At 61.4% G+C, this 55,351-nt stretch carries 59 protein-coding genes and 1 tRNA gene (2 of these 60 running past the window's edge); 27 read left to right on the forward strand and 33 right to left on the reverse strand.

Annotation, left to right across the window (positions count from 1 at the left end):
* Positions 1–93 carry the 5' end (the start) of an EamA family transporter gene (locus FJV77_RS09035; protein ID WP_142866460.1) on the reverse strand. 795 nt of this gene lie to the left of the window's left edge, so the window shows 93 of its 888 coding nt (coding positions 1–93); its start codon is at positions 91–93; its stop codon lies off the left edge, out of view.
* Between the two features lie 27 nt (positions 94–120).
* The gene (locus FJV77_RS09040) at positions 121–921 is read right to left on the reverse strand and encodes a DUF3108 domain-containing protein (RefSeq protein ID WP_142866461.1); all 801 of its coding nucleotides are present in this window, start codon (positions 919–921) and stop codon (positions 121–123) included.
* Positions 922–1,183: 262 nt separating this feature from the next.
* Here FJV77_RS09040 and rpmB point away from each other — a divergent pair, with 262 nt between their 5' ends.
* The 3 genes from rpmB (at position 1,184) to FJV77_RS09055 (ending at position 2,961) form a co-directional block, all read left to right on the forward strand.
* On the forward strand, positions 1,184–1,480 hold the full coding sequence (gene rpmB, locus FJV77_RS09045; RefSeq protein ID WP_023670682.1) for a 50S ribosomal protein L28: 297 nt from the start codon (positions 1,184–1,186) through the stop codon (positions 1,478–1,480).
* 122 nt (positions 1,481–1,602) lie between these two features.
* Positions 1,603–2,283, forward strand: a complete 681-nt coding sequence (locus FJV77_RS09050; RefSeq protein WP_142866462.1) for a queuosine precursor transporter — start codon at positions 1,603–1,605, stop codon at positions 2,281–2,283.
* A gap of 3 nt (positions 2,284–2,286) precedes the next feature.
* Positions 2,287–2,961, forward strand: coding sequence for a hypothetical protein (locus FJV77_RS09055; protein WP_142866463.1), 675 nt, complete (start codon positions 2,287–2,289; stop codon positions 2,959–2,961).
* 59 nt (positions 2,962–3,020) lie between these two features.
* Here the strand turns inward: FJV77_RS09055 and FJV77_RS09060 are convergent, their stop codons facing one another.
* From FJV77_RS09060 to FJV77_RS09085, 6 genes are all read right to left on the reverse strand, one after another.
* Positions 3,021–3,497: an SRPBCC family protein gene (locus FJV77_RS09060; RefSeq protein WP_142866464.1), complete on the reverse strand. Its 477-nt coding sequence runs from the start codon at positions 3,495–3,497 to the stop codon at positions 3,021–3,023.
* Positions 3,494–3,865, reverse strand: a complete 372-nt coding sequence (locus FJV77_RS09065) for a metalloregulator ArsR/SmtB family transcription factor (protein WP_142866465.1) — start codon at positions 3,863–3,865, stop codon at positions 3,494–3,496. The genes FJV77_RS09060 and FJV77_RS09065 overlap by 4 nt, the downstream gene beginning before the upstream one ends.
* Before the next feature lie 145 nt (positions 3,866–4,010).
* Positions 4,011–5,033 (reverse strand): esterase-like activity of phytase family protein, encoded by a 1,023-nt coding sequence (locus tag FJV77_RS09070; protein WP_142866466.1) that lies wholly within the window; start codon positions 5,031–5,033, stop codon positions 4,011–4,013.
* Positions 5,030–6,928 (reverse strand): cobaltochelatase subunit CobT, encoded by a 1,899-nt coding sequence (gene cobT / locus FJV77_RS09075; RefSeq protein ID WP_142866467.1) that lies wholly within the window; start codon positions 6,926–6,928, stop codon positions 5,030–5,032. Before cobT ends, FJV77_RS09070 begins: the two co-directional genes overlap by 4 nt.
* 11 nt (positions 6,929–6,939) lie before the next feature.
* Positions 6,940–7,926: a cobaltochelatase subunit CobS gene (gene cobS, locus FJV77_RS09080; protein ID WP_023670677.1), complete on the reverse strand. Its 987-nt coding sequence runs from the start codon at positions 7,924–7,926 to the stop codon at positions 6,940–6,942.
* A gap of 123 nt (positions 7,927–8,049) precedes the next feature.
* On the reverse strand, positions 8,050–8,679 hold the full coding sequence (locus FJV77_RS09085) for a J domain-containing protein (RefSeq protein ID WP_142866468.1): 630 nt from the start codon (positions 8,677–8,679) through the stop codon (positions 8,050–8,052).
* 168 nt (positions 8,680–8,847) lie between these two features.
* Between FJV77_RS09085 and FJV77_RS09090 the strand changes: the two genes are divergently transcribed.
* Positions 8,848–9,150: a BolA family transcriptional regulator gene (locus FJV77_RS09090; protein ID WP_142866469.1), complete on the forward strand. Its 303-nt coding sequence runs from the start codon at positions 8,848–8,850 to the stop codon at positions 9,148–9,150.
* A gap of 99 nt (positions 9,151–9,249) precedes the next feature.
* Here FJV77_RS09090 and FJV77_RS09095 read toward each other — a convergent pair whose 3' ends face one another.
* Positions 9,250–10,803, reverse strand: coding sequence for an acetolactate synthase large subunit (locus FJV77_RS09095; protein ID WP_142866470.1), 1,554 nt, complete (start codon positions 10,801–10,803; stop codon positions 9,250–9,252).
* Positions 10,804–10,929: 126 nt separating this feature from the next.
* Positions 10,930–11,736, reverse strand: coding sequence for an alpha/beta hydrolase (locus tag FJV77_RS09100; RefSeq protein WP_142866471.1), 807 nt, complete (start codon positions 11,734–11,736; stop codon positions 10,930–10,932).
* A gap of 301 nt (positions 11,737–12,037) precedes the next feature.
* Here FJV77_RS09100 and FJV77_RS09105 point away from each other — a divergent pair, with 301 nt between their 5' ends.
* The 3 genes from FJV77_RS09105 to FJV77_RS09115 are packed head-to-tail and all read left to right on the forward strand — an operon-like array spanning position 12,038 to position 16,872.
* Positions 12,038–13,987 (forward strand): PrkA family serine protein kinase, encoded by a 1,950-nt coding sequence (locus FJV77_RS09105; RefSeq protein WP_142866472.1) that lies wholly within the window; start codon positions 12,038–12,040, stop codon positions 13,985–13,987.
* 18 nt (positions 13,988–14,005) lie between these two features.
* Complete coding sequence (locus FJV77_RS09110) at positions 14,006–15,316, forward strand: YeaH/YhbH family protein (protein WP_142866473.1); 1,311 nt, start codon at positions 14,006–14,008, stop codon at positions 15,314–15,316.
* Between the two features lie 11 nt (positions 15,317–15,327).
* Positions 15,328–16,872 (forward strand): SpoVR family protein, encoded by a 1,545-nt coding sequence (locus FJV77_RS09115; RefSeq protein WP_142866571.1) that lies wholly within the window; start codon positions 15,328–15,330, stop codon positions 16,870–16,872.
* A 121-nt stretch (positions 16,873–16,993) separates the two neighbouring features.
* Here the strand turns inward: FJV77_RS09115 and FJV77_RS09120 are convergent, their stop codons facing one another.
* From FJV77_RS09120 to FJV77_RS09130, 3 genes are read right to left on the reverse strand one after another with little or no spacing between them, the layout of a single operon-like run.
* Positions 16,994–17,884: an HlyC/CorC family transporter gene (locus FJV77_RS09120; RefSeq protein WP_142866474.1), complete on the reverse strand. Its 891-nt coding sequence runs from the start codon at positions 17,882–17,884 to the stop codon at positions 16,994–16,996.
* Between the two features lies 1 nt (position 17,885).
* Positions 17,886–19,016: a 3-dehydroquinate synthase gene (aroB, locus tag FJV77_RS09125; protein ID WP_142866475.1), complete on the reverse strand. Its 1,131-nt coding sequence runs from the start codon at positions 19,014–19,016 to the stop codon at positions 17,886–17,888.
* Positions 19,013–19,624, reverse strand: a complete 612-nt coding sequence (locus tag FJV77_RS09130; protein ID WP_142866476.1) for a shikimate kinase — start codon at positions 19,622–19,624, stop codon at positions 19,013–19,015. The genes aroB and FJV77_RS09130 overlap by 4 nt, the downstream gene beginning before the upstream one ends.
* A 171-nt stretch (positions 19,625–19,795) precedes the next feature.
* Between FJV77_RS09130 and FJV77_RS09135 the strand changes: the two genes are divergently transcribed.
* The 5 genes from FJV77_RS09135 to FJV77_RS09155 all read left to right on the forward strand — a co-directional run bounded on the left by FJV77_RS09135 (position 19,796) and on the right by FJV77_RS09155 (position 23,698).
* Entirely contained in the window at positions 19,796–19,948 is a 153-nt protein-coding gene (locus tag FJV77_RS09135; RefSeq protein WP_142866477.1) for a histidine kinase, read from the forward strand.
* Between the two features lie 26 nt (positions 19,949–19,974).
* Positions 19,975–20,886, forward strand: coding sequence for a site-specific tyrosine recombinase XerD (locus tag FJV77_RS09140; protein ID WP_142866478.1), 912 nt, complete (start codon positions 19,975–19,977; stop codon positions 20,884–20,886).
* Positions 20,887–20,982: 96 nt separating this feature from the next.
* Positions 20,983–21,933, forward strand: a complete 951-nt coding sequence (locus FJV77_RS09145) for an acetyl-CoA carboxylase carboxyltransferase subunit alpha (protein ID WP_142866479.1) — start codon at positions 20,983–20,985, stop codon at positions 21,931–21,933.
* Positions 21,934–22,168: 235 nt separating this feature from the next.
* The gene (locus tag FJV77_RS09150; RefSeq protein WP_142866480.1) at positions 22,169–23,464 is read left to right on the forward strand and encodes a murein L,D-transpeptidase family protein; all 1,296 of its coding nucleotides are present in this window, start codon (positions 22,169–22,171) and stop codon (positions 23,462–23,464) included.
* Between the two features lie 9 nt (positions 23,465–23,473).
* Positions 23,474–23,698, forward strand: a complete 225-nt coding sequence (locus tag FJV77_RS09155) for a sulfurtransferase TusA family protein (RefSeq protein ID WP_142866481.1) — start codon at positions 23,474–23,476, stop codon at positions 23,696–23,698.
* Positions 23,699–23,713: 15 nt separating this feature from the next.
* Here the strand turns inward: FJV77_RS09155 and FJV77_RS09160 are convergent, their stop codons facing one another.
* Together FJV77_RS09160 and FJV77_RS09165 are read right to left on the reverse strand one after the other, a co-directional pair.
* A complete protein-coding gene (locus FJV77_RS09160) occupies positions 23,714–24,832 on the reverse strand; it encodes a GTP-binding protein (RefSeq protein WP_142866482.1) in 1,119 nt (372 codons plus the stop codon).
* Positions 24,833–24,836: 4 nt separating this feature from the next.
* On the reverse strand, positions 24,837–26,018 hold the full coding sequence (locus tag FJV77_RS09165; protein ID WP_142866572.1) for a D-alanyl-D-alanine carboxypeptidase family protein: 1,182 nt from the start codon (positions 26,016–26,018) through the stop codon (positions 24,837–24,839).
* A 217-nt stretch (positions 26,019–26,235) separates the two neighbouring features.
* On the opposite strand from FJV77_RS09165, the gene FJV77_RS09170 reads away from it, so the two are divergent.
* Both FJV77_RS09170 and FJV77_RS09175 read left to right on the forward strand, forming a co-directional pair.
* A complete protein-coding gene (locus tag FJV77_RS09170; protein ID WP_142866483.1) occupies positions 26,236–27,399 on the forward strand; it encodes a M20 aminoacylase family protein in 1,164 nt (387 codons plus the stop codon).
* Between the two features lie 107 nt (positions 27,400–27,506).
* Positions 27,507–27,583: transfer RNA gene (locus tag FJV77_RS09175), tRNA-Arg, on the forward strand.
* Between the two features lie 358 nt (positions 27,584–27,941).
* Here the strand turns inward: FJV77_RS09175 and FJV77_RS09180 are convergent.
* Positions 27,942–28,838: a GntR family transcriptional regulator gene (locus FJV77_RS09180; protein ID WP_142866573.1), complete on the reverse strand. Its 897-nt coding sequence runs from the start codon at positions 28,836–28,838 to the stop codon at positions 27,942–27,944.
* Positions 28,839–29,002: 164 nt separating this feature from the next.
* Here FJV77_RS09180 and FJV77_RS09185 point away from each other — a divergent pair, with 164 nt between their 5' ends.
* The 6 genes from FJV77_RS09185 (at position 29,003) to FJV77_RS09210 (ending at position 34,172) form a co-directional block, all read left to right on the forward strand.
* A complete protein-coding gene (locus FJV77_RS09185; protein ID WP_246691196.1) occupies positions 29,003–30,055 on the forward strand; it encodes an ABC transporter permease in 1,053 nt (350 codons plus the stop codon).
* A complete protein-coding gene (locus tag FJV77_RS09190) occupies positions 30,052–30,837 on the forward strand; it encodes an ATP-binding cassette domain-containing protein (RefSeq protein ID WP_142866484.1) in 786 nt (261 codons plus the stop codon). The genes FJV77_RS09185 and FJV77_RS09190 overlap by 4 nt, the downstream gene beginning before the upstream one ends.
* 94 nt (positions 30,838–30,931) lie before the next feature.
* Positions 30,932–31,846 (forward strand): sugar ABC transporter substrate-binding protein, encoded by a 915-nt coding sequence (locus FJV77_RS09195; protein WP_142866485.1) that lies wholly within the window; start codon positions 30,932–30,934, stop codon positions 31,844–31,846.
* Between the two features lie 67 nt (positions 31,847–31,913).
* Positions 31,914–32,939 (forward strand): zinc-binding alcohol dehydrogenase family protein, encoded by a 1,026-nt coding sequence (locus FJV77_RS09200; protein ID WP_142866486.1) that lies wholly within the window; start codon positions 31,914–31,916, stop codon positions 32,937–32,939.
* Between the two features lie 99 nt (positions 32,940–33,038).
* Positions 33,039–33,341 carry a hypothetical protein gene (locus tag FJV77_RS32295; RefSeq protein WP_185970248.1) on the forward strand — a complete coding sequence of 101 codons (303 nt, stop codon included), beginning with the start codon at positions 33,039–33,041 and terminating at the stop codon, positions 33,339–33,341.
* A gap of 66 nt (positions 33,342–33,407) precedes the next feature.
* Positions 33,408–34,172 carry an SDR family oxidoreductase gene (locus FJV77_RS09210; RefSeq protein WP_142866487.1) on the forward strand — a complete coding sequence of 255 codons (765 nt, stop codon included), beginning with the start codon at positions 33,408–33,410 and terminating at the stop codon, positions 34,170–34,172.
* A 177-nt stretch (positions 34,173–34,349) separates the two neighbouring features.
* Here FJV77_RS09210 and FJV77_RS09215 read toward each other — a convergent pair whose 3' ends face one another.
* Together FJV77_RS09215 and FJV77_RS09220 are read right to left on the reverse strand one after the other, a co-directional pair.
* Positions 34,350–34,943, reverse strand: a complete 594-nt coding sequence (locus tag FJV77_RS09215) for a DJ-1/PfpI family protein (protein ID WP_142866488.1) — start codon at positions 34,941–34,943, stop codon at positions 34,350–34,352.
* Positions 34,944–35,036: 93 nt separating this feature from the next.
* Positions 35,037–35,735 carry a GntR family transcriptional regulator gene (locus FJV77_RS09220; RefSeq protein WP_142866489.1) on the reverse strand — a complete coding sequence of 233 codons (699 nt, stop codon included), beginning with the start codon at positions 35,733–35,735 and terminating at the stop codon, positions 35,037–35,039.
* A 133-nt stretch (positions 35,736–35,868) separates the two neighbouring features.
* On the opposite strand from FJV77_RS09220, the gene FJV77_RS09225 reads away from it, so the two are divergent.
* Genes FJV77_RS09225 through FJV77_RS09235 form a run of 3 tightly spaced genes read left to right on the forward strand, consistent with a single transcriptional unit; the run spans position 35,869 to position 39,427 of the window.
* Complete coding sequence (locus tag FJV77_RS09225; protein ID WP_142866490.1) at positions 35,869–37,095, forward strand: iron-containing alcohol dehydrogenase; 1,227 nt, start codon at positions 35,869–35,871, stop codon at positions 37,093–37,095.
* A gap of 18 nt (positions 37,096–37,113) precedes the next feature.
* Positions 37,114–38,601, forward strand: a complete 1,488-nt coding sequence (locus FJV77_RS09230; protein ID WP_142866491.1) for an NAD-dependent succinate-semialdehyde dehydrogenase — start codon at positions 37,114–37,116, stop codon at positions 38,599–38,601.
* Positions 38,602–38,611: 10 nt separating this feature from the next.
* Positions 38,612–39,427, forward strand: coding sequence for an alpha/beta hydrolase (locus FJV77_RS09235; RefSeq protein ID WP_142866492.1), 816 nt, complete (start codon positions 38,612–38,614; stop codon positions 39,425–39,427).
* A gap of 101 nt (positions 39,428–39,528) precedes the next feature.
* On the opposite strand, the gene ugpC is transcribed toward FJV77_RS09235, so the two are convergent.
* From ugpC to FJV77_RS09260, 5 genes are read right to left on the reverse strand one after another with little or no spacing between them, the layout of a single operon-like run.
* Complete coding sequence (gene ugpC / locus FJV77_RS09240; protein ID WP_142866493.1) at positions 39,529–40,584, reverse strand: sn-glycerol-3-phosphate ABC transporter ATP-binding protein UgpC; 1,056 nt, start codon at positions 40,582–40,584, stop codon at positions 39,529–39,531.
* A gap of 2 nt (positions 40,585–40,586) precedes the next feature.
* Positions 40,587–41,420 (reverse strand): carbohydrate ABC transporter permease, encoded by an 834-nt coding sequence (locus tag FJV77_RS09245; RefSeq protein WP_210246351.1) that lies wholly within the window; start codon positions 41,418–41,420, stop codon positions 40,587–40,589.
* A gap of 9 nt (positions 41,421–41,429) precedes the next feature.
* Positions 41,430–42,518: a sugar ABC transporter permease gene (locus FJV77_RS09250; protein ID WP_246691197.1), complete on the reverse strand. Its 1,089-nt coding sequence runs from the start codon at positions 42,516–42,518 to the stop codon at positions 41,430–41,432.
* Positions 42,416–43,681, reverse strand: coding sequence for an extracellular solute-binding protein (locus tag FJV77_RS09255; protein WP_142866494.1), 1,266 nt, complete (start codon positions 43,679–43,681; stop codon positions 42,416–42,418). The genes FJV77_RS09250 and FJV77_RS09255 overlap by 103 nt, the downstream gene beginning before the upstream one ends.
* A gap of 54 nt (positions 43,682–43,735) precedes the next feature.
* On the reverse strand, positions 43,736–44,524 hold the full coding sequence (locus FJV77_RS09260) for an enolase C-terminal domain-like protein (RefSeq protein ID WP_246691198.1): 789 nt from the start codon (positions 44,522–44,524) through the stop codon (positions 43,736–43,738).
* Here FJV77_RS09260 and FJV77_RS32865 point away from each other — a divergent pair.
* Entirely contained in the window at positions 44,513–44,908 is a 396-nt protein-coding gene (locus FJV77_RS32865) for a hypothetical protein (RefSeq protein ID WP_246691199.1), read from the forward strand. The genes FJV77_RS09260 and FJV77_RS32865 overlap by 12 nt on opposite strands.
* Before the next feature lie 43 nt (positions 44,909–44,951).
* Positions 44,952–45,641, forward strand: a complete 690-nt coding sequence (locus FJV77_RS09265) for a GntR family transcriptional regulator (RefSeq protein WP_142866496.1) — start codon at positions 44,952–44,954, stop codon at positions 45,639–45,641.
* Here the strand turns inward: FJV77_RS09265 and FJV77_RS33240 are convergent.
* From FJV77_RS33240 to FJV77_RS09285, 5 genes are all read right to left on the reverse strand, one after another.
* On the reverse strand, positions 45,592–45,909 hold the full coding sequence (locus tag FJV77_RS33240) for an SDR family NAD(P)-dependent oxidoreductase (protein WP_281408572.1): 318 nt from the start codon (positions 45,907–45,909) through the stop codon (positions 45,592–45,594). The two genes, FJV77_RS09265 and FJV77_RS33240, sit on opposite strands and share 50 nt — an antisense overlap.
* Complete coding sequence (locus FJV77_RS33245) at positions 45,869–46,213, reverse strand: SDR family NAD(P)-dependent oxidoreductase (protein ID WP_348643818.1); 345 nt, start codon at positions 46,211–46,213, stop codon at positions 45,869–45,871. The genes FJV77_RS33240 and FJV77_RS33245 overlap by 41 nt, the downstream gene beginning before the upstream one ends.
* Before the next feature lie 48 nt (positions 46,214–46,261).
* Complete coding sequence (locus FJV77_RS09275; RefSeq protein WP_142866497.1) at positions 46,262–46,558, reverse strand: YciI family protein; 297 nt, start codon at positions 46,556–46,558, stop codon at positions 46,262–46,264.
* A gap of 12 nt (positions 46,559–46,570) precedes the next feature.
* Positions 46,571–47,140, reverse strand: coding sequence for an alpha/beta hydrolase (locus FJV77_RS32635; RefSeq protein ID WP_210246353.1), 570 nt, complete (start codon positions 47,138–47,140; stop codon positions 46,571–46,573).
* Positions 47,141–47,636: 496 nt separating this feature from the next.
* Entirely contained in the window at positions 47,637–48,443 is an 807-nt protein-coding gene (locus tag FJV77_RS09285; RefSeq protein WP_142866498.1) for an SDR family NAD(P)-dependent oxidoreductase, read from the reverse strand.
* Positions 48,444–48,664: 221 nt separating this feature from the next.
* Between FJV77_RS09285 and FJV77_RS09290 the strand changes: the two genes are divergently transcribed.
* Positions 48,665–49,720, forward strand: a complete 1,056-nt coding sequence (locus FJV77_RS09290; protein WP_142866499.1) for an AraC family transcriptional regulator — start codon at positions 48,665–48,667, stop codon at positions 49,718–49,720.
* 151 nt (positions 49,721–49,871) lie between these two features.
* Here FJV77_RS09290 and FJV77_RS09295 read toward each other — a convergent pair whose 3' ends face one another.
* From FJV77_RS09295 to FJV77_RS09315, 5 genes are all read right to left on the reverse strand, one after another.
* The gene (locus tag FJV77_RS09295; protein WP_246691204.1) at positions 49,872–50,732 is read right to left on the reverse strand and encodes a 5'-methylthioadenosine phosphorylase; all 861 of its coding nucleotides are present in this window, start codon (positions 50,730–50,732) and stop codon (positions 49,872–49,874) included.
* Positions 50,733–50,806: 74 nt separating this feature from the next.
* Positions 50,807–51,598, reverse strand: a complete 792-nt coding sequence (locus FJV77_RS09300; protein ID WP_142866500.1) for an ABC transporter permease — start codon at positions 51,596–51,598, stop codon at positions 50,807–50,809.
* On the reverse strand, positions 51,591–52,478 hold the full coding sequence (locus FJV77_RS09305) for an ABC transporter permease (RefSeq protein ID WP_142866501.1): 888 nt from the start codon (positions 52,476–52,478) through the stop codon (positions 51,591–51,593). The genes FJV77_RS09300 and FJV77_RS09305 overlap by 8 nt, the downstream gene beginning before the upstream one ends.
* The gene (locus tag FJV77_RS09310) at positions 52,475–53,512 is read right to left on the reverse strand and encodes an ABC transporter ATP-binding protein (protein WP_142866578.1); all 1,038 of its coding nucleotides are present in this window, start codon (positions 53,510–53,512) and stop codon (positions 52,475–52,477) included. The genes FJV77_RS09305 and FJV77_RS09310 overlap by 4 nt, the downstream gene beginning before the upstream one ends.
* A gap of 36 nt (positions 53,513–53,548) precedes the next feature.
* Complete coding sequence (locus FJV77_RS09315; RefSeq protein ID WP_142866502.1) at positions 53,549–54,589, reverse strand: ABC transporter substrate-binding protein; 1,041 nt, start codon at positions 54,587–54,589, stop codon at positions 53,549–53,551.
* 196 nt (positions 54,590–54,785) lie between these two features.
* Here FJV77_RS09315 and FJV77_RS09320 point away from each other — a divergent pair, with 196 nt between their 5' ends.
* A protein-coding gene (locus FJV77_RS09320; protein ID WP_142866503.1) for a LacI family DNA-binding transcriptional regulator crosses the window boundary here: on the forward strand, positions 54,786–55,351 show its 5' portion. It continues 433 nt past the right edge of the window; the window shows 566 of its 999 coding nt (coding positions 1–566); the start codon lies at positions 54,786–54,788; its stop codon lies off the right edge, out of view.

Consider the following 55,351-nt stretch of genomic DNA (forward strand, 5'->3'; position numbering starts at 1 on the left):
AAACGGCGGCACCGCGCCCGAGGCGTCGGTGAGCAACGCCAGCAGCGCCCACATGGCGACCGCCGAGAAACCGATCAGTGTTGCGCGCGCCATGCCCGTCTCCGGCGGCGCGCCAGGCGCCTATTCTGTTGCTTCGAACCGCCCCGCGCTGACGGTCAAGGTGCCGATCTGGGTCCCGACCGTAGCACGGATCGGTGCATATATGCCGGTTTGGCCGAGCGGTGCAAACGTCACCATCATCTGGCTTTTGTTCTTCAGGTAATTCAGCGCCTTGCGGCCCTTGCGGTAGCCTGCCACCGGCTCGAACCCCATCTTGCAGGTGACGGTATCGCCCTTGTAGCCCTTGACCGAGATCGAGCCTTTCGAGGCATAGGTCAGCGTCAGGTCGGCGCGCATCTCGCCGTCATAGAACTTCACCTTGCGCCCGCAGACCTTGTCGAGGCTGTCGGCATGGATGACGGTGGCAGCCATCGGGTCGAGCACCGCCGTCAAATCGTTGCCGCCCAGCGGTATCCAGGTCTTGGGGTTGCGCTTTTTCGGCTCAGGAATGACCCGGGTGGCGGTCACCGCGCCGTTGGCAAAGCGGATATCGACCACGGACGCCTTCTTGCCGGACTTGTAGTCGGCGCGGAACGCCTGCGGCTGCATCTGCTTGCCCAGGATCTTGCCCTTTGACGAGATCGTGCCACTGGTGTCGTCGAACAGAGTAGCAAGACCGGCGGCGGCGACGGTGCCGTCGATGGAATAGCTATCGCCTTGATACCGGCTGGAGAATTTCGCTTTGGCCACCGAAAGACCGAGGAAAGACACCGTGTATTCGCCCTTGAAAGACTGCGGAGTGGCTGACGGGGCGGCGGCAAGAGTTGAGGTCGGCAGAGCGATGGCAAGCATGGCCGCAACGGCATGTGACAGTCGAAGCATGGCGGGGTCGTTCCCTAAATTTCCAGGCCGGAGACGGGCACCTCCGGCTTGGCATGTCCCTATGCGACGGCTTATAGGCTGAATTCCGGCCTTTATATGAAAGGGCAACAGCATCCCTCGGGAATGCTGGAGCTTGACGCCCCGGCTAAATGCAACTATGGAACGCCAACTTTTTCCATAAGGCCGCCTGACTGAAACCGCGCGCCGCCCGGCGCGGGCGAAAATGGTTTGGCAGGCTTAGACAGAACTGAAGGTTAGAACCATGTCCCGCACCTGCGAACTCACTGCCAAGGCAGTCCAGACCGGCAACAATGTGAGCCACGCCAACAACAAGACCAAGCGTCGCTTCCTGCCGAACCTCGTCAATGTGACGCTGATTTCGGAAGCGCTGAACCAGAATGTGCGCCTGCGCATTTCAGCCAACGCGCTGCGTTCGGTCGAGCATCGCGGTGGCCTCGATGCCTTCCTGGCCAAGGCCGATGCCAAGGAGCTGTCGCAGCGCGCGCGCCTGTTGAAGAAGCAGATCGCCAAGAAGCTGGCCGACCAGCCCGCCGCTTAAAGATATTAAGGCGGGGGACGACCGCCTTGAGCATCGGAGCGATCCGATGCTCAAAACTTGCAAGGCAGCGCGATCCGCATTTCGGATAGCGCCTGGCTGGTTCCATTACCCAGGATAAAAAAATGACTTCCTTCTCGCGATATCTGCCCTTTGTGGCCGCCATGGCGCTTGTCGTCGTGGCATCGAACATCCTCGTGCAGTTCCCGATGCAGGGCCAGGTCGGCGGCCTGTCGCTGGCCGACATCCTGACCTGGGGCGCCTTCACCTACCCGTTCTCCTTTCTGGTCACCGACCTTGCCAACCGCCGCTACGGGCCGACCGTCGCGCGCCGCATCGTCTTTGTCGGCTTCATGACCGCGGTGGTCTGCTCGATCCTCGTCCCGCCCTTCCTGTTTCGCCTCGGCCTGATCGAATTCGAGACCGCAGCCGACCGGCTGGTGCGCATTGCGGCGGCTTCGGGCGCGGCGTTCCTGTGCGCGCAATTGCTTGATGTGACCGTGTTCAACCGGCTGCGCCGGCAGAGCTGGTGGCGCGCGCCGATCGTCGGCACGCTGGCCGGCTCGGTGTTCGACACCCTGGTGTTCTTCAGCGTCGCCTTTTCCGCCCTTTTCGCCTTTGCCGGCCCGAACGACAGCTTTGCGCTGGAGACGGCGCCGCTGATGGGCGTGCTGCCGGTCGAGACCATGCGCTGGGTATCCTGGGCGCTCGGCGACCTCTCGGTGAAGCTGATCATCGCCGTGGTGGCGCTGATCCCCTATCGGCTTCTCGCCGCCCGCTGGAGCCAGCCGGCCATGGCTGTCTAGGCCGTGATCCCCTGGGTCCAGCTCGACTCGGCCAAAACGCCTGACGGTGGACAGGAACTACGGTTAAAGCAGCGTGGCACCGAATTCTCGATCATGCTCGGCACCAACGAGCTGATGAACAGCCGCCTCAGCGGCTCCGAGGAAGCGCTGGCAAAACTCTCCTGCGACAGGATCGCCGGCCGCGGCCGGGCGAAAATCCTGATCGGCGGCCTCGGCATGGGCTTTACGTTGCGCGCCGCACTTGCCGCACTGGGCGCCGACGCAGGCATCACCGTTGCTGAACTCGTCCCGGCGGTCGTCGCCTGGGCACGCGGCCCGATGGAAGCGGTTTTCGCTGGCTGTCTCGACGATCCCCGTGTGAGCGTCCGCGAGGCCGATGTCGGACACATCATAAGATCCGACAAGGCGGCCTGGGACGCCATCCTGCTCGACGTCGACAATGGCCCCGAAGGCATCGTCTACAGGGCAAACGATGCCCTCTATGGCGCTGCGGGCCTCGGCGCGGCGCGTGCCGCATTGAAGCCGGGCGGTGTGCTGGCGGTGTGGTCGCAAGGCCCGGACAGCGGCTTTACGCGCCGGCTCAAGCAAGCGGGTTTTGTCGTGGACGAGGTGAAGACGCGCGCCAACGGCAAGCGCGGCGCCCGCCACGTCATCTGGATCGCAACCAACCGGCTCTAGCGGCCGCCTGTGAGAACAGGCGGGGGGATCGCTTGGATCCCGCACGCCGTGGATGGAAGCTATCTCGACAGTTCGGCGGCAAGAGCTTCCAAAAGCCCGCGCGTGCCCTCTTCGCGGCCTTGCGCCGAATCGACACCATCGAAGAACACGCCCTGTTCGGTGAAAGTCAGGCGAGTGCCCTCGCCGGAGGGCGACAGCTCGATGGTGGTCAGCGACGCAGACATTGGCTGCGGCCCGATTGCCATCCGGTAGGAGAACACAATGCGCCGGTCCGGAACGATGTCCTGAAACTGCGCGTCGAGCCTGATCTCCGGGCCGCCCTGGTAGCTGAACCGAGACACCTCGGCGCCGCCGACACGGAAGTCGAAGCTGAATTCAGCGATGGTGAAGCCGTGGCCTTCGACGCGCCAGCGCCGCACCGTCGCCTTGTCGGCAAAAGCATGGAAGACCTTGGCAGGCGACTGCGGATAGGTGCGCTCGATGGTGAAGGTGGAGTGGATGACGGAGTGGTCGTCTACGGGGGCGATCTGGTTCATTGCTTCTGGTCCTTGTCCTGGTTCTTCTTGGGGGACTGGTCTTTGGGGTCTGTCTCGGCCAGGATCTGGCCAAGGCGGTCAAGGTGGCGTTCCGCCGGTATGCGGCGTTCCGCGATCCAGTCGGCGAGCGGAGCGAGCCCGCCCGGTTCGATCCGGCAGGTGCGCACCCGCCCGATCTTTTCACTGCGGATCAGCCCGCAGGCTTCCAGCGCCTGCAGATGCTGCAGCACGGCGGCAAAGGTCATGCCGAACGGCTCCGCCAGCTGGCTGACGGTCGCCGGTCCGCGGCTCAGCCTTTCCAGGATCTGGCGGCGGGTGGGCTCGACAAGAGCCCGCAGGATGCTGTCGATCTCGAAATGGTTAAGCATGGACTTGAGTATCCTCCGTGCCACTCTAACAGTCAAGCCATGGCTTAAGTATTTTCATTCTGAGAGACCGGCGGCAAGCTGCCGCTCGATTCAGAGTGACGGAGAAATGCTGGGGAGAATGACGACCGTCGAGCAGAAGCGCCGCTCAATCCTTGTGCAGGATGAATTCCAGATAGAGGTTGCGCTGCAGGATCGAATGGTTGTCGTCAGAGATCAGCGACACCATCACCGCGCCGTCGTCGCGGGTCCAGACGTCGAGCCCTTCCATATTGTCGATCTGGTAGCCCATGTCGGCTTCCATCAGCACCGGTCCGTCGGCAACCGCGCCCTTCTCGATGCTTTCGCCATAGATGCGCCTGAGCCGCATCTTCACCCCGCCGGCCATCGAAAAACTGCGCTCCAAGAGCAGCAGGTCGCCATCCGGCAGGAAGGCGCCGTCGGTGATGTCGAAATCGCCATTGCGCTTGACGGTCAAGACGCCCTTGTGCGGCCCTTCGATAATAGCGGCATAGATGTTGCCGGCCTTGTCCAGGCTCTTTTCGGAGACCACGACCAGCCCGCCCTCGTGCTGGCCATAGGGATTGGCGTGGGTGACAGTCTCGAAGCCGCGATTCTGCCTGAGTTCCCGGGCCGGAACCAGGAAGTTCAGTTGCTTGAACGGCGCGCTCATACTGTCCGGATTGATCTTGAACTGGGCGACGCGATGGTTGCGCTCGAAGCCGACGGTGGCGATGCCGTCCTTGACGGCCAGCCCCTCCGCGTCGACCTGCCATTTCTTGTCGATCGGCCGGCCCTGCTCATCGACCATCTGCTGCATGCGGAAATTCTGGATACCCGACGGACGCCGCTCGGCATCGTGGGTCAGCGTGCCGAAGAACCAGAAGCCGGCATCGGCAACGCCGATGAAATCACTGCCGGGCTTGAGGAAACGAAACGCCGACAGAGCGCCGAAATCGCGCGTCGGCGAGGTCATCTCCAGACCGCCGACGAATTCCAGCGGCCCGAAATTCTTCTCGTCATGCCCGATATGGAAGGCGCTGATCGGCCGTGCCGAGACTTCGACCGGCTCCACCGCGCTTGGCCCGGCGGCGATGGCTGGCAAGGCCATGCCGAACAAGGCAATGGCGGCGAAAAGCGTCTGCCGGAAGCAGCCTCGCAAGGAAATCATCCGGCGCGCCGATAGCCGCCGCGCCGTGTGTCCTTCGCGCTCTCCTCGGCAAACAGCGAGGCCAGCTGCTCGGTCATGGCGCCGGCCAGTTCCTCGGCATCGACAATGGTGACGGCGCGGCGGTAATAGCGGGTGACGTCGTGGCCGATGCCGATGGCCAGAAGCTCCACCGGCGAGCGCGTCTCGATCAGTTCGATGACGGCGCGCAGATGGCGCTCGAGATAATTGCCCGGATTGACTGACAGCGTCGAATCGTCGACCGGCGCGCCGTCCGAGATCATCATCAGGATCTTGCGCTGCTCGGGCCGGGCGATCAGCCGGTTGTGCGCCCACAGCAGCGCCTCGCCGTCGATGTTTTCCTTGAGCAGGCCTTCGCGCATCATCAGGCCGAGATTGCGCCTGGCTCGGCGCCACGGATGGTCGGCGGATTTGTAGATGATGTGGCGCAGGTCGTTGAGCCGGCCAGGGTTCGGCGGCTTGCCGTCCTTCAGCCACTTCTCGCGCGCTTGGCCACCCTTCCACGCCCGCGTGGTGAAGCCGAGAATTTCGACCGAGACGCCGCAGCGCTCCAGCGTGCGCGCCAATATGTCGGCGCAGGTGGCGGCCACCGTGATCGGCCGGCCGCGCATCGAGCCCGAATTGTCGAGCACCAGCGTCACCACCGTGTCGCGGAATTTGGTGTCGCGCTCCTGCTTGAACGACAGCGGCTGCATCGGATCGATGACGACACGCACCAGTCGTGCCGGATCGAGATAGCCTTCCTCGAGATCGAAATCCCAGGAGCGGTTCTGCTGCGCCATCAAGCGACGCTGCAAGCGGTTGGCGAGCCGGCCGACGACGCCGGAAAGATCGGCCAGCTGTTTGTCGAGGAAGGCGCGCAGCCGGTCGAGTTCTTCCTCTTCGCACAGCTCTTCCGCACCGACCGTCTCGTCGAAGGCAGTGGTAAATATCTTGTAGTCGATCTCTTTCGGCAGATTGGTGAAGGGGTTGTCGTTGCGGCGGGCTTCGCCCGGCGTTTCGGCGTCCGCGTCGTCATCGTCGGACAAATCGTCGGCGGTGGCGTCGGAGGCCTCCGTCTCGGACGACTGCTCGTCGTCAGCCGACGCTTCGGCATCCTCGGACTGCGACTGCTCGGAGCCGGAATCGTCTTCGCCGCCCTCCTCGCTCTGCTCCTCGCCCTGCGGCTGGTTCTCGTCATTGTCTTCGGAGTCTTCGGTCTCCTGGTCGTCGCCGAGTTCCTCGGCCATCTCCATGGACGCCAGCATGTCGCGCACGACGCGGGCGAAGGCCTGCTGGTCGCCGAGCTTGGCCGAGAGACCATCGAGGTCGGCTTTGGCCTTCTCCTCGACCCAAGGGCGCCAGAGTTCGACCAGCCGCTCGCCGCTCCTAGGGATCGGCCGTCCCGTCAGCTTCTCGCGCACCATCAGCGCAAGCGCTTCCTCGATCGGCGCGTCGGCCTTGTCCTTGACGTCGACAAGGTTGGCCTTGGCGTATTTGTCTTCCAGCATCGAGCCGATATTGTCGGCAACGCCTTGCATGGCGCGGCTGCCGATCGCCTCTACGCGGGCCTGTTCGACCGCATCATAGATCGAACGCGCCAGCTTGCCTTCCGGCGCCAGCTTGGTGTGGATGCGCTGATCGTGGCAGGCCCTCTTCAGCGCCATGGAATCGCCGAGCCCGCGGGTAATCGCGATATCCTCTTTCGAGGCTTTCTTCGGCAATTCAGGCAAGCGGGCACGACTGCCGGCAAGTGCGGGCCTGTCCTTGGCGAAACCGACTTCGAGTTCCTTGTCGCCGGCGATGGCGCGCATGCAGACGGTGACGGCGCGCTTGAAGCTGTCTGCTTCAGACCCCGTCTTCGACTTGTTGCGCGTGTTGTCGCCCGGACCCGCCATCGAGGCTCTGCTTAGCCCAGCACCACGTTGGCCGCGCTTTCAGGCAGATCCTCGCCAAAGGCGCGCTGGTAGAACTCGGCCACCACCGAACGTTCGAGCTCATCGCACTTGTTGAGGAAGGTCAGCCGGAACGCCATGCCGATATTGCCGAAGATCTCGGCATTTTCGGCCCAGGTGATGACGGTCCGCGGGCTCATCACGGTCGACAGGTCGCCATTGATGAAGGCCGAACGCGTCATGTCTGCGACGCGGACCATCTTGTTGACGATGTCCTTGCCCTTGCCGTCGCGATAGTGCTTGGCCTTGGCCAGAACGATGTTCACCTCATTGTCGTGCGGCAGGTAGTTCAGCGTGGTGACGATCGACCAGCGATCCATCTGCGCCTGGTTGATCTGCTGCGTGCCGTGATAGAGGCCCGTGGTGTCGCCGAGACCGACCGTATTGGCGGTCGAAAACAGCCGGAACGCCGGATGCGGACGGATGACGCGGCTCTGGTCGAGCAGCGTCAGGCGGCCCGACGATTCCAGCACGCGCTGGATGACGAACATCACGTCCGGACGACCGGCGTCATACTCGTCGAAGCAGAGCGCGACATTGTGCTGGTAGGCCCAGGGCAGGATACCGTCGCGGAATTCGGTGATTTGCAGCCCGTCCTTGACGACGATGGCATCCTTGCCGACGAGGTCGATACGGCTGACATGGCTGTCGAGATTGACGCGCACGCAAGGCCAGTTGAGGCGGGCGGCGACCTGTTCGATATGGGTCGACTTGCCGGTGCCGTGATAGCCAGACACCATGACGCGGCGGTTGTAGGCAAAGCCGGCAAGGATCGCCAGCGTCGTCGCCTTGTCGAACAGATAGTCCGGATCGATGTCCGGCACATGCTCCGATGTCACCGAATAGGCCGGCACCACCATCTTGGACTCGAAGCCGAATTTGTCCTTCACGGAGACCGTCGTGTCGGGCAAATTGGCGATGTCGCGATCGACCTTGTTCATCTCTATCCACGTCTCCACGGGCGAAAAGCCTGATTTCGCCGGCAATCGATTTTGTCCGGGGGCGGTCTTAGAGCCTTTTCCACCCTTATGAAAGTTGGAAAACGACACGAATCGTTGGGTCGCTCAGCACAAACCCGCCTGCTTGAGCACGCGATAGGCCTGAAGCACATCGCGGAACCGGTCTTCCGAACCTCTGTCGCCGCCATTCGCATCCGGATGGTGACGCTTCACAAGTTCCTTATAGCGCGCCTTGATGTCCTTGCCAGTCGCCTTTGTATCAAGGCCAAGCGTTTCCAGCGCCTTGGCCTCAAGCGGCTTGGCCTTGCGTTCGCGCGCCTCGCGCGGGTCCTTCGGCCCTTTGAACAGGTCGAAAGGGTCGCGCATGCGGTTGTAGTAACCGGCGCGGCCGGATCGCATCTGCGCCATATCGGGGGAGGAGCGCGTCGAGGCGCCGGCGAGGCCCATCTTCCATGTCGGCCGGTGGCCGGTCATCGCTTCCTTCTGGAAGCGAGCGATCTCGGTGTCCGGCACACCGGAGAAGTAGTTGAAACCCTTGTTGTATTCACGCACATGATCGAAGCAGAACTGGAAATACTCGCCTTCCTTCATGCGACCGACCGGCGCGCGATGGGTGCCGGCCTCCTTGCAGCCGTCCCACTGGCAGATTGGCGAGCGCGACTTCAGCTCCGCGTCCTTTTCGGGACGGATCCGAATCTTCTCGAAATATTTGGGGTACGGTTTCATCTCACCCATTTATGGGCTGTTCGCACGTGCGAAACAAGAATTGACATTTTCGCGATGATCGCCCTAACCGCTGAATCGCGGCATAAAGCAGGGCGAATGGTGATTTTTGAGGCGGCCCGGCGAGATCGATCCCGATTTCCCGATCACGCCTTGCAGATATGGTGAAGGGAAACGGCGATGTCCATACAGGCGACCATGGAAGACAAGCTGAACAAGGCGTTTTCGCCGGAGCGGCTGGTCGTCGTCAACGAAAGCCATCTCCATGCCGGCCATCACCACCACGGCTCCGACCATCACGGCGCCTATGACGGCACCGGCGAGACGCATTTTCGCGTCCGCATTGTCTCGCCCGTCTTTGCCGGCATGAGCCGCATCGACCGCCACCGCGCCGTCAACGAATTGCTGGCGGCGGAGCTGAAGGCCGGCGTTCATGCACTGGCCATCGAACCGGCAGCACCCGGCGAAAAGACCCGCTGGTAAGCGTTGGATCAGGATGGCGTTTGATCGAATCCTGATCCAACTCTCTGTCGGAGCATGATCTCTTCCGAAAAACCGGTTCCCACTTTTCGGGATCATGCTCTAGATCATCGCTTCGATCAGAAACGGTCCGGGTCGCGACAGCGCGCTGTCGAGCAGCGCGTCGAAGCGCTCACACGTATCGGCACGGGCCGCTTCGACGCCCATGCCGTTGGCCAGCGCAACCCAGTCCAGCGCGGGATGGTCGAGATCGAGCATACGCCTGGCGTTCTCACCGATCGAATTCACACCGACATTTGTCATTTCACCATGCAGGATGGCGTAGGTCCGGTTGGAAAACACGATCGTGACCACGTCGAGCTTTTCCCTGGCCTGCGTCCACAGGCCCTGCACCGTGTACATGCCGCTGCCGTCGGCTTCGAGATTGATCACCTTGCGGTCCGGACAAGCGATCGCCGCCCCGGTTGCCATCGGAATGCCGCCGCCGATCGATCCGCCCGTGCCCATCATGTAATCGTGCGGGGCCGCATATGCCGACAGCGCAAAGAATCGCCTGGCCGAGGTGACCGCTTCGTCACAGACGATGGCATTGGCGGGGAGCTTGCGCGCAACCGACAGTGCGATTGCATCGTCCGTCAGTCTGCCGCTTGGTGTCGGTTCGTCTGGAAAGGCCGTTGCGATGGTGAGTTGCTTCGTCGACTTGATGCCGAGTTCGTCGGCCAACGCCTCCAGCGCCGCTTTCAGATCCTCGCCATGCGCCGCCAGCGAAATTACCTGGCAATCGTCTCGGACCAGCCGTCCCGGCTTGCCCGGATAGGCGAAGAAGGCCACCGGCTCCTTCGCGCCGACCAGCACCAGCACATCGACATCCCGGAGCGTAGCTGTCGCCGCATCGACCGGATAGGGAATGCGCGTCGGCGCGAACCGCCCGCGCCCGCGCTGCATGCGCGCGATCAGAACCTCGCTGAACAGGCGGACATCACCGGCCGCCGAGATTCGACCTGCGATTTCAAGCGCATCGGCCCGCGCTGCCCGCCCGCGCACCACCATGCCAATACGGCTCGGACGGGCGCGGATCGCTTCGGCGACCGTGCGCACGGCTTCCATGTCAACGGCGGGCAACGGCGCCAGCTTCACCTTAGCAGGTGAAATTGCGTCGACCTCGCCCCAGGCGGCATCCGCCGGCAGGATCAGGGTCGCGACACCAGGTGGGGTCAACGAGGCGCGGAAAGCGGCCTCTGCGGCAGGCGCGATATCGGCCGGGCCTTTGACGCGGCCGACCCAATTCGACATCGGCGCCGCCAGGCCCACTATGTCGCTGGTCAGCGGTGCGTCGAGCGGCAGATGGTAGGAGGCGTGATCGCCGACAATGTTGATCATCGCGCTCCGCGCACGCCTTGCGTTGTGCATGTTGGCAAGGCCGTTGGCCAGGCCCGGGCCGGTATGCAGCAGCGTCGCGGCCGGGCGATCGGTCATGCGCGCATAGCCGTCGGCGGCACCCGTTACGACGCCCTCGAACAGGCCGAGCACGCACCGCATCTGGGGCTTGCGGTCCAGTGCGGCCACGAAATGCATTTCCGACGTGCCGGGGTTGGCAAAGCAGACCGTGACGTCATTGGCCAGCAGCACGTCGCACAGCAGATCGGCGCCATTCATGAAATTCTCTCCGGTTGGCGTCACAAAGCAGACGGTCGAAGGGTGCAATAGCACCTGCAAACGCCGGCACGGCAATATCCCGCCGGCGCTTTTGGTCTGATCCAGGACGCCTCGGGGGTTGGGCGATCAGGCGACCGTCGATTTCAGGAATGCCAGCGTGGCGGCCGTCAACGCATCGCCGTCCTCGCCAAAGTCATGGTTGATCGACATATGCGTGTAGGCGCTGCCGTCGAACAGTGTCACCGCAGTGCCTGTGGCGCGCAGGCGCTCGGCAAAGGCCGTCGATTGCTCGTCGCGGCCATCGGCGCGCGAATAGGCGATGAAGGTCGGCGGATGCTTGCGCCCGTCGATATGGCTCGCCGGCGACAGGGCCGCCCATTGCGAAGGATCTGAAAAGACGCGGGCATAAGCGCGGACCATGCCGCCACTTTTTTCAAGCGCCGCAAGATCATAGGCCCGGGTATCGTCGAGGATCAGCCCGGCCACACCGGGCAGCCCGCCGCGCATGCCAGTAAGCGCGATCAAATGGCAGCCGGCCGAATGGCCCATGCCGACGATGCGGTCGGGATCGCCGCCATGTTTGGCGATGTTGGCCCTGACATAGGCATAGGCCTTCTCAACATCGCCGGCCTGGGTGGCGACATCGGCCTCGGGCAGCATGCGATAGTCGATGGAAACGAAGCAGAAGCCGTTGGCCAGCAGGAAGGCCGGCTTGGCGCCGACCTGGCTGCGTTTCCCGAACTGCCAGGTACCGCCATGGACAAACAAGACCACCGGCAGGCCCCTGGCGCCATCGGGCGCATAGATGTCGAGCTTGGCGGGTCCATAATCGACGGTATGCGGCGCCGGCTGGCGCATCCGCCAGGCTGCTGGCACAGCGGTTGGCAACAATGCCGCCATGGACATCAGGACAAGACTTCGTCGATCTATCATCGCCGCCCTCCGGCCGCTTCGCGGGGAGAGAATGCCCGTGGGCGCCGCACGCGTCCAGTCAAGGATCGACAACACATTGCCGGCCTGCATCAGGTGGCTGCGGCATGACGGCCAGGGCCGCTTGATCAGCCGGCTCGCGATGCGGTTACCGCACAGATCAGCGCGCCGGAACGACACCCTGGCACGGCCCTGTGTGACCGCTACAACTTCTGCTTAAGATCAAGGGAACAAACAACGCATCCCGATAGTTGAATATGCGACGAGCCGATGGGCAACAGATTGGCTCTGAGGGCAAAGCATCATGCGTGAGAACCAATCCGACGTCTTCGACCTGTTTTCGGAGATTTATTCCAACGCGGTTAAGGAAGAGACCAGCCTTCAGCAATATCTTCTTGCCTGTCGAGAGGACAAATCGTTGTACGCCTCGGCGCCCGAACGGATGGTCGAGGCAATCGGCGAGCCGAATCTGGTCGACACCAGCCAGGACGAGCGGCTCGGCCGCATTTTTTCGAACCGCACGGTCAAGGTGTATCCCTCTTTCTCCGACTTCTATGGGATGGAGGACACGATCGAGCGCATCGCCGGGTATTTCCGCTATGCCTCGCAAGGGCTCGAGGAGCGCAAGCAGATCCTGTATTTGCTCGGCCCGGTTGGGGGCGGAAAATCATCTCTCGCCGAACGGCTGAAGAGATTGATGGAGCAGCGTCCGATCTACACGCTGAAGGTCGGCAACCAGATCAGCCCTATTTTTGAATCGCCGCTCGGCCTTTTCCATCCCGATCGCATGGGCGATTTGCTGGAAGAGAAATACGGCATAGCCCGCCGCCGGCTGAACGGGCTCATCTCGCCCTGGGCAGCCAAACGCCTCGATGAATTGTCTGGCGACATTTCCAAATTCAGCGTGGTCAAGCTGATGCCTTCGCGGCTGCGTCAGATAGGCATTGCCAAGACCGAGCCAGGCGATGAGAACAATCAGGACGTTTCGGCCCTGGTCGGCAAGGTCGACATCAGGCAATTGGAGAATTTCAGCCAATCCGATCCGGACGCCTATTCATACAGCGGCGGATTGAACCGGACCACGCAAGGCCTGCTCGAGTTCGTGGAGATGTTCAAGGCGCCCATTAAGGTGCTGCATCCGTTGCTGACGGCGACGCAGGAAGGCAGCTACAACGGTACCGAAAATTTTGGCGCCTTTCCCTACCAGGGCATCATCGTCGCCCATTCCAACGAATCGGAATGGCAGCAATTCAAGAACAACAAGAACAACGAGGCCTTTCTCGACCGTATCCTGGTGGTCAAGGTTCCGTATTGCCTGCGCATCACCGAGGAAAGGCAGATCTACGAGAAACTGCTGCGCGAGAGCGAACTGGCCGGCAGCCCCTGTGCTCCGGAAGTGCTGGATATTCTCAGCCGATTCACCGTCTCGACCCGCCTTGCCGAGCACGACAATTCGCCGACCTACACCAAGATGCGCGCCTACGATGGCGAGAACCTCAGGGAAATCGATCCCAAGGCGAAGTCAGTCCAGGAATATCGCGACGCAGCCGGCGTCGATGAAGGCATGACTGGGGTAAGCACCCGCTTTGCCTTCAAGATCCTGTCGCAGACATTCAACTACGACACCAAGGAGGTCGCTGCCGATCCAGTGCACCTGATGTACATCGTGGAAGAGGCGATCAAGCGCGAGCAGTTTCCAAAGGAAACGGAAGCCGCCTATCTCGAATTCATCAAATCAGAGCTCTCAACGCGCTACGCCGAATTCATCGGTCACGAAATCCAGAAGGCCTATCTGGAATCATACAGCGAGTATGGCCAGAATCTCTTCGACCGCTATATCGCCTACGCCGATGCCTGGATCGAGGACCAGGACTACAAGGATCCCGATACCGGTCAGATTCTCAATCGCGAGGTATTGGACAACGAACTGTCGCAGGTCGAAAAACCCGCCGGGATCGCCAATCCCAAGGACTTCCGCAACGAGGTGGTCAAATTCACGCTACGCGCCCGGGCGAGAAATCATGGCCGCAACCCGTCCTGGACCAGCTACGAAAAGCTTCGCGAGGTCATCGAGAAGCGCATGTTCGGCCAGGTCGAGGATCTTCTGCCGGTGATCAGTTTCGGCTCCAAGCAGGACAGCGTCACGGAAAAGCGGCACAATGAGTTCGTGCAGCGCATGGTGGAACGTGGCTACACCGAACGGCAGGTACGCCGGTTGGTTGACTGGTACATGCGCGTGAACAAGGCGGGTTGAGGCAGCCCGAATGGTTCCATGCCGATCTTTATCGACCGCCGTTTGAATCCAAAGGACAAGAGCCTGGGTAATCGCCAGCGCTTCCTCAGGCGCGCGCGCGAAGAACTCAAGCGGAGCATCCGCGACCAGATCAGCACCGGCCGCATCGCCGATGCGGATCGGGAGCATGCGGTGCCGATGCCTGAAAAAGGCACCAGCGAGCCGGCCTTCAACGACGCCAGGGACAGCGGTCGACGGAACCATATCCTGCCCGGCAACAGGACGTTCAACTCCGGTGACCTGATCCCCAAGCCTGCTGATGGCGGAGGGGGGCTCTCGTCTCCGGGAAAGACCGACTCCGAAGACGATTTTCGCTTTGTGCTGTCACGCGAGGAGGTGCTCGATCTCTTCTTCGAGGATCTCGAACTGCCCGACCTTATCAAGCTCAACCTTAAGCAGATACTCACATTCAAGCCGAAGCGGGCAGGCTTTGCGACAAGCGGATCGCCCACCAACATCAGTGTCGTGCGCACCATGCGAAACAGCCACGGTCGCCGTATCGCGCTCAGGCGCCCCAAGCAGACAGAGCTGGATGCGATTGCCCAGCAGCTCGCCATGCTGGAATCGCAGCCGCCAAACGCGGAAACGCTCAAGCGCATTGCGGCGTTGCGCGAGGATTTCGAACAGCTGGAACGGAGGAGGAGGCGGATCGCCTTTGTCGATCCGGTCGACATCCGCTTCAACCGCTTTGACCCCCGGCCGGTGCCGAATGCCAGCGCCGTCATGTTCTGCCTGATGGACGTCTCCGGCTCGATGGGAGAGCGCGAGAAGGATTTGGCCAAACGCTTTTTCGTGTTGCTTCACCTGTTCCTCACGCGGCGTTATGAGCGAACGGAGCTCGTTTTCATTCGCCATACCCATGAAGCCCAGGAAGTGGACGAGCACACCTTCTTTTACCACACCCAGAGCGGCGGAACGGTCGTTTCCACCGCGCTTGAGGAAATGCACCGTGTCATCGAACAACGCTATCCGCCCACTGAATGGAACATCTATGCCGCTCAGGCCTCCGACGGCGACAATTCCTCTGCCGACTCCGAGCGCTGCATAGAACTGCTCGACGGCAAGCTCATGCGCCTGTGCCAATATTTCGCCTATGTGGAGATCATCGACGAACGGGAAAGCCATATTTTCGGCGCGACAGAAAACGGCACATCGCTCTGGCGAGCCTACAGCGTGATCGAGCAGAAATGGCCAAACTTCCAAACAAGGCGCATCGCCGCGCCGGCCGATATCTACCCGGTCTTTCGCCAGCTGTTTGCCAGGCAGCCGGCTACGCGACAGAGCGCGTGAGGATAAGGTCGATGGACAGGCAAGCCGGCGCATCCAGGCTGCTTTTTTCCGGGTCGGACTGGGATTTCAAGAAACTGTCGCGCGTCTATGACGAGATCGAAGCGATCGGCGTCGAGGAGCTTCATCTCGATATCTATCCAGTGCAGATGGAGATCATCTCCTCGGAGCAGATGCTCGATGCCTATTCGTCGGTCGGCATGCCGCTGATGTATCGGCATTGGTCATTCGGCAAGCATTTCCTCTACAACGAATTTCTCTACCGCAAAGGCGGGCGCGGCCTGGCCTATGAACTGGTCATCAACTCCAACCCCTGCATCGTCTACCTGATGGAGGAAAATACCATGGCCTTGCAGGCCTTGGTGACCGCCCATGCAGCGCTGGGACACAATCATTTCTTCAAGAACAATCAACTCTTCCGGCAATGGACGGACGCCGACGGAATCCTGAGCTATCTGAACTTCGCAAAGGGCTATATCGCCCACTGCGAGGAGCGCCACGGCATGGCCGCCGTGGAGGCCGTGCTCGATTCCGCCCACGCACTGATGGAGCATGGAGTCTTCCGATATCACCGGCCGCCGAAACTGTCGTCGGAGCAGCAGCGCGAAGGACTTCGCGAGCGCCTCGAATATGAAGAGCGCTCCTATAGTGATCTGTGGCGCACCCTGCCGCCTTCGCAAAGGGTCGGCAAGGCCGAAGTGCGGGATGAAGGCGAGGTGGAGCGCAAGAAATCGCTCCACCTGCCGGAGGAAAACCTACTGTATTTTCTGGAGAAAAACAGCGTTGTACTTGAGCCTTGGCAGCGCGAGGTCATCAGGATCGTGCGTGTTGTCGCGCAGTATTTTTATCCGCAGCGGCAAACCCAGGTGATGAACGAAGGCTGCGCCACCTTCGTGCACTACACGCTCATGAACATGCTGTTCGAGCGTGGCAGGATCAGCGAAGGCGCCATGCTCGAAATCCTGCGCAACCATTCGAATGTGATCTCTCAGCCGGCCTTCGACGATCCCCGGTTTTCCGGCATCAATCCTTATGCCCTCGGCCTCGACATGATGCAGGACATCCAGCGCATCTCGACAGAGCCGACCGCGGAAGACCGCGACTGGTTTCCGGACATCGCCGGCCGTGGCGACTGGCGTGATACCCTGCTCGAAGCTTGGGCCAACCACCGCGATGAATCCTTCATTCGCCAATATCTAAGTCCCGCTCTGATCCGGAAATGGCGGCTCTTCGTGCTGGCCGACGGCGCCGACCAGCCGCACTATGAAGTCGCATCGATCCACAACGAGCGTGGATACAAAAAGATACGCGCCGCTCTGGCCCAAAGCTACGATATCGGTTCGAAACGACCCGACATCCAGGTGGTAGACGTGGATCTGCTTGGCGATCGGTATTTGCGGCTGCAGCACCAAGTGAAAGATGGCATCATGCTCGACGGCAAGAGCCGCGACGCGACGCTCCGTCATATCCGAAGGCTCTGGGGTTATGATGTCAACCTGGCTGCGATCGATGCTGAAACCGGCGCGACGCTAAGCCAGCGTTCAACAAGGGATTTGTGATATCCACGGCCGAAATCGGCTAGAGCGGTTCACCGTTTCACAGAAACGGCGAACCGCTCTATGTCTTTGTTTTTACGCAATTCCGGACGGAAAAACCGCTCACACTTTTCCTGGAATTGCTCTAACCTTCCCCCGCCGGCCTGATCCTGATCCTGGCGATCCGGTTCTTGTCGCGCTTCATCACCACGAAGCGCTTGCCGTGGAAGGTAAAGGCCTGCTTTTCCTCGGGGATCGACTGCGTCTCGTGGATGACCAGGCCGGCGATGGTGGTGGCTTCTTCGTCCGGCAGGTTCCAGTCGAGCGCCCGGTTGAGATCCCGGATCGGCACGGTGCCGTCGACGACGACGGAGCCATCGGCTTCCTGCTTGACACCCTGGATATCGACATCGTGTTCATCGGCGATCTCGCCGACGATCTCCTCGATGATGTCCTCCAGCGTCACCAGCCCTTCGACCTCGCCATATTCGTCGACGACGATGGCAAAATGCGCCTTGGCGCGCAGGAAGGCGTTGAGCTGTTCCTGCAAGGTTGTGGTGTCGGGCACGAACCACGGCTTCGACGCGATCTTCATCACGTCGATTTTTGTAAAGTCGTTGCCGACCTCGTTCAGCGCCCGGAGCAGGTCCTTGGCGTGCAGCACGCCGACAATGTTGTCGAGCGAGCCCTTCCACAGCGGCATGCGGGTGTGCGGACTCTGCACGATCTCGCGCACCACGGCTTCCGGCGCATTGTCGGCATTGACCGAGCGCATATTGGTGCGGTGGACCATGATGTCGGAGACTTCGAGCTCGGCGAGATCGAACAGGCCGCCGACGCGGTCGCGTTCCTCGCGCACCATCTGGCCGTCGCGGCGGAAATCGTCGACCGCGCCGCGCAACTCGTCCTGGGTCGACCGGTGCGGCTCGATGCGAGACAGTTCGTAGCCGAACATGGCAAGCAGGCGCGTGCGCACGGCAATGAAAAACAGGATGAGGATGGCGAGGACGGCGACGACGATCCAGCCAATGTCCATCTCAGCCGGCTTTCCCGTTGTCCGGATGATTTTCCCTGAGGAATGACAGAACTTCCGACGCCGGCACATCCTTGGCAATAAAAGCCTGGCCGATACCGCGCGTCAGGATGAAGGTCAGCGCGCCGCGCGACACTTTCTTGTCCTGGGTGATGAAGCCAAGCAGCGCCTCGGCGTCGGGCAATTCGCCGGGGATGTCGGCCATCCGCCAGGGCAGGCCGACGGCGCGCAGATGTGTCTCGACGCGCGCTGCGTCATCGGGGCTCGCCAGATTGAGCCGTGCGGAAAAGCGGTGCGCCAGTGCCATGCCGATGGCGACGCCTTCGCCATGGACAAGACGAGCGCCGTCATACTGTGTGGCTCCCTCCAGCGCATGGCCGAATGTATGGCCGAGATTGAGCAGCGCGCGGTCGCCAGTCTCGAACTCGTCGCGGGCAACGACATCGGCCTTGGCGCGGCAGGCTTCGGCAATGGCCTCGGCCCGCTCCGCACCGCCGGCGAATACTTTTGTCCAGTTCTCTTCCAGCCAGGCGAAAAACACCGGCCGGTCGATCAGCCCGTATTTGGCGAGTTCGGCATAGCCGGCGCGAAATTCGCGGATCGGCAGCGTGTCGAGCACCTCGGTGTCGGCCAGCACCAGCTTCGGCTGGTGGAAGACGCCAACCAGATTCTTGCCGCGCGGACTGTTGATGCCGGTCTTGCCGCCGACGGAGGAATCGACCTGCGCCAGGAGCGACGTCGGGATCTGGACGAAATTCATGCCGCGCCGAACGATCCCGGCGGCAAAGCCGGTGAGGTCGCCGATGACACCGCCGCCGAGCGCGATGACGACGTCGCCACGCTCCAGCTTGGCGGCCAGCACGCCGTCGACCACCTCTTCGAGATGGGAAAAGCTCTTGGTCTTTTCGCCGGCCGGCAGAGTGATGACAGCAGGGTGGATGCCGCCTGTTTCCAGACCGGCCTTCAGCGCGTCGAGATGTGCCGCTGCGACATTGTCATCGGTGACCACCGCCGCCCTCGTGCCAGGCAGTCGGCGCGATATCTCGGCGCCGGCACGCGTCAAAAGGCCAGGCCCGATCAGGATGTCATAGGCGCGCTCGCCAAGGCCGACCTCGACAATGACAGGCTCACTCATGGCCGTACCTCGCCCGGCGCCATGGTGGCCGGAATGCCGAAATGCCCGCACAATGCGCCGACGACCTCGGTCGCAATGACTTCCTTGCGGTCGTCGCGGGTTGGCACGGTGACGTTTGACGTGGCATAGACCGGATAGCGTTCGCCCATCAGCCGCTCCAGCACGGCGCGCGGATCGGGGTTTTTGAGCAAGGGCCGGTTCTGCTTCTTGGAGACGCGCTCCATCAACAGATCGAGCTCGGCCTTCAGCCACACCGAGACGCCATGCGACGCGATCGCGTCGCGCGTCTGCGCATTCATGAAGGCGCCGCCGCCGGTCGACAGCACCTGCGGCCCGTTTTCCAGGAGGCGCAGGATGACGCGCTGCTCGAGCGCCCGGAATTCGGTCTCGCCATAGCGCTCGAACAGTTCCGGCACGGTCATGCGCGACACGCTTTCAATCTCCTGGTCGCTGTCGATGAAGGGTAGCGACAGCATGGCCGCCACCTTGCGGCCGATCGCTGTCTTGCCGGCGCCCATCAGGCCGACAAAGACAATCGAACGACTGCCCAGCCTGTCGAGCAGCACGGCATGGCTCTCGCCAGGAGGATTTGCTGGTAACGCGTTCATGAGACCATGCTGTTTCTAAGCCGTCTTTGCCGGCGTATCGACATCAAAAGCCCGTTTGCGTCAAGCATGGCGCCCCTCGCGCACAGAGCCCTTCGTCCTTGAATTGACGGAATTAGCGTCCCATAAGGGCACAGGGTTTGGAATCGCAAGCAAGAAGACGGGCGAAGATTGATGCCGACACTGTTCCGCTTTGTCGTGACACTGATGATTCTCGCCGGCATTGCCTATGGTACGATGGTGGCGCTGGCGATGTTCGTCGAGCCGAAAAAGGCGGAAATCACCGTGCGCATTCCGCCCGAAAAGCTGAACCCGAAGAAAAACTGATCCAAAGCAGACTGACTTCAGGAAAAATGAACAGCGCGGCTCGCATCGAAGCCTTCCTCGAAATGATGAGCGCCGAACGCGGTGCCGCCGAAAACACGCTGTCCTCCTATCGCCGCGATCTCGAAGACGCCTCGCAGCAGATTGGCGGCGGGCTTGCCGCCGCCGCCGCGGCCGACATCCGCGCCTATCTCGACGACATCGCCGCACGCGGCTTTGCGCCGACCTCGCAGGCGCGCAAACTGTCTGCGATCCGCCAGTTCTTCAAATTTCTCTATACCGAGGGCCTGCGCGGCGATGACCCGACCGGCACGCTCGACAGCCCGAAAAAGGGCCGACCGCTGCCCAAGACGATGAGCGAGGCCGATACCGGCCGGCTGCTCGACCGCGCGGCGCTCGAGGCCGCCGATGAGGGCCACGGAGAGCGGTTGGCGGCGCTGCGTCTGCACGCGCTGGTCGAAGTGCTCTACGCCACCGGCCTGCGCGTCTCCGAATTGGTCGGCCTGCCGGTGACCGTTGCCCAGCGCGACGACCGCTTCTTCATGGTGCGCGGCAAGGGTGACAAGGAGCGCATGGTGCCGCTGTCGGGCAAGGCGCGCACGGCGATGCGGGCCTGGCTCGCGGCCCGCAAAACGGGGCCGGCTTTCGCCGACAGCCCGTTTCTGTTTCCGGCCGCCGGCGGCAGCGGCTATCTCTCCCGGCAGGTCTTTGCCAGGGACCTCAAAGGCCTTGCGGCACGGGCCGGCATATCGGCGGCGAAAATATCGCCGCATGTGCTGCGCCATGCTTTCGCCAGCCATCTCCTCCAGAACGGCGCCGATCTCAGGGCGGTGCAGCAGCTGCTCGGCCATGCCGATATCTCGACCACGCAGATTTACACGCATGTGCTGGAGGAGCGGCTGGTGCGGCTGGTCAACGATCATCATCCGCTTGCCGACTAGGCCTCATATCGCTATGTGAAGGCACGTTCCACCGCGCGGAGCCGCCATTTCCCGGGTCCCGCCTCTTTGCCTTCCGACGCATCGGTCCGCTCAAGAATGTACAATTACCTCGATTTCGAAAAGCCGGTGCAGGACCTTGAACTCAAGATCCTTGAGCTGAAGAAGCTTGCCGAGAATGGCGAGGCGGTCGATGTCGGCGACGAAATCAGCCGGCTTGAGAAGCGCGTGCGCGACGCGTTGCGCGACATCTACAAGGCACTGACGCCGTGGCAGAAGGTGCAGGTGGCGCGCCACACCGACAGGCCGCATTGCCTCGACTACATCAAGGGCCTGCTCAGCGATTTCACGCCGCTCGCCGGCGACCGCAATTTCGGCGAGGACCAGGCGATCATCGGCGGCTTTGCCCGCTTCCGCGGCGAACCGGTGGCCGTCATCGGCCAGGAAAAGGGCTCGGACACGGCGAGCCGGCTCAAGCACAATTTCGGTTCGGTGCGCCCTGAAGGCTACCGCAAGGCGGTGCGGCTGATGGAGCTTGCCGACCGCTTTAATATCCCGCTACTGACGCTGGTCGACACCGCCGGCGCCTATCCCGGCGTCGGTGCCGAGGAGCGCGGCCAGGCCGAAGCCATCGCCCAGTCGACCTCGGCTTGTCTTGGCCTCAAAGTGCCGTCGATCTCGGTTGTCATCGGCGAAGGCGGCTCGGGCGGCGCCATTGCCATCGCCACCGCCAACCGCGTCTACATGCTGGAACACGCCATCTATTCGGTGATCTCACCGGAGGGTGCGGCCTCAATCCTGTGGCGCGACACCACGCGTTCGAAGGATGCGGCGACCAACATGAAGATCACCGCCCAGGATCTTCTGGAAATGAAGATCATCGACGCCATCATTCCCGAGCCGCTCGGCGGCGCCCAGCGTGCGCCTGAAACGGTGATCGCCGCCACCGGCGATCTCATCGCAAAGACGATGAAGGATTTTGCCGGCGCCAACACCGATTTTCGCGAGCAGCGCCGGGAAAAATACCTGGCGATGGGCCGCAGCCTCTGATTTCAGGCCGGCCGGGCGCCGTAATGTGGCGTCAGCGAGCAATTTCGCCACAAAAATGCCGCCGCATTCGGTTCAATGAAAAGTCCGTGACATCGAGCGAATTGCCGTGGGGGCAGCCATCCGGAGCTTGCGGTAAGGAATTTTCAAGGTTAACGGGCTTAGGGTCCGTGAAGGTTTAGTGTGTTGGCCTGCGGCTGCGAAGCCCACGCCCCGGGAAAAAGACATAGCCGTAACCATGTTTGCCAAGCTTGCCCGCACCGGAATCCTGATCGCCGCCCTCGGCGTTGCCGGCTGCAACGATTCCTCGATGAAGAATTTCGCGCCGGAGGCCAACAAGCCGCTGCCGGACAAGATCCTCGCCGACATGAAGGCCAAGGGCATGGTCCGCACCTCGTCGGTGATGGCCCGCATCTTCAAGGAAGAAGGCAAGCTCGAGATCTGGAAGGCCAAGACCACCGGCCGCTACGAGATGGTCGCCAGCTACGACATCTGCAAATGGTCGGGCAAGCTTGGCCCGAAATACACCGAGGGCGACCGTCAGGCGCCGGAAGGCTTCTACACGGTTCGCCCCTCGCAGATGAATCCGCGCTCGAACTATCACCTGTCCTTCAACATCGGCTATCCCAACGCCTATGACCGTGCCAATGGCCGCACCGGCGCCAATCTGATGGTGCACGGCGCCTGCTCGTCGTCGGGCTGCTATTCGATGACCGATCCGCAGATCGAGCAGATCTACGCTTTCGGCCGCGACGCCTTCCAGGGCGGCCAGACCGAGTTCCAGATCCAGGCCTTTCCGTTCCGCATGACCGCCGCCAACATGGCGCGCTATCGCAACGACCCGAACTACGAGTTCTGGAAGATGCTGAAAGTCGGCTACGACAATTTCGAGATCACCAAGGTGCCGCCGAAGGTCGATGTCTGCGAGAAGCGCTATGTCTTCAACCAGGTGGCGCCTGAAGGGACGACCTTCGATCCGACCGGCGCCTGCCCTGCGACCACGCAGCCAGATTCGCTGAAGAGCGCCTACAACGCCTATCAAAGCAGCTATGACGCGGCCTTCACCGGCGCGGTCAAGACCAGCGTGCCGGCGCCCAAGCCGACCATTGCCGGCATCAAGGAAGCCAGCATCGTTTCCGACTGGTCGAAGCGCCGCGCCCGCGGCGAGCGAGTGCCGATCGACCCACCGTCTCTCAATTCCGACGGCACGGTGACCGAGACGGCGCGCATGGGCCGCATCGATTCGCCGGCCGGCCGCAAGATGGCGGCGCTCGACGCCGAGAAGGAAGCCAAGCGCAAGGCCGAGGAACAGCGGGTTGCGGCCATCGAGGCCGCGAAAGCCGCCAAGGCCCAGGCACTGGCTGAAAAGGAAGCGGCCAAGGCCCAGGCGATAGCCGAAAAGGAAGCAGCCAAGCAGGCGGCCCAGCAGCCGGTCGCTACCGCCAGCGTCGAGGCAGCCCCGGCCGAGCCGCAGGCCGACGAAAGCCGGCTGTCAAAGATCAAGAACAAGCTGCTCGGCATGTTCGGCGGCTGAGGTTTCTCCTTGGCCGCGATCTATGATCTCAAGGGGCTGAACTGCCCCTTGCCCGTTCTCAAGGCGAAAAAGCGCCTGGCGGCGATGCAGCCGGGCAGCCGGCTGTGGCTGGAGACCACCGACCCGCTGGCCGTCATCGATATTCCCGCCTTTTGCGCCGACGCTGGCCACCAGCTGGTTGAAACAGCGGCCGTCGCCGGCGGTCATCGCTTTCTGGTCGAGCGCGGCGCTTAGCGCCCTAGAAATGCTCTAGCCCCCGGCAATCGCCAGCGGATTGCTCTCCAGCGCCGCACGATCCGGCGTGTCGATCGACGGCCGGTTGGTGAAGGCGGCAAACAGCCGCCGCACATAGTCTTCCGGCATGTCGAGCGTGATCAGCACCAGCCTGGTGCCACGCTGGCCGTCCGGCCAGGACGGCAGCCGCGCCGGCGGATGCAGGATCTTCTGCACGCCGTGGACGACCAGCGGCCGTGACGGGTCTTCCGCGAGTTCGATGACGCCCTTCATGCGCAAAAGCTTGTCGCCATGCGCCGAGCGCAGCAGGTCGAGGAACATCTCGATCGCCGAAAACGGCACCGGCCCGTCATGGACCAGCGAATAGGAGCGCACACGGGAATCGTGGCGGTGCTCGGCGTGATCATGATCGCCGTGGCCATGGTGATGGTGACCGCCATGGTCATGGTGATGTTCATGCGTGGCTTCTTCGCCGAGCCAGCGCTGGACATCGGCGGATTTGGTCGCCGGGTTGTAGAGACCGCAATCGAACAGCGACGCGACGCCGGTTTGGCTGGCGCCTGCTTCCAGCACAACAGCGCCTGGATTGAGCTGACGGAGCCGCGCCCGCAAAGCCTCGAGATCGCCAGTGTCGCCGGCCAGATCGACCTTGGTCAGCACGATACGGTCGGCCACCGCCACCTGTTTGACCGCCTCGACATGACCATCGAGCGTGGCATTGCCGTTGACCGCGTCGACCAGCGTGATGACGCCGTCGAGCCTGAACGCCTGGACAAGGGCCGGATGCGCCATGATCGACTGCAGCACCGGGGCCGGATCGGCGAGCCCGGTGGTTTCGACGACGACGCGCGCAAGGCGGGCTATACGACCGGTCTGCAGCCTGTCGACGAGGTCGGCCAGCGTGTCGACCAGTTCGCCACGCACGGTGCAGCACAGGCAGCCATCGGACAGCTGGATGATGCCGTCCGAGGCCTGCTCGACCAAGAGATGGTCGATCGCCACCTCGCCGAATTCGTTGATGATGACGGCGGTATCGACGAGCGCCGGCTCCTTGAGCAGCCGGTTGAGCAATGTCGTCTTGCCGGCGCCGAGGAAGCCGGTGAGCACAGTGACGGGTATCGGAAAACTGGCCATCGGCCTAGTTCGCGGCCTTGACCGGCTGGTCGCCTTGCACCGCGGTTGCCGAACCCACCACGACCGGTTCCGAGCCCTTTGGCGCCGGGATGTCGGGCCGCCAGCTCGGCAGCGGCACATCGGCGAATTCCTGGTCGCCCTGGTCGAGCATTGCCTTCGGCGCCGGCCCGGTGGCGCCGCCGAGGCCGACGGCAACCAGCGTCGGCACATGGTCCAGCTTTTCCCGATAGGGCGATTTCGGCGCGGCCGCAGCGTTTTTTACGGCGACCGGCGGTGCTGCCTCGGACTGTTCTTCGGGGGCCTTCTTCTTGCAGATCTCGTCATGCATGTCGTTGGGCGACATGGTGTCGCCATAGGAAGGCATGGCAGCGACCGTGAGCCAGTTCGGCTCGGACATGGCAAAGCCCTGGTCGAGCAGTCTGGCGGTGGTCTCGGCGCGGCTGATCGCCGATTTTTCGCCAAGCACGACAGCGACCAGCGTGCGGCCATTGCGCGTCGCAGAGCCAATCATGTTGAAGCCCGAGGGACAGACGAAGCCGGTTTTCATGCCGTCGGCGCCGGGATAGCGGCCGATCAACAGATTGTAGTTGGGGATCGCCCTCTTGCCGACGGCAAGGCCTTCGATCGAAAACCAGGGCGCGTATTGCGGAAATTCCTTGCGGATCGCCATCACCAGCAAGGCAAGGTCACGCGCCGTCGTATACTGCTCCGGCGAAAACAGCCCGTTCGGGTTGACGAAATGCGTCCCGGTCATGCCGAGCCGCGCGGCTTCAGCGTTCATGCGGATGGCGAAGCCGGCCTGCGAGCCGCCTATATTCTCGCCGACGGCCATGGCGATGTCATTGGCCGATTTGACCAGCATCATCTTCAGCGCATTGTCGAGCCGCATCACCGAACCAGGCTTGAAGCCCATCTTGCTCGGCGGTTCGCCGGCCGAATGCTTGGTCACCTTGATTGGTGAATCGAGCTGGACCTCGCCAGCCGCAATCGCCCGGAAGGTGACATAGGCGGTCATCAGCTTGCTCAGCGAAGCCGGATACCAGCGGCTGAAGGCGTCCCGATGCTGCAGCACCTTGCCGCTGTTCAGGTCGAACAGGACAACCGGATTGGCCGAAGCCGGCCCGGCCAGCATCGGCAGCGCCAAGGCGCCCGTTAGCAGTAATTTGAGGATATGGCTGTGCCGCATCATGGAATCCGAAATCGCCTCTTGCCGTAGTCGCCCCTGGCTCCGTAAGATTTCGTTACGCGATGGCCAGCATGATGAGATCCGGCCCTCAATTTCCGGATCACGTTGTTTGCGGTGCTATTTACCCTATGTGACGCCAAGATGGCAAAGTGCCTGGCAATCACAATTGCAAAGCAGCAGGCCAGACCGTCTGCTCCAACAGCGAGATGGAACCATTATGCCGATTCTCAACCGCGCCGCCGAGATGCAGGATGAAGTTGCCGGCTGGCGCCGCCATTTGCACCAGACGCCAGAACTGAATTTCGATGTCTTCAAGACCGCCGCCTTCGTCACCGAGAAGCTGAAGGAATTCGGCTGCGACGACGTGGTGACGGGCCTCGGCAAGACCGGCGTCGTCGGCATCATCCATGGCCGCAAGGGCGATGGTGCGACCATTGGCTTGCGCGCCGACATGGACGCGCTGCCGATCAACGAGATCACCGGCAAGCCCTATGCCTCGACCGTTCCCGGCAAGATGCACGCCTGCGGCCATGACGGCCACACGGCAATGCTGCTGGGCGCGGCCAAATATCTGACCGAGACGCGCAATTTCGCCGGCTCGGTGGCGGTCATCTTCCAGCCGGCCGAAGAAGGCGGCGGCGGCGGCAACGAGATGGTCAAGGACGGCATGATGGAGCGCTTCGACATTTCGAGGGTGTTCGGCATGCACAACATGCCGGGCTTGCCGGTCGGCCAGTTCGCCATCCGGCCGGGCCCGATCATGGCGGCGACGGCCGAGTTCACCATCACCGTCAAGGGCCGCGGCGGCCACGCGGCGATGCCGCACGGCACGATCGACCCGATCGTCATCGCGAGCCAACTCGTCGGCGCCTTGCAGACCGTTGCCTCGCGCAGCACCGACCCGGTCGAGGCCGTGGTGGTGTCGGTGACCAAATTCCACGCCGGCGACGCCTACAACGTCATTCCCGAGACCGCCGAGATCGCCGGCACGGTGCGCACGCTGAAAAAGGAGATCGCCAAGAAGTCGGAAGAGCGTATCCGCGCCATTTGCGACGGTATTGCCACCGCTTTCGGCGCGACAATCGCTGTCGACTATGACGCCAACTACCCCGTAACCTTCAACGATCCGGAAGAAACGGTCTTTGCCAGCGATGTCGCGGCAAGTGTCGCCGGCGACACCCAGGTTCACCGCGCCATCCAGCCGGTGATGGGCGGCGAGGATTTCTCCTACATGCTGGAAGCCCGGCCCGGCGCCTTCATCTTCATCGGCAATGGCGAGACCGCCGGCCTCCACCACCCGGCCTACGACTTCAACGACGAGGTCATCCCGCACGGCATGAGCTATTGGGTGAAGCTGGCCGAAACCGCACTCGCCGCCTGACCTATGCCGCCGAAAGGCCGGCCGATTTGTCTTCGGCCGGCCTCTTGATTTGCCTTCGGCGAGCCTCTTGGCGAAACGATCCGAAGCGGCTATGTGTCGGGCCGCGTGGTCCCGTAGCTCAGTAGGATAGAGCGGCAGATTCCTAATCTGTAGGTCACAGGTTCGATTCCTGTCGGGATCACCAATATTTTCAATGGCTTAGATGGATCTCTGCCGTACTTTTTTGAGGACTGGTGGAGCAATATTAGTACGGCAAACTCCGCGCAAACTCTCCTAGGAGAAGCAGCCCATGCCAAATTGGGGCGGGAGAAGTTACTTCGAACGGAAGGGACGCCGCGGAAAACCAGGCCTGGGTGCAGGAGCAGCCCGTAACGCAACCCGTGTTTTGTCCACGGCAATCCGGTTTCCGTGTGGGCTCACTCTATGGGGGTAAGCCCACATGGCTTGGCTTGCGCCGATCGGCGATGGCGGAGGACATCGGCAAGGCACGCCGCCGCGGCGAAGCGACCTCGGCGCCATCCGATAGCCAAAGGTGCTCTCAGTCATTCTTCAAGGGCAATCAGCGAACGCATCAGCGTTGCCTTTGCCGAAGCGAGATGCGCTCGACAGGCCTTTGCAATCCGAACGGAGTTTCGGCTTTCGAGCGCCTCGATATAGGTGATGTGCTCAAGCAGCGCTGCCTTGTTGCGCTGCTTTTCATCCTGCTTGTTCCATTGGTAGTGATAGTGAAAAATGAAGCTGATGATGTCATAGAAGTCGTCGATGAAGCGGTTTGGCGATGCCTCGTTTATGAGCCGGTGAAACCGGTTGTCGAGGCCGGAGAAATCGTGAAAGCGGCTTTCGATCCGCTTCAGCAGGTCGACATGCGCAATCTTGAGCGCGGCGAGCTTGGCCCATAGCGGGGAATTCTCAGGCTGCTGTGAAAACAGATGCGCCGAGCGCAATTCAAACATCATCCGGATCTCGAACAGCTCAAGTGCGAAATCCTCGGTGAAACCCTTGAACAGCCAACCGGTATTCGGCCTTTTTTCGATCAGCCCAAACCGGCTGAAGCGGATCAGGAACTCACGGATTCCGTTGGTCGCAACACCGAACTGCCGCGCAAGCTCGAGCTCGTTTATGCTCGTGCCGGGTCTGGTGTCACCCCGCAGCATCCACTCCATGAACTGCTGCTCGACATGCTTGGCACGCGGTGTGGTTTCGGCGTCGGGATAGTAATCATTTTCGTCTACCGTGCGCTCCGCCATCCGGATGCCGTTGCGCTCAGCGATAAGTTTGCGATGAACAAGTTCCTGTAGCACCTTTCGTACGGTCGTGCGGCTGACGCCCAATCGCCGTTTCAACTCGTTCTCGGACGGAAGTTCCCCGACCAGTTCTCCATCGTGGAGCATACTGGCGACGCGGTTGAACGCCTTCTTGTAGACAGTGTCGGTTCTCATAGGACTTCCCCGAAACATTAGCTTGTTCTTTTTAGCATGAACTTTATCCATAAAAAACAACTTGACCCAACCGTGTCAGTTGTTTTTTATCGATAAGAAGAGGAGCTAAGCACGATCTGAGTTTTTGACGACGCGGCGCACCAAGCCTCGGCGGGAGGGGAATTTTGCCTGAAACGGGAAACACCGGCACCACTGCCGGCGAGACCGCATTGCCAGCAACCAAGAAGCAAGAAGCCGTTCCCGGCCTTGCACTTGGCCTGGCCCTGCTGAGCGCCGGTCCGGTCATCATCCTGGCGTTGCTGATCGTCGTCCTCAGTTTTCTGTCACCTTATTTCCTGACAGGGCGCAACCTGAGCAACATCCTCGCCCAGACCGCCGTCATCTCGGTTGTGGCGATGGGTCAGCATCTGGTCATCCTGACACGCGGGATCGATCTATCCGTCGGCTCGAACGTTGCCCTTGCTTCCGTCGTCGGCGCCCTCACCTTTCATGCCGGCGCGCCCGCCATCGTGGTGATCGCGGTGATAGTTGGCTGTGGCGCGGCGGTCGGCGCTATCAACGGGCTCTTCTATGTCTTTGGCCGGCTGCCGCATCCCTTCATCATCACGCTGGCGACACTGAGCATCGCCAAAGGATTGGCCCTCCAGCTGGCCGATGGGCGCGCCATCCCTGGAATGCCGGATACCATCGATGCGCTTGGCCGCGAAGCTGTCTGGGGTCTGCCTGGATCGGTCTTTGTGGTTGCGGGCGTTGCCGCGCTGCTCTTCGTCATGGCTAAAACCATGGTCTGGGGGCGCTGGATCTATGCCGTCGGCGGCCGGCCCGACGCCGCCGTGCGCATGGGCATTCCCGTGTCCTGGGTTCTGGTTTCGGTCTATGTGATCTCGGGGCTGTGCGCCGGCATCGGCGCGGTCCTACTCGCCGGCCGCACCGACGCCGGATCGCCCTTGTTCGGCAATCTGCTTGAGCTGGATACGATTGCCGCGGTGATCATCGGCGGCGCCAGTTTCCTCGGTGGCCGTGGCCATCTCGGGCATGCCTTGATCGGCGCGATCATGATCGGCGTCATCCGCAACGCGCTCAACCTGCTCAACGTCAATGTCTTTTTCCAGCTCATCGTCATCGGCGTGGTCATCGTCATAGCGGTCGAGTCCGACGTGCTGCGCAACTATCTCGAAGGGCGTGTGCGTGTCATGCAGGCCGGGAGGCAGTCATGAGCGCCGTTGCGGCCAACGTCGACCAGGCCGCCGCCGCCGACCATCCCGTGCTGGCGGTACGCGGCGCAACCAAGCGTTTCGGCTCGGTTCTGGCGCTGGACGATGTCAGCATCGAGGTGCGGCGCGGCGAGATCCTGGGGCTTCTCGGCGACAACGGCGCTGGCAAGTCGACGCTGACCAAATGCATCAGTGGCGTGCACCAACTCGATGCCGGCGCGATCATTCTGGACGGTGCGCCAACGCAGATACGCTCCCCTGCGGATGCGCGCTTTGCCGGCATCGAAACCGTCTACCAAGACCTGGCGCTGTTCGACAATCTGACGCCCGGACAGAATTTCTTCGCAGGTCGCGAGTTGGCCGGGCCGCAATGGCTTCCTCGCGGCATGCGATTTCTTCAACAGCGCAGGATGGATGCCGAAACGCGCATTCTGCTCGCCAATTTGAAAGTCACGTTGCCAAGGCTGGATGCCGTCGTCGCCATGATGTCCGGCGGCCAAAGGCAAGCCATCGCCGTGGCCCGGTCGACCGTTTTTGCCCGCAAGGTCGTGATCCTGGACGAGCCGACGGCCGCACTTGGCCTGCGTGAATCGCGCCAGGTGCTCAACCTGATCGCTGCCCTGCGCGACCAGGGTAACGCCGTCATCCTGATCACCCACAATATGGAGCATGTCGTCGAGCTTGCCGATCGCGCCGTGGTGCTGCGCCAGGGCCGCAAGGTCGGCGAACTGGTGCCGACCAAGGACAACACGCAGGAGCTGGTTTCAATGATTGTTGGAGCCTGAGCCATTCGAGATTTGGGGGCCGTTCCGGTCCGCAAATGCCTGAAGCGACTTCCGCCGGAAGACGCCTCAATTCCAAGGGAGGAATGGAATGCCAATGAACCTGAAACTGTTAGCTGGGCTGGCGATCGCCGTTACGTTTGCGATACCGGCTTCGGCCGCCGACAAGATCAAGGTCGGCCTGATTACGAAATTCCCGGTGCCGTTTTATTCGACCATGGAGGATGCCGCCAAGAAATACGCAGCCGCTCATCCCGAGATTGAACTGGTCACCGGCCAGGGCCAGGCGGCTACCGACATCGAAGGCCAGATCGCGCTGATCGAGTCCATGATCACCCAAGGTGTCAAGGGTCTGGCGATCACTCCTGTCGATCCGACCGTTGCGCCGGCGCTCGACAAGGCGGTCGCTGCCGGCATCAAGGTGGTTCTCGTCGACAACAGCATCCCGAACTGGAAAGGCGCAACAGCGCTGGTTTCGACCAACAATCTCAACGGCGGCAAGATCGCCGGAGAATACCTGAAGACCGTGCTCAAGAGCGGCGACAAGATCGGCATCCTGCAAGGTGTTCCCGGAGTGCCTGCGCTGGACGACCGGGTCACCGGCATGATGGAAGGCCTCGGCGACGTCAAGGTCGACGTCGTCGGCAAGGGTGCAACCAATTGCACGCTCGAGCTTGGCACGTCAGTAACTGAAGACATCCTGACCGCCAATCCAGATCTCAAGGCAATTTATTCGGCCTGTGGCCCGCCGATCCCGGGAGCGGTCAAGTCGATCAGCAATGCGGGCATCGCCAACGACAAGATCATTCTGGTCGGCTTCGACGCCTGCTGCGGTGAGGTTGAAGCGATCAAGTCGGGCGCGGAAGATGCCAGCGTTGCACAATTTCCGGCAAAAATGGGCGAACTTGGTATCGACACTGTCGTCAAGGCGATCCGCGGCGAAACCGTCGAAGCCAATGTGGACACCGGGGCTGGCCTTGTGACGCTCAAGAACGTCAAAGACTTCGAGTAGTCTCCCCAACTTGGCCCGGCGGTCACCCGGCCGCCGGGCTCTTTTGGAACATTTCAGGATGGTGCGCATGAAAGCGCTCGTTTGCCGAAAGCCCGGCGAATTGATCTTCGAAGATCGCCCGGCGCCCGGCCGGCCAGGCGCCGGTTGGGCGCTCATCAGCATCAGCCACGTTGGTATTTGTGGCACCGATTACCACATTTTTGAAGGCAAGCATCCCTACCTGGCCTATCCGCGTATCATGGGGCATGAACTCTCTGGCACCGTGACGGCTGTCGGCGAAGGCGTCGCCATCGGGCTCGGTGAGCGGGTCGTGGTAAACCCCTATTTTGCCTGCAGCGAATGCATTGCGTGCCGTCACGACAAGCCGAATTGCTGCGTATCGATCGAAGTGTTGGGCGTCCATCGCGACGGCGGCATGTGTGAAGAATTGCTGGTGCCTGCTGCCAATCTCTACCCGGTTGCAGGATTGTCGCTCGTTGAGGCGTCAGCTGTCGAATTTCTGGCGATCGGCGCTCACGCTGTGAGGCGCTCCAGGCTTGCCGCAGGCGTGCGCACATTGGTCATTGGCGCCGGACCTATCGGACTGGGTACGGCATTGTTTGCGCGTATCGCAGGCCAGGCGGTGACGATCATGGACATGAGCAGGGAACGGCTCGACTTCGCCGAAGGTAAACTCGGATTTCCCGCCATCGATGGTGCGTTGCTGTCACCCGTCGACCTGGTGCGAGAGCGAACCGACGGCGATTGTTTCGACCTCGTCTTCGACGCGACCGGCAGCAAGACCTCGATCCTGGCCGCGTTCAGCTACGTGGCCCATGGCGGCGCCATGATATTGGTCAGCGTCATCAAGGACGAGGTAAGCTTCTCCGACCCCGAATTCCACAAGCGGGAAATGATGCTGATCGGCAGTCGCAATGCGACGCACGCCGACTTCCAGCACGTCATGGCCTCGATCCGTGCTGGAAAGATACCAATTGACCAACTCGTCACCCACCGCACGACCCTGAGTGACAGCTCACGCGACATAGCGAACTGGGCGCAGCAGAAGTCCGGGCTGATCAAGGCCGTCATCGACGTGGCGGGATCTGGCTGACTTCCGCAAACATGATCAGACATCAGCAGGCGGATCATATTTTGGCAGGCGGGCGAATGCGCAGCAACTCAACCTTCACGAACTGACAAAGGACGATCGTTGACCGAGGAAATCATAACGCCCATTTTCCAGTTCGGTACGAGCCGATTTCTGCAGGCGCATGCAGCTCTCTTCTTGCACGAGGCGATGTCGGCAGGCGACGAGGTCGGCCCGATCACGGTGGTCGCTATCAGCGGATCGCTGGCCGGCCGAGCCCGGCTGCAAGCGCTTGCCCGCGTCCAACGCCGTATCGGCGGCTTTCTCCGCTGGGTGCCGGAGGAGCGTCGTGAACAGTCGCCGTCTCTCGCAAACATTCTCTCGGCTGTTGATCAGAATGCGGATCGCCAAAACGTCGTTCAGTAGTTGCATCGTTGCTGTCGTATTGGCTCACCTGCTTGTGCGATCAAGGAAATCGGAAGGAACACCCTAATGGACCTGTTCAAACTGGATGGCGAGGTCGCACTGGTCACCGGCGCCGGCAGTGGCATCGGTCAGGCCATAGCGGTCGGCCTTGCCGAGGCCGGTGCCAACGTCGCGTGTTTCGGTCACGCCTCAAAGGGAGGGCTAGAGACGACGGCGCAAAGGATCACCGAGCTCGGCCGCAAGGCGCTGGCGATAACCGGCTCGGTGACGTCGGAAGCCGATCTCGCCGCCGCCGTCGAGCGTATCGAAAAGGAACTCGGCGCGCTTACGGTTGCTGTCAACAATGCGGGTATAGGTGGCGCGCATGCGGCCGAGACCTTGCCGCTGGCAACCTGGGAAGAACTCTACCGCATCAACGTTGGCGGTGTGTTCTTGTCTTGTCAGGCCGAGGCTCGGGTAATGCTGCCGCGCCGCAAGGGATCGATCATCAACGTGGCCTCCATGTCCGGCTCGATCGTCAACCGTGGTCTCCTCCAGACGCACTACAACTCATCGAAGGCAGCGGTCATTCACATGACCAAGAGCCTGGCGATGGAGTGGTCGGACCGCGGGCTGCGGCTCAACGTGCTCAGCCCCGGCTACACGCTGACCCCGATGAACCGGAGGCCCGAAGTGGCCGAGCAAGTGAAGAACTTCGAGCGCGATACGCCGATGGGGCGCCTCGCGACGCCCGAAGAGATGGTAGGCCCGGCAGTATTCCTGGCCAGCCGCGCTGCATCTTTCGTTACGGGCATCGATCTCATCGTGGATGGCGGTTTCGTGTGCTGGTAGCAGAAGCGAAGCACGGCCCTTCGTACTCCAATCGAAAGGACGTCGCGGCCCGTCGCAAAGTCGCGAGAAACTCGCCTCGGCCCGACAAGAGACCGGGACCCCCGCTGCATTTGTGCCGAGCGTCGTATTCGACACCTCCTTTACAGGCAGGGGTTCCGGTCGTCTCGAGCGCAATGGCTAGTTGTGGCGGATTTCCGTCCCCAGCACCTTCAGACACTCGCGAATGAAGGCGGCAAGTGCGGTCCATCCTTTGGCCGAAACCATGGTGCCGTCCACATAGGCGTCGGTGGGCGACAGGTCGATATAGGTGCCGCCCGCCAGCGTGACTTCCGGCTCGCAGGCTGCCAGTGCGCCGACCTTCTTGCCACGCACGACACCATCCACCGCAATCAGGATCTGCACGCCGTGGCAGATCGTGAAGATCGGCTTCCCGGCCTCGTGGAAGTGGCGCACCATTGCCTGGACGCGCTTGTCGGTGCGGATGTATTCCGGCCCGCGGCCGCCGGCGCAATAGACCGCATCATACTGGGCAATCTGCCTTTCCGCTTCGGAAAACGTTTTGTTGATCAGCGCGTAGTGGCCAGGCTTCTCGGTGTAAGTCTGGTCGCCCTCAAAGTCGTGCAGCGAGGTCTTGATCCGGTCCCCGGCGTTCTTGTCGGGACACACGACATGGATGGTATGGCCTACGGCCTCCATCGCCTGCTGATAGACGAAGATTTCGTATTCCTCGGTGAACTCTCCCGTCAGCATCAGGATCTTTTTGGCAGGCATGATTCTTCCTCTTGGTTGTTTGTCAGGCAAGGCACGCCGTCGCGCCTTAAGTTTCGGGCTCGCTGTCGCGTACTGCCGGCGACATCCGACTGGCTACTCGAATGCAGGCAGGAGCCTGTCCCTGGAGTTCTCGATGTGCGCCTTCATCGCCTTTCGCGCGGCAGTTCCATCGCCGGCAGCGAAAGCCGAGAGGATGGCTTCGTGCTCGTCGAGCGCCTCCTCGGTAACGCGCGAGTGGTACATCAGCCGGAAAATGTGAAAATGCGTGTGCTGGTGGTTCAGCGTCTCGCGGATGAGTTCGTTCTGCGCGAACTCCATGATCTTGTCGTGGAAGATCGCATCCTGGCGGGCGAAGTTCGAATAGCGGAGACGTTCGTCCCTGCCCTCGCGGCGCGTCATGACCCCCGCAGCCTCCCGCAGAACAGCCAACCGGGTATCGTCCAGGCTTGCAACTGCCTTGGCTGCGGCGGCAGGCTCAAGCAACAGCCGCAATTCGTAAAGTTCATCAAAACGCCGCCGTGTGATCTGCGGCGCGGCGCGATAGCCGATCAGATGGGTCTTGATCACCAGGCCCTCGCCCTCCAGGCGCCCAAGAGCCTCGCGAATCGGCGTATGCGAGACATCAAGCTCCCTGACGAGATTGTCGACCGTTATCCGGGATCCCGGCGCAATCCTGAGCGACATCAGTTGCTGGAAGATCGCCTCGTAGACGTCCCCGGCCAGGCTGTTGGCGCGCTGAATGCGCCCTGTCGGCCGCGCTTCGTCATCAACTGTCACGATGGGAGTCTGCATTTTTTGCCTCTTGACAGGAAGGACCACTAACACGATGCTCCGGCCAATTCAATCCTATATCCTATACGATTTTATAGCGGATACTTCCTGATGGGGACCATGGATCGCCGATCCATATTGAAGGGCTCAGTCGATGACATTGTTCGCCGCAGCGCGATTGCCGCGTGAGATCTTGTTCGGCAAGGGCCAGCGCCAGGTGCTGCCGCACGTCGCATCCAGGCATGGCAAGCGCGCATTCGTCTGCACCGACGAGCGCTTCGCGGCAACGGCGGCATTTGCCGAGATGATGGCGGCGCTGAGAAAAGCCTCGCTTGAAATCCTTGTCTACGACCGCACCCTGCCGGATGTGCCGCGGGACAGCGTCGCGGTCTGCGTAGCCGAGGCGGAGGATTTTAGACCTGACATGGTCATCGGGATCGGTGGCGGAAGCTGCCTCGACATGGCCAAATGCGCTGCGCTGCTGATCAGTCATGGCGGCAGGCTTCAGGACTACTACGGTGAGTTCAAGGTGCCCGGGCCGACGCTTCCGTTGATTGCCGTGCCGACCACCGCCGGCACCGGCTCGGAAGTGACCCCCGTAGCCGTCATTTCCGATCCGGAGCGCCTGCTGAAGGTCGGCATTTCAAGTCCCCACCTCATCGCCGCCGTCGCGCTGTGCGACCCGGAGCTGACCGCGACCTGCCCGCCCGCGCTCACGGCAATCGCCGGCGCCGATGCCCTGACGCACGCCATCGAAGCCTTTACGGCAGCAAAGCGGGGCAGCGACCCCAGCTTGCCGCAGCAGCATGTCTTTGTAGGAAAGAGCGCTCTTACCGACCACTTCGCGCTGCTGGCCATCAAGCTCCTTGGCCGCAGCCTGGAAAGGGCCTACCGCAACGGTTCGGACGAGGATGCGCGCGCCGATGTGATGATGGGGGCCCTGGCGGCCGGCTGCGCCTTCGGTACGGCCGGAACAGCGGCCGCCCATGCCGTGCAATATCCGGTTGGCGCGCTCACCCACACGCCGCATGGATTGGGAGTGGCGACCATGCTTCCCTACGTGATGAACTACAATTTGCCCGCTGCCGTCAGCGAATTCGCAGAGGTTGGGACCGCGCTCGGTCTCCCCCAGGCGGGCAATGACCTCGAGCAAAGGGCTTACGCGACCATTGCGGAGGTTTCGCGGCTGTTCGGCGCGATCGGCATCACACGAACGCTGGCCGAGTTGGACTTGCCTGCCGGCAAGATCGAGTGGACCGCCGAGCAGGCGCTCGGCATCGATCGCTTGATCAAGAACAACCCCCGCCCTTTCGATGCCGCTTCGATGCGACGGTTGGTGCATGCCGCTTATGACGGCGACATGTCCGCCAGTCTGATGTGAAGGAGGGAGACACATCTCATGAATATTTCTCCGGTGGTTTTTGACGAGGAGGCCGACATCTCCGAATATGCCACGTTCTCACACGGGCTCTATATCGGCGGGCAATGGCGGCCCTCGTCCGACGGGCGCGTTATCGAAGTGTTCGATCCATCGACGGAAGCCGTCATCGCGGCCGTTCCCGATGCTACGCCCGCTGACGCGGCCGCCGCCGTCAACGCGGCCGCCAAGGCGGCGGCCGGGTGGCGCGAGACCGCCCCACGCAAGCGGTCGGAAATCCTGAGACGGTGCTTCGAACTGATGACCGAACGGGCGGAAACGTTGGCCGCGCTGATTTCGCTGGAGAACGGCAAGGCACTGCGCGACGCGCGCGGCGAAGTTGCTTATGCGGCCGAGTTCTTCCGTTGGAACGCCGAGGAAGCGGTCCGCATCAGCGGCGAGTTCGGCCTCGCACCTTCGGGCGCAAACCGTATCGTCGTCGACTACCAGCCTATCGGCATATGCGTGCTCGTCACACCGTGGAACTTTCCTGCCGCCATGGCCACACGCAAGATCGCGCCGGCACTCGCGGCCGGCTGCACCGTCATCCTCAAGCCCGCCAGCGAAACGCCGTTGACCGCCTACGCCCTTGCCGCGCTTTACGAGGACGCTGGCGTCCCGCCTGGCGTCATTAACGTTCTCACGACTTCCAACCCCGGCCCGCTGACCGCCGCGATGCTGGCTGATCCGCGGGTCCGCAAACTTTCGTTCACCGGCTCAACCGGCGTCGGGCGCGTTCTTCTGGCCGAAGCCGCCAGGCACGTCATCTCTTGTTCGATGGAGCTTGGCGGCAACGCTCCCTTTATCGTCTTCGATGACGCCGACCTGGAGGCTGCTCTCGACGGGGCAATGATCGCCAAGATGCGCAACGCTGGCGAGGCATGCACGGCCGCCAACCGGCTTTATGTCCAGGCGGGTATTCATGACGCGTTCGCGGAGGGACTGCGCAAACGCATGGCCGCACTCCAGATAGGCCCCGGCATCGACGCCGAGACCGAATGCGGCCCGATGATCACTCGCAAGGCCGTCGAGAAGATCGACCGGCTCGTCAAGGATGCGGTTCATCGCGGCGCGAGGATCCTGTGCGGAGGCGCTGTCGCGGATGCCAAGGGCTATTTCTACCCGCCAACGGTTCTTTGCGATGTGCCCCCAACTGCCGAGATGGCGCATCAGGAAATATTCGGGCCGGTCGCTCCAATCATGCGCTTCGACGATGAGGCCGAAGTCATCGCACGCGCCAACGACACCGAATACGGCCTGGCGGCCTACATCTACACCCGCGACCTGGCCAAGGGCATGCGCGTGGCATCGAGGATCGAGTCCGGTATGATTGCGCTGAACCGGGGCCTCATGTCCGACCCCGCAGCTCCCTTCGGAGGCGTCAAGCAGAGTGGGCTGGGGCGCGAAGGCGGGCAAAAGCACGGCATCAGCGAGTTCCTGGAAGCCAAGTACATCGCCGTGACGATATGAGGGCGCAGGCGTGATCAAGGATCCTTTTCGCATCCGCGACCACGTTCCCGAATTCGACGATATCGTCGCCGAGATCGTTCGCCGCAGCGCGGAAACCAGGGCGAGAATTCAGACCGTCGCCGATGTTGCCTATGGGCCGGACGACGCCGAAACCGTCGATCTGTTCTTTCCCCCGGGAAAACGCGATCGCCTGCCGGTTCATATGTTCATCCACGGTGGCTACTGGCGGATGTTCTCCAAGCGGGACTATTCCTATGTCGCGGACACCGTGACGCGGGCAGGTGCGATCGCGGTCATCGTCGACTACGCACTGATGCCGTCGGTGAGGATGGCGGCCATCGCCGATCAGGTGCGCCGAGCCAAGCGTTGGGTGCTCGAGCACATCGCCGAGCATGGCGGCGATCCCGACCGACTGACTGTCAGCGGACACTCAGCCGGCGCTCACCTGGCAACGATGCTGTTCAATGATCCCAATCGATCGTCGAACGTCAAAGGCGCGCTGCTGCTCGGCGGCCTGTACGACTTGAAGCCTTTGCAGACCTCGTTCCTTGCCGGCGAGATCGCGATAACGGATGACGAGGTCGCCAGTTTCTCGCCGCTGACACATCGCTTCGATCCGGCGGTAGAGGTTGAGATCGCAGTTGCCGCAGCGGAAACGCCGCCATTCCATCGCCAGGCCGACGCATTTGCAAAGCATCTGCGAAAGCTGGGGCTGCATGTCTCTCAAACCGCCCTCGCCGGCGCCAATCACATGAGCAGCGTTCGCGATCTTGGAGTGAGTGGAACCGAGGGATCGGACCGTATGACGAAGCTTATCGGCTCATAGAGTGGGGTGTCCGAGCCGTGTTCAATGCGGCGATGCCGTTGCGCCGACACGCGGTGGGCAGCGTCGGGTGACGATCCAGTTGCGGCAATCAACAACATCGGTCATCGGATGCGCTCGCCGCCTTCTCCAAAGATCTGTGCCGACGCGGGCGCGAAATGGAGTGTGATCGTGTCGCCTGTCCTGGGCAGAGACGACCGGCGCTCCGCGACTATCGTCTCCCCGGTTGCCAGCGTCGCGTGGAGATAGCAGGTGGATCCCAGTGCCTCCACGAATTCCACGGTCGCCCTCAAGCCGGGGCCCTCCCGCAGGTCGAGGTGCTCGGGCCTGAGCCCTAGCTGCAAGGTCGTCCCGGGTTCGAATCTGGTCGGCACCGGGCTTTGGATTTCGATACCCCCTACCGCAAGCCGCCCGCCGGCTTGCGCGGTCGCCGACAGGAAATTCATTCGTGGAGAGCCGATGAAACCGGCAACGAACGCATTGTCCGGGTCGTGATAGAGACCGAGCGGCGTTCCAATCTGCTCGATGCGTCCGTCCCGCAGCACCACGATCCGATCCGCCATCGTCAGAGCTTCGGTCTGATCGTGCGTGACGTAAATCATCGTGTTGCCAAGCATGGTGTGAAGCTTGGAAATCTCGACCCGCATCTGCACCCGCAACTCGGCGTCGAGATTGCTGAGCGGCTCGTCGAACAGAAACACCTTGGGGTCGCGCACGATGGCGCGACCGATGGCGACACGCTGGCGCTGCCCTCCGGATAGTTGCGCCGGCTTGCGCTGAAGATACTCCTCCAGGCGCAGGATCTTCGCCGCCCTCGCGACCTTCTCGGCAATTTCCTGCTTCGGCCGATGCGTCATGCGCAAACCGAAGCTCATATTGTCCGCCACCGTCATATGCGGATAAAGCGCATAGGACTGGAACACCATCGCAAGGCCGCGGTCGGACGGCTCCGCGTCGGTGACATCGGTCTCGCCGATGAAGATCTCACCGCTGCTCGTCTCCTCGAGACCCGCAATCATCCGCAACAGGGTCGATTTCCCGCAGCCCGACGGACCCACGAACACGGTGAACTCGCCTTCCTCGATCGCCAGCGAAACATCGTGGACGACCTGGCTTGCACCGAAGCTTTTGCTGACGTGTTTGAGTTCAACACGCGCCATGACTAGCCTTTCACTGCGCCGACAGCGATGCCCGACACGATCCGCCGCTGGAAAATGATGTAAAGGATGACGATTGGCGCCGCCGCGATGACAATTCCGGCCGTGAACAGCGGAATCTGGTCGGAATACTGGCCCTTCAGAGCGGAAATTCCCACCATGAGAGTGCGGTTCTTCTGCATCGTCAGCAAGGCTATCAGGACGTCGTTCCAGCAGTTGAGGGTGTTGAGAATGCCGAGCGTTATCATCGCCGGCATCCCGAGGGGCACCATCACGTGCCACCAGACCTGCAGCAGTTTGGCACCGTCGATTCGCGCCGCCTCGATCAACTCGCGGGGCAGGCCGGAATAGAACGCTGTCATCATGTAGACGGAGAACGGCAGAAAGAACGCCGTGTAGGACAGGATGAGTCCGATACGCGTGTCGATCAGGTGCAGGCCAACCATGGTGCGCATGTAAGGCACGAGCACGACCTGCACGGGAATCATCAGCGATGACAGGATCACAACGAATATGAAGCGCCGATAGGGAAAGCGCAGGCAAGCCAGTGCAAAGCCGGCAAGGGACGAGATGACCATCAGCAGGATCACCGCGCCAGCCGTGGTGATCACCGAATTGAAGAAATACTGGTCGAGATGCGACCGCGTCCAGGCCTGCACGAAATTGTCGAATGTCGGCTGCATCGCCAGCCCGAAACGGTCCAGCAGATAGTCGTGCCGGGTCTTGAGCGCGTTGTTGACCGCGAAGAAGATTGGATAAAGACAACTCAGCGCCAGCAATCCCATCGGGATCGCCGCAATCCTGAGGCTCAGCCTCTGCCGTTTTCCTGCCCCAGCCACTGCGGTCCCTCAGAGGTTTGCGTTGCGCGACAGCATGCGGATCTGCAGCCAGGCCAAAATACCCGTCACTGCAAACAAGATCATCGAAAGCGCCGCTGCGTAGGCAGGCTGGTTGAGCCGGCCCTGCGCGGTCCAGATCAGATATTCGGGGACTGTTGTCGACGTGCCCGGTCCACCGCCGGTCAGCACGTAGATCAGCCCGAACATCGATGTCAGCAGGCCGATCGTGGTGATGACCGTCGAAAACTCTATGATCGGGCGAAGCTCCGGAATGATGATATGCCACCAGATCTGCCACATCTTGGCGCCTTCGAGCCGCGCCGCCTCAACCATCTCCCTGGGCACGGTCGACAGGCCGGCAAGGAAGATGAGAACGCCCATGCCGAAGGTCGACCACGACTGAATGATGAGCGTCACCGGCAATGCCGTACTGGAGCGACCGAGCCAGTCCACGCCCGGGATGCCCAGCATCTTGAGGGCACCGTTGAGGCTTCCATTGAAACCCAGCACGATGCTGAAAATCGAGCCGATGATTACGCTCGAAAGGACGGCGGGAAAGAAATAGACGGAGCGGAAAAACCCGCGTCCCGGAACGCCCTGGTCAATCAGGATCGCCAGTATCATCGGGATCGTCACAAAGAACGGTACTGCAAGCAGGATTGCCCCGGCATTGACCATGGAGGAGCGGAAATTCGGATCGTCAAGTGCCCGCAGGTAGTTGGCCGCGCCGATGAACTCGCCCGGATCGGTCGCGGTGGCGCTCGTCAGCGAGATGCCGAAGCCCCAAAACAGGGGAATGATGCGAAACATCAGCACCAGCAGGAGAGCCGGAACGAGGAACAGCACCGCCACGATGGCCTCGGCTCGGCGGCTGCGGTGCGAACGCTTGCGGGTTCGTGAGGCTACGGCGGTTTCGGTCAACGAACTTCTGGCCATGGGCAAGTCACTAAGCTTAGAGAAACAGGGAGCACCGAGGCGCTCCCCAATTTGTTCCATTATTTCTGAGGCTTGGCCTGCGCCTGGACCTTGTCCAGGGCCGCCGCGGCAGCGTCGACCGTTGTATCGCCGTTGAGCAGCAATTGGCTCTGGCGATGCCATTCGTCGAGTTCTGCTGCCGACGAGTTGGCATGGGTCGTCGGCACGGCGCTGGTTGCCAGCCAGCCCATGATGCGCTTGAGTCCAGGGCTGTCGATACCGGACGTGTTGACCAGGGTGTTTGCTGGAACGATACCCGCGTCGTTCACCAGGTAGGTCAGCACTTCAGGCGATGCCAGCGTCTTCACCGCATCAAGAGCGAGGTCGACGTTCGGCGAGTCCTTGTTCACGCCGTAGCCGACGCCGCCATCGAGCGGCACGCCCGGCGCGCCTTGGTGCTGATCGGCGGCAACGGTCGGCGAAGGCATCGGATAGACGCCGACTTTGTCAACGCCCATGTCCTTCTCGAACACCTTCCAGTGAGCAACGTTTGACAGCAGGCCCCAGACGTTGCCCGCGCTGCCCTGGGAGAACAGCGTGAACTCGTCCATGAACATGGTCTGCGAGTTGCCACCTTCCTGGTACCAGCCATCCTTGGCGGTATCGACCCAGGTCTGCAGGATTGCCTTGATGGGCGCATCCGACCAGTGGAGCTTTCCGGTGAGCCAGTCGACCTGCTGCTGCGCGGTCAGCGACTGGTTCGCCATTTCCGACAGGAAGAATTCGGCCTCGTAGCCTTCCTTATTGGCCATCAGGAAGCAGGCGGTCTTGCCCTGCGCCTTGAAGGCATCGCAGACCTTGGTCATCTCGGCCCAGGTCGTCGGCGGTTTGTCCGGATCGAGACCGGCGGCCTTGTAGAGCGCCTTGTTGTAGTACACGACGTGACCCTGCAGGGTCGTCGGGATGAAGTACAACTTGCCGTCGGGGGCGGTAAATGCCGATTTTCCGACCAGCTTGGAGATGAGGTCGGGCAGCTTGTCATCGAGCGGAACCAAGCCGCCGACCAGATTCTTGGCCTGCGCGCCGCCATTGGCCCATATCACGTCCGGGCCTGTTTTCGAGGCCAGAGCCGTACCCAGCAGCGTGTAGTATTCGGCGTCGGGCTGCGACAGGAAAGTCAGGGTTGCGCCTGGATGGGCGGCTTCGAAAGCCGACTTGGCGTGATCATAGTATGACGCGTTGCTGGGCTCGTCGACATTCACGTCCCATACGGTGATCTCCTGCGCCAACGCAGGTGAGGCCACCATGATGGCAGCGACCGCTGCCATCAGTCCTACTTTATGCATATCGGTCCTCCTGTTACCTGTTACTTTTCACTTCTCCTCCGCTCGTCGCGAGGTCTATTTCCGAACAGCCCGAGGACGGGTTGGTGCGGAGCCAAGTTGGTCGCGCGACAAGATTTCGGGGCGTGCCCATTCGCGACGGGCAGCTTCTGACAGTACGAGGCCATGGCCGGGACGGTCGGGCGCGTAAGCCCAGCCATCGCGGATCTCCACCGGTTCCTCGATCAGGTGCTCGAAGTTCTGGAACGAGTATTCGAGCCATTCGACCTCGGGCAGCGCGCAGGCCATATGCACGCCGACCTCCAGAAAGGTATTTCCCAGCGACACCGGAATGCCGAGTTCAGCCGCCAGCCAACCGATGCGCATGACGTCGGTGACCTGGCCGTGTACGTTGAGTATGTCGGTTCCGCCAGCCAGCATGAGTTGGCGTTTGCCGGCGGCGTCGAGATATTCGCCTGAGTTGATCAGGGTCCAGGGAACGCACTGCCGAAGGAGGCGCAGGCCATCGAAATCGTTGCGCAGGATTGGGTCCTCGACCCACAGCAACTCGAAGCCCGCCCGGTGAATGGAGTCGAGCTTGACGACGGCTTCCTTGGCACCCCAGGCTTCGTTGGCGTCGATCATGAACTGCGCGCCCGGTCGAACCGCCTTGGTGACCAGGGTCAGTCGGTGCAGATCGCGATCGAAATCCGGGTGCCCGACCTTGATCTTGAACGCCCGGTAACCCAGGGCATCGGCGTTCTCAAAGAACGCCACGAACTTGTCGTCGCTGAGATGGAAGTCCAGGCCCGAAGCATAGGCGCGCACCTTGTCCCGCCGCGAGCCCAGCAGCCTGTGCAGCGGCATTGTGAGCTGCTTGGCCGCGAGATCCCAGACCGCTACCTGCACGGCCTCTTGAAACGGCAGCGTGAACGAACGCTGGTTGCCCCCACGGGGCCGGCCGACCCGGTGGGCAATCGAGAGTGGGGACTGGCCTTCAAGGCCCGGCCAGACCTCAGCCTCGAAAATCCTGGTGATTTCACTTATTGCCGGCAAAGCGTCGAAAAGGACCTGGACGAAGCCGAGACCGCGATTTCCGTTCTCGTCAATCAGTTCAAGCGCGGCGATATTGGCCTCGTCGGCGCTGACCTGGCTGTCGCCGATGACACGGTCACGGGCAAACTGAAAGCGGGTGAGTTCGAACGACGAAATACGCATCTTGATCTATTAGTTCATCACACTGATATATGACTTTGATCAGCTAATAGACTAATACCTTGGAAAGGAAAAGAGGGTGTCAGCCAAGAATCCGCGCAAAGCGGCCGTTGCGTTTGGAGAAGGGACGCGTCTCAGCGACGTGGCATACGGGCGCATCTTCGATATCTTGTACGATCGCAGATTGGCTGCCGGCGCCTTTGTATCGCAGGCCCAGTTGGTGGAATTAACCGGCGTGCCTGTCGGACCCTTGCGCGACGCATTGCGAGCGCTCCAGGCCGAAGGGGTCGTCACCATCCATCCGCATGCCGGCATCCAGTTCGTGAAGCCGGGAATGGAGTTGACGCGGTCGACCTATCAGTTCCGCGGCATCATAGAAGCCGCCGCGGTCGCCGTCTTCGCCGAGACCGCACGCGACGTTGAAATTGCCGCGCTGGCGTTGCGGCACAGCGATGTGGCCGCCGCGCTGGAGGGCGAGGGACTTACGCTTACAAACATGAGCGAACTCGAGAAACTTGAAGAGCTGCTGCACGGCTCCATCGTCGCGAGCCTGAACAACCCCCTCATCGACACGAGTTACCGACGGATCAGGAATTATCTGAGGCTGCTGCGCCTTGATCGGAAGATGTCCGTTCCGCTCGCCTTGCGCTCGTTGCGTGAACACCAGGAGATCATCGAAGCGTGCCGGAAGCGTGATGCACCCGGAGCGGTCGAGGCCATCAAGACCCATTTCGCCGCGGCGCTGCAGCGGAACCTGGGATTGTACTGACATTGCAGAGGGTGCGCCTTATACGCGGGCGATGGCTCGCGGAACGTCCGACCTCGGCATGGAGGCTCTGCGACATCGTCAGCAGATAGGACTTCGTTGCCGCATAGATGCCGTGCGAATACTCCGGCAAATGAGCGAGAACCGAGGCGATGTTGATGATCGAGCCGTTGCCGTGGTTGAGCACGCCCGGGAGCACAGCCGCTGTAAGCACCGTAGGCGCAAGCGAATTAAGGCGAAGCAGGTTCTCCAGCGCAACCGGGATCGGCATGGGAGAAGCCGCCACTCACGCTGGCGCCGGCATTGTTTACCAGGATATCGATCGATGGCTTGCCGCGCAGTCGCTGCGTCACCGACCCCAGTTGTGCGGAATCCGTCAGGTCCGCCGTGATCACCTCGATTGCGACGCCGTGGGCTCTTCGAAGCTCGTCGGCAAGCTTGTTCAGCCGGTCCGTTGCCCTGGCAACCAGAACGAGATCATGGCCGCTGCCTGCGAAGCGACGAGCGTAGACTGTGCCGATGCCACTGGAGGCGCCGGTGATAAGGGCGGATGGAACGTGCGATGCTTTCAGCAGTCGAGTGCATTTCGACTGCGTCTTACCGGCGCATTGGCCATCCTGGCGTCAGTCGCGGGCCTTCAGGTGCAGCATCGGATGGTGCTCGTAATGGCCGGCACCGTTTTTAGCGACTGGGTCCTGAGCGGTAATGGACGCGATGTCTTGATCATCGGCGATCCTGTATAGCGAGACGCCATAGCCGCCTGCCGGATCCATGACAGGACCGTGCGCCACAATCATCCCCTTTTCGAGCAGATCGTCGAGGAAAGCGCCGTGCTGCGTCATCCATGTCTTCTCGTCAGCACTCATCGTCGCCAGGAAATCATCGCGCGGCGGAATATATTTGCAGAGATAGTATTTCATCGAAGTCGCTCGCTATCTTAGGTTTCTTTTCATATCGGCGAATGTTCGCAGAGGCTGACGCGCCTTCTCAGGCCTTGCGCGTATTCCTGATGAAGGCAGCAATCTGAGATGCAGCCAGATCCGGATACTGAAAATGGGCTCCGTGTGGCCGGTTCGCGGGTAGGTAATCAGATCAAGCGTAGGGAAGATGCCGTTCAGCGCGTACCAGTTCTCGACCGGAAACGAGATGTCATGATCGCCGTTCAAATGCAGGATCGGCACGTTGGTTTGTTTTAGTGCGTTCATGACGTCGTCATAGGGCATCACCGGGTTTGGCGGCGAAGCCGGAACCTGCGCCATCGCCCACTCCGCAGGCACGTCGGGGCTGTGGATGTTCCCCGGCGAGAAAATGCGCTCGAACGATTGCTTCGATGCTGCGCGGCTTCCCGCATCATTCGGCTCGAAGAACAGACCGGTGTACTGTTCAAGGGTCGCGGGACCTTGGCTGCCAAGGTCAAGGAAGCGCTGTTCACCCGACTTGACGAGCTTGCCTGGTGGAACGCCGGCGATCAGAACCGCATGACTTATCGAGGCGCCGTACATGGCGACATAGATCTCCGCGGCAATCGCGCCGAAAGACCAGCCGCCAATAGTCCGTCGATGAGGTCCTTCATGTCCTTCACGAGTACCGTGGGGTTATATGACCTCTCGCCGGTCGAACGACCCATGCCCGAATAGTCGAACGTCACGACTTGATAGCCGTGCGATGCCAACGCATTGATGAAAGCCGGATCCCACAGGCCAAGTACGCCGCGGAAGCGATGAGCAAGGACGATAGGCTTGCCCTTACCAACGGATTGGTAAGCGAGCTTGCGCCCACCCGCTTCGACAAAACGGGTCGCCGGAGTAGAGGCCGCCTTCGCTCTCGCCAACGCGAGCGTCGGCAGCGCAAGTCCCGATAGAGCGCGGTCAGCGCCGCTGCTCCCACTGCCAAGGCTTGTCGACGTGAGGGGCCTTTGGTGTCTTCGGGACTTTCAGAGGATCGATCCGTTTTCATCGCATGCGTCCTGATTGGTTGCTGCCGGTAGAAAGGGTCGCTTCAGGCCGCCGTTGAAACGCTCTTCAGAATCGAGCCTTCGAAGATTTTTGGCGCGTAACTTTGCAGGAAAAGGAACATGCCGGTCATCCTCCCTACCGGGTTGCTGAACTTCGGATCCTTGGCGGTGATCAGATCGGAGATCTTCTTGACGACGGCGTCCGGCTTTTCAGCATCGTCGATGCCCTTTTGCGTCGCGGCATTGGCCTTCCTGCGATAGACACCGTAGTCGGAGATTGTCCCGACCGTTTGCTTGACCGCGTGGTTACCCAGGTTCGTCTTGAACCAGACCGGCTCAACCATGCTCACCTTGATGTTGAAGGGGTCCAACTCGAAACGCAGCGACTTGAAATAGCCTTCAACGGCATGCTTGGACGCCGCGTAGAACGAAAGGTTGGGCGGGCCGATCAGAGCAACGATCGAGCTGACGGTGATGATCTTTCCAAAACGCTGCTTGCGGAAATACGGCAGGATGGCGTTGGTTACCTTCACGGTCCCCCAGAAGTTTGTTTCGAACTGCTGCCGGGCCACATCGAGCGGGGTCTCCTCGGCGAGGCCGGTCAGCATGTAGCCGGCATTGTTGACCAGGACGTCCAATTTCTTCGCATGTTGAAACAACTCGCCGGGAAAAACCTGGATGGACGCGTCATCATCGATGTCGAGACGCAGCAGCTTGAAGGGGACTTTTCCGGCATATTTTCCGGGCTCACGACTTGTTCCGATTACGTCGAAACCCTGAGCGTGGAGCTTGCCTGCGAGCATCAAGCCGAAGCCCGATGAGGCACCGGTGATTAGAACGGTTTTTGTCATGTCTTTGCTCCCGTCGCATGGCTGCGTCGATTAATTGGTGAGACGATATATGCCTCACGACACCCACCTCTTCACTAGCGAAACATGCCAAAGAAAATACGGATTGCGCCAAACTAGAGAAGCGCGATGGACGGTTGACCGAGACCTGTTTGCTGCCTCTGGAGCTCAGATTGGCGTCATCCGCGATTGTTATGGCGTGATCTGCAGACTAAAATCGCCATATGACGAAACTGGATTTACCTGCCGCCGGCCGATCGCTTTCGACCTTGGACTATGCGGTCTGGCCGGGCTGGCGATTGCTTATGCAGGATGCGGGTTTGGGTGCGCCTCCCATCCTGCGCCGTGCCGACCTGCCAGGTGACTTGTTTGCACGTGACCAGGTACGCCTGACGTCCACGGCGTTCTTCGACCTCTGGACGGCGATCGAGGATGAGGCGCGATTTTTGGACCCCTCGTTACCGGCGCCTTTGCGGATTGCTCAGGTAATGACCAGCGACTGGTTTGACCCGGAGCTGTTTGCCGCCCTGTGCAGCGCTAACCTGGGCTGTGCACTTGAGCGTATCGCCAAGTATGTACGTCTAATCGCCCCGATGACGATTAAGGTCGAGCGAACATCTGCGGAGGCAACTGTCACCATTGATTTCCTGGACCAGACGAAGCCGCCGCCTGGGGTCTTCCTGGCCTTCAAGCTCGTTTTCTTTGTCCAACTCGCACGCCTTGCCACGCGCACCCACGTCAAGCCGCAGAAAATTGCCTGGCCGTCTGCCCCCGATGCGGCCGATAACGATGCTGCTTTATATAAGGATTTCTTTGGCATCCCCCTTGAGGAGGCGCCCTTGGCGACACTCATCTTTGGCGCCGATGACTTTGATCGTCCGTTCCTGACCCAGAACCACAAGATCTGGATGTTTTTCGAGCCATCTTTGCGCCAAAGGTTGGCGGATCTCGATCGGACCGCCAGCATGGTCGAACGCGTGAGGAGCGCTTTGCTTGAAGCGCTACCGGCTGGCGACGTATCCATGCGGTCGGTGGGTAAACGGTTAGGAGTCGGGACGCGCACGCTTCAGCGTAGGCTTCAGGAGGAGGGGACGTCATTCCAGCTTACCCTCGATGCTGTACGCTCGTCGCTTGCTGAGCATTATTTGGGCAAAACAATGATGTCGAGCGCTGAGATTGCTTTATTGCTTGGATTCGAGGACGCGAATTCGTTTATTCGGGCGTTCCGTGGGTGGACAGGAACAACACCGCTGGCTGTTCGACGCAGCGCATCGCAATAGGGCCGGCCATGATCGATATCAGATTTTGATCACGCTATGTCGTATTGGAAGTAGAGGGCAGATCCGTCTGCGACTTGCCCTGATGAAAGGCCTTTCCCGCAAAAACATCCCGATGAACACCCAAGATCTTCCTCTCGGAGGAAACGCTACCTTAGAATCGGCCAGCGCGTTCTTCTGGTTGAGGCGACTTCAAACCGTGGCAGGAGCATTCCGGATTGACCGGAAGACGTGCCGCGGTCTCCAGCGCGACCCGCGAGGCTGTCATGGAGAGGCTCGGCAACACGTCCTCCTGCAGCAATGCCTGGCGATTGCGGTCCATATAGTCGTTGAAGCCGGCCGTGACGAACGCAAGAGGCACGAAACACGCGCCGATCTCGCGCGACAAGGTTGCCTCAGGCGCGATCGAGTGGTTGAGCACATCCGCCCCCATACTGCGAAACGCCAGCGCTTCGGCCGGGGTCGTCAGCCGCGGCCCGTAACAATGGGCTGCGACCAGCTGCTGTTCGATACCATGAACGCGACATTCGGCTGGCCAATGACGGCGGGCCGTTTCGACCAGAACCGCCGCACATCTTGGACATACGATCTGCTTGCCCGAGCAGTCGAAGCTCTGCCGGCCGGGAAGCAGCGAAAACGGGGTCTGCGTCAGTTCGATGATATCGGCGTTCACCACCATGTCGCCGGGCTTGATCGCCTTGTTGACGGCGCCAATGGTCGAACAGGACAGGACTTGCCTTACACCCGCGCTCATCAACACCCAGAACGCGCGGCGATGGCAGGCATGGTCGATGTGGTCGCGGGGATTGCCGTGCGAATACATACACAAGGCACGTTTCGGTTTGCCTTCGACGGTGATCGACGCATCGAACTCGAGCAGCTTCCAGTTGTCGGAACGACCGAAAGGCGTTTCAAAACTCATGTCGCGCCGCAAGGTGCGCACACCCTCGAATTCAACATCTTCCGGGAAGGCAAGCCCCCAGTTTGCCGAGCCGGTGATGATGGCCAACCCCACCTGAGGGATTTCCGTTGATTGATCCGCGGCAGCACCGGCTGCTTGACGATCTGTAGGCATGTTTCCAGTCTCTGTCAGGATTTTTGGCGAAAGCTCACGATCAGGACGGCGACCAGGACGATGACGGTCCACAAGGTCGAGATCGCCGCAATGGTCGGATCGATTTGGTCGCGCAGCGACAGGAACATGAGCTTCGGCAGCGTGCTGTTTTGACCGCTGGCGACGAAGATCGAAATGACGGACTCGTCGAGTGACGTCAGGAAGGCCATCAACGTTGCCGACAACAGACTGATCTGAAGTTGCGGGACGATTATCCCGCCAATAGCTCTCGCCCAGTTTGCGCCGAGGCTGCGCGCCGCCTGAACCTGGTTCCAGTCAAAGCGGGCCAGAGCGGGCAACAACACAATGCAGGCGACTGGAATGGCCAGCACCACATGCCCGACCAGCACGCCGAACAGCGTTCCGACCAAACGTTGCGCCGCCAGCACAAAGAAGAGACCGATCGCAAGCAGGATGCCCGGCACGATGGACGGGGTGAGCAGAGCGCCCTGAATGGCCAAGGCGGTCCTTCCTCCGAGCCGGTTGATCGAGATGCAGGCCAGCAGCGCCAGGGGCACTGCGAGCGTCGCCGTCAATGTCCCAAGGATCAGGCTCGTCCTGAGCCCGGCCATCCATGTCGCCGAACCGAAGAAATTCTCGTACCAGCGCAACGAGTATGCGCGCGGCGGAAACTCGAGAAGATCGGACGCTGAAAAGGAGAGCGGCACGACCACCAGCGTCGGCAGCATCAGGAACGCCAATACGAGCGCGCAAAAGCTCCACAGGAGGACGCGGGCCAGCCTGTTGTCGGGATAGGCTTCAAGCATGGGCCGTACCGAATTTGTTGCGCGCCATCAGTCGGCGCGCCGCCAGGAACATCACGCCGATCAGCGCCATGAGAACGAGGAGCAGAATGCCCAGGACGCTCGCCGACCCCCAGTCCTGAAAGGTCGACAGCGTGCGCTCGATGCGGATGGAGAGAGGATTTACCTTGCCGCCGCCCAGCACCGCCGGCGTGATGAAGAAGCCTATGGTGTAGATGAAGACGATCAATGAGCCCGAGAAGATGCCGCCGGTCGAAAGCGGTAGGATGACGGTGCGGATCGTTTGCCCAAGTGTGGCTCCCATGCTCGCCGAGGCGCGAACAAGGTTGGCGTCGATATCGCGCATCGCCGCATAAACGGGCAGCAGAAAGAGCGGCAGCATATAGTGAACCATGCCGATGAGCGTTCCGGTGAAATTGTAGACCAGCGGCAATGGCTCCGCTGTCAGGCCCGAACCTGTCAAAGCCGCGTTGATCAGGCCTTCGCGCCGCAAGAGCACGAGCCAGCCATAAGTGCGGACCAGAATGGAGGTCCACAACGGCAGCATGACGAAGGCCATCAGCAAATTGGCGACCCTTGGTCTGGCGCTGGCCAGAGCGAGCGCCAGGGGGGTGCCGAGAAGAATGCAGAACGCCAGCGTTCCAAAGGACAGCTCAACGGTTGTCACGAGTGCCGACCAGGTCAGTCCGCTCGAAAGCACCTTCTCGTAATTGCCGACGGTGTATTCGCCCCCTGTGGTCAGGAAGGATTGCCGGATGATCCATAGGATAGGCAGGATCGCCGCCAGTCCGACGATGAAAAGCGCAGGCAGTGAAAGCGAGAGGAAGAACCGCCGCTCGCGTCGAGCGTCTGCCGCCAGCGCAGGATCGGCAAGGACGGTCACGCTACCGCTCCCGGTATCGCGTGAACTTTCGCTGCTGGCGCATAGGCGGTCACCCGCTGACCGGTGGCGAGTTCGGCGCAGCCGCTGGCCAGAGCTGCCGGAATGCAGACAAGAATCTCTTGCCCGGCGTCAAGCGCCAGCGTCAAAAGCCAGTTCTCGCCGCGAAACGCCTTGGCGCGCAGCGTTCCCTCAAGCGCCACCCCGTCTCGTCCGACGATTTTCGCATCAAGATGGAAGCTTTCCGCGCGGATCATCAGGGTCTCGCGTGACGCATCGGCGCCGTCGATTCTGCGTGCTGCTCCTGGGGCCACAATGTTGGCCTCGCCCATGAACTCCGCGACGAAGCGGGTCGATGGACGATCATAAATCTGCTGTGGCGTATCGATCTGCTGAATGCGGCCGGAGTTCATCACCGCAACCCGGTCTGACATGATCAGTGCTTCGCGCTGATCATGCGTCACATAAATGGTGGTAATCCCGAGATCATCGTGCAGACGCCTGATTTCGTACTGCATGGTTTCGCGCAGATTCTTGTCGAGCGCCGACAGCGGCTCGTCCATCAGCATCACGCGTGGCTCAAAGACGATCGCCCGCGCCAACGCTACCCGCTGGCGCTGTCCGCCGGACAATGCGGCAATGTCGCGCTCCGCCAGACCGTCCAGCTTCACGCGGGCCAAGGCGTCAAGCGCCCGCCGACGCGCCTCCGCTTTCGGTGTCTTGCGCAGTGCCAACGGATACTCGACGTTCGCCAGGACGTTCATGTGTGGAAACAGGGCATAGTTCTGAAAGACTATGCCGATGTCCCGCTTGTTGGGGGCCAGGCGAGTGATGTCGCGATCCCCCAACAAGAGTTTACCGCGATCGGGTCGGACAAAGCCGGCCAAAGCCATGAGCAGCGTGGTCTTGCCCGACCCGGATGGCCCCAGCAATGTGAGGAATTCGCCAGCCTGAATGTCGAGTGAGACATCATCCAGCGCGACGTAAGACCCATAGGCCTTGCGCACGCTGTCGATGGTGATCGGGAGCGACTTCATCATGTGCTGCAACCCTGGAGTTGACGAATTCGAGGCTCAGCGGTTCATCATTTCATCGAAGGCTTTTTGGGCGGCCTCGCCGTTCTTGACCCACCAATCCGCGTTCGAGAACACCGAAGTGCCGGCATTTTCAGGCGCGGTCGCCAGGGTCTTCAGACGGTCTTCGGGGATAAGGCCACCCTCATAGCCGGCAGGATTGACCGGGCCATAGGCGATGAAGTCGGTCAGCTTCGCCACGCGCGCGGGCTGTGTCATCGCCGCGATGAGCTTCATGGCCGCTTCCTTGTTCGGCGCTCCCTTCGGTACCGCCAGGCAGTCCGTGCCGATGACGGAACCCTTGAACGTATAGTCGACCGTGCCGCCATCGGCTTTCACGGTCTGCGCCCGACCATTCCAGGTAACGACCAGATCCGCCTCGCCGTCCTTCAGCAATTGCGCTGACTGGGCTCCTGAAGTCCACCACACCGAGACATTCGGTTTGATCGCCTCAAGCCGCTTGATGGCGCGCGTCAGGCCCTCTGGCGTGCTTAGCGTGGGATAGACGTCCGCCGGCGCCACGCCATCGGAGAGCAGTGCGATTTCGATCAAATCCTGAGCATTGGCACGCAGGGCTCGACGGCCCGGGAATTTGGCAACGTCCCAGAACTCAGCCCAGGTCTTCGGTGGATTCTGGCCGTAGGTCTTGGTGCTCCACGACATGACGGTGCCATAGGAGTCGAACGGATAGCAGTAGTCGGACTTCGCGCCGGCCGGCACGGAGTTGGGATCGATGATCTTGTAATCAAGCGGCTCCAGCAGCGACTGCGCGGCCGCCTGCGCGCCTTCCGGCGAGCCGAGGTGGATGATGTCGGTGGTGACAGCGCCGGCGGTGACCTGCATCTTCAGGGCAGCCAGGCCGTCGCTCTGCGTCTCCTCGCGGACGTCATAGCCAAGCTCTTTTGCAGCGGGGCCCCACATGGCCTCCTTTATGGCGTTGCCATAATCGCCGCCCGCGGTCGTGATGGTGACTGTTTGGGCATGGACGGGCAAGGCAGCCGAAATTGCGAATGCCGTTAAGGAAATGCGTAGCCAGGACATAGGTTCTCCTCCCTAGGATTTGTCAAAATGCCGCTCAAAAGAGCCATTTCTTTGCAATCGTAACGTTACGATTGCAAAGAAATGCACGAGAGTCAAGCTGCTTTAGCGAGAGCTTGGATTGACCGTGAGGTGGAATCCGGTAACGTAATGAGGGTCAGCAAATCAGCCGGCGCTTTCGCAAATGAGGTCGGGCGACATGGCCAACCTAAAACAGATCGCGGCGGAACTTTCCCTTTCGGTAACCACGGTATCCCGCGCACTGAAGGATGGGCCGGAAGTGCTGCCCTCGACCATTGCCAGGGTCAAGGAGGCGGCGAAGCGGCTCGGCTATGTCCCAAATCATTATGGTCGCGCGCTGAAAACCGGACGAACCCTGACGCTGACGGCAGTGCTGCCGATGGAGACACGCGACTACCTTTCCGATCTGTTGAAGCTTCCCTTGATCGAAGGCATGACGCTGGCAGCGCGGCAGGCGGGTTATAGTCTGTCCATCTATTCCACCACGCCCGACGACGATCCCGTCGAGAGTGTGCAGCGGCAGCTTCAGGCGCGCAGCACAGACGGACTGATCATCACCCGCATGGTGTCGCGTGATCCGCGCGTCAAGCTGTTGCTGGATGAACGCATGCCGTTCGTCGCGTTTGGAAGAACCGACCTGGATACCGCGTACCCTTATGTCGATGTCGACAATGAACAGATTGCCTACGAGGCGACCCGACGGCTCATGGACAAGGGCTCTCGACGCATTGCGCTGCAACTTCT

This window comes from Mesorhizobium sp. WSM4306 (assembly GCF_007003975.1).
Lineage (GTDB): Bacteria > Pseudomonadota > Alphaproteobacteria > Rhizobiales > Rhizobiaceae > Mesorhizobium.

Bases quoted from the DNA above. Each gene is read 5' to 3' on its own strand.
- FJV77_RS09120 (WP_142866474.1), bottom strand. From the start codon at position 17,884: ATGGACATTGGCTGGATCGTCGTCGCCGTCCTCGCCATCCTCATCCTG.
- FJV77_RS09050 (WP_142866462.1), top strand. From the start codon at position 1,603: ATGACTTCCTTCTCGCGATATCTGCCCTTTGTGGCCGCCATGGCGCTT.
- FJV77_RS09225 (WP_142866490.1), top strand. From the start codon at position 35,869: ATGACATTGTTCGCCGCAGCGCGATTGCCGCGTGAGATCTTGTTCGGC.
- FJV77_RS09160 (WP_142866482.1), bottom strand. From the start codon at position 24,832: ATGGCCAGTTTTCCGATACCCGTCACTGTGCTCACCGGCTTCCTCGGC.
- FJV77_RS09090 (WP_142866469.1), top strand. From the start codon at position 8,848: ATGTCCATACAGGCGACCATGGAAGACAAGCTGAACAAGGCGTTTTCG.
- FJV77_RS09130 (WP_142866476.1), bottom strand. From the start codon at position 19,624: ATGAACGCGTTACCAGCAAATCCTCCTGGCGAGAGCCATGCCGTGCTG.
- cobT (WP_142866467.1), bottom strand. From the start codon at position 6,928: ATGGCGGGTCCGGGCGACAACACGCGCAACAAGTCGAAGACGGGGTCT.
- FJV77_RS09115 (WP_142866571.1), top strand. From the start codon at position 15,328: ATGGACAGGCAAGCCGGCGCATCCAGGCTGCTTTTTTCCGGGTCGGAC.
- FJV77_RS09260 (WP_246691198.1), bottom strand. From the start codon at position 44,524: ATGCCGCTGCACAGGCTGCTGGGCTCGCGGCGGGACAAGGTGCGCGCC.
- rpmB (WP_023670682.1), top strand. From the start codon at position 1,184: ATGTCCCGCACCTGCGAACTCACTGCCAAGGCAGTCCAGACCGGCAAC.
- FJV77_RS09180 (WP_142866573.1), bottom strand. From the start codon at position 28,838: ATGAGAACCGACACTGTCTACAAGAAGGCGTTCAACCGCGTCGCCAGT.
- FJV77_RS09145 (WP_142866479.1), top strand. From the start codon at position 20,983: ATGTACAATTACCTCGATTTCGAAAAGCCGGTGCAGGACCTTGAACTC.
- FJV77_RS09285 (WP_142866498.1), bottom strand. From the start codon at position 48,443: ATGACAAAAACCGTTCTAATCACCGGTGCCTCATCGGGCTTCGGCTTG.
- FJV77_RS09065 (WP_142866465.1), bottom strand. From the start codon at position 3,865: ATGCTTAACCATTTCGAGATCGACAGCATCCTGCGGGCTCTTGTCGAG.
- FJV77_RS09300 (WP_142866500.1), bottom strand. From the start codon at position 51,598: ATGCTTGAAGCCTATCCCGACAACAGGCTGGCCCGCGTCCTCCTGTGG.
- FJV77_RS09085 (WP_142866468.1), bottom strand. From the start codon at position 8,679: ATGGGTGAGATGAAACCGTACCCCAAATATTTCGAGAAGATTCGGATC.
- FJV77_RS09310 (WP_142866578.1), bottom strand. From the start codon at position 53,512: ATGAAGTCGCTCCCGATCACCATCGACAGCGTGCGCAAGGCCTATGGG.
- ugpC (WP_142866493.1), bottom strand. From the start codon at position 40,584: ATGGCGCGTGTTGAACTCAAACACGTCAGCAAAAGCTTCGGTGCAAGC.
- cobS (WP_023670677.1), bottom strand. From the start codon at position 7,926: ATGAACAAGGTCGATCGCGACATCGCCAATTTGCCCGACACGACGGTC.
- FJV77_RS09255 (WP_142866494.1), bottom strand. From the start codon at position 43,681: ATGCATAAAGTAGGACTGATGGCAGCGGTCGCTGCCATCATGGTGGCC.
- FJV77_RS09195 (WP_142866485.1), top strand. From the start codon at position 30,932: ATGAACCTGAAACTGTTAGCTGGGCTGGCGATCGCCGTTACGTTTGCG.
- FJV77_RS09135 (WP_142866477.1), top strand. From the start codon at position 19,796: ATGCCGACACTGTTCCGCTTTGTCGTGACACTGATGATTCTCGCCGGC.
- FJV77_RS09070 (WP_142866466.1), bottom strand. From the start codon at position 5,033: ATGATTTCCTTGCGAGGCTGCTTCCGGCAGACGCTTTTCGCCGCCATT.
- FJV77_RS09250 (WP_246691197.1), bottom strand. From the start codon at position 42,518: ATGGCATCGCCAGAGCCAATTGCTGCTCAACGGCGATACAACGGTCGA.
- FJV77_RS09140 (WP_142866478.1), top strand. From the start codon at position 19,975: ATGAACAGCGCGGCTCGCATCGAAGCCTTCCTCGAAATGATGAGCGCC.
- FJV77_RS09210 (WP_142866487.1), top strand. From the start codon at position 33,408: ATGGACCTGTTCAAACTGGATGGCGAGGTCGCACTGGTCACCGGCGCC.
- FJV77_RS09275 (WP_142866497.1), bottom strand. From the start codon at position 46,558: ATGAAATACTATCTCTGCAAATATATTCCGCCGCGCGATGATTTCCTG.
- FJV77_RS09215 (WP_142866488.1), bottom strand. From the start codon at position 34,943: ATGCCTGCCAAAAAGATCCTGATGCTGACGGGAGAGTTCACCGAGGAA.
- FJV77_RS09290 (WP_142866499.1), top strand. From the start codon at position 48,665: ATGACGAAACTGGATTTACCTGCCGCCGGCCGATCGCTTTCGACCTTG.
- FJV77_RS09165 (WP_142866572.1), bottom strand. From the start codon at position 26,018: ATGCGGCACAGCCATATCCTCAAATTACTGCTAACGGGCGCCTTGGCG.
- FJV77_RS09110 (WP_142866473.1), top strand. From the start codon at position 14,006: ATGCCGATCTTTATCGACCGCCGTTTGAATCCAAAGGACAAGAGCCTG.
- FJV77_RS09220 (WP_142866489.1), bottom strand. From the start codon at position 35,735: ATGCAGACTCCCATCGTGACAGTTGATGACGAAGCGCGGCCGACAGGG.
- FJV77_RS33240 (WP_281408572.1), bottom strand. From the start codon at position 45,909: ATGCCGATCCCGGTTGCGCTGGAGAACCTGCTTCGCCTTAATTCGCTT.
- FJV77_RS09200 (WP_142866486.1), top strand. From the start codon at position 31,914: ATGAAAGCGCTCGTTTGCCGAAAGCCCGGCGAATTGATCTTCGAAGAT.
- FJV77_RS09095 (WP_142866470.1), bottom strand. From the start codon at position 10,803: ATGAATGGCGCCGATCTGCTGTGCGACGTGCTGCTGGCCAATGACGTC.
- FJV77_RS09105 (WP_142866472.1), top strand. From the start codon at position 12,038: ATGCGTGAGAACCAATCCGACGTCTTCGACCTGTTTTCGGAGATTTAT.
- FJV77_RS09100 (WP_142866471.1), bottom strand. From the start codon at position 11,736: ATGATAGATCGACGAAGTCTTGTCCTGATGTCCATGGCGGCATTGTTG.
- FJV77_RS32635 (WP_210246353.1), bottom strand. From the start codon at position 47,140: ATGTACGGCGCCTCGATAAGTCATGCGGTTCTGATCGCCGGCGTTCCA.
- FJV77_RS09060 (WP_142866464.1), bottom strand. From the start codon at position 3,497: ATGAACCAGATCGCCCCCGTAGACGACCACTCCGTCATCCACTCCACC.
- FJV77_RS09170 (WP_142866483.1), top strand. From the start codon at position 26,236: ATGCCGATTCTCAACCGCGCCGCCGAGATGCAGGATGAAGTTGCCGGC.
- FJV77_RS09315 (WP_142866502.1), bottom strand. From the start codon at position 54,589: ATGTCCTGGCTACGCATTTCCTTAACGGCATTCGCAATTTCGGCTGCC.
- FJV77_RS09190 (WP_142866484.1), top strand. From the start codon at position 30,052: ATGAGCGCCGTTGCGGCCAACGTCGACCAGGCCGCCGCCGCCGACCAT.
- aroB (WP_142866475.1), bottom strand. From the start codon at position 19,016: ATGAGTGAGCCTGTCATTGTCGAGGTCGGCCTTGGCGAGCGCGCCTAT.
- FJV77_RS09150 (WP_142866480.1), top strand. From the start codon at position 22,169: ATGTTTGCCAAGCTTGCCCGCACCGGAATCCTGATCGCCGCCCTCGGC.
- FJV77_RS09230 (WP_142866491.1), top strand. From the start codon at position 37,114: ATGAATATTTCTCCGGTGGTTTTTGACGAGGAGGCCGACATCTCCGAA.
- FJV77_RS09040 (WP_142866461.1), bottom strand. From the start codon at position 921: ATGCTTCGACTGTCACATGCCGTTGCGGCCATGCTTGCCATCGCTCTG.